This window comes from Streptomyces sp. NPDC056373 (genome assembly GCF_042262425.1).
Lineage (GTDB): Bacteria > Actinomycetota > Actinomycetes > Streptomycetales > Streptomycetaceae > Streptomyces.
The window spans coordinates 158,497-214,693 of record NZ_JBHJPX010000006.1 but is presented as its reverse complement, the minus strand read 5'-3'; the positions used below and the strand labels follow the sequence as shown (position 1 = coordinate 214,693).

Annotated in this window: 51 protein-coding genes, 1 tRNA gene and 3 pseudogenes (1 of these 55 cut by a window edge); 36 read left to right on the top strand and 19 right to left on the bottom strand. The window is 71.0% G+C overall.

The features are described from left to right. From ACFCXS_RS14620 to ACFCXS_RS14605, 4 genes are all read left to right on the top strand, one after another. Positions 1-396: the end of a low temperature requirement protein A gene (locus ACFCXS_RS14620; protein WP_376643593.1), read on the top strand. The gene continues 837 nt to the left of window position 1, outside the view; 396 of the gene's 1,233 nt are visible here — the last part of the coding sequence; its start codon lies beyond the left edge, outside the window; the stop codon is at positions 394-396. Positions 397-610: 214 nt separating this feature from the next. Continuing rightward, the gene (locus ACFCXS_RS14615; protein WP_376643592.1) at positions 611-1,639 is read left to right on the top strand and encodes a P1 family peptidase; all 1,029 of its coding nucleotides are present in this window, start codon (positions 611-613) and stop codon (positions 1,637-1,639) included. 166 nt (positions 1,640-1,805) lie between these two features. Beyond that, positions 1,806-3,023 carry an Ig-like domain-containing protein gene (locus tag ACFCXS_RS14610; protein WP_376643591.1) on the top strand — a complete coding sequence of 406 codons (1,218 nt, stop codon included), beginning with the start codon at positions 1,806-1,808 and terminating at the stop codon, positions 3,021-3,023. 191 nt (positions 3,024-3,214) lie between these two features. Then, entirely contained in the window at positions 3,215-3,961 is a 747-nt protein-coding gene (locus ACFCXS_RS14605; protein ID WP_376643590.1) for a DUF6227 family protein, read from the top strand. Positions 3,962-4,128: 167 nt separating this feature from the next. Here ACFCXS_RS14605 and ACFCXS_RS14600 read toward each other — a convergent pair whose 3' ends face one another. From ACFCXS_RS14600 to ACFCXS_RS14580, 5 genes are all read right to left on the bottom strand, one after another. Beyond that, positions 4,129-4,287: a hypothetical protein gene (locus ACFCXS_RS14600; RefSeq protein WP_376643589.1), complete on the bottom strand. Its 159-nt coding sequence runs from the start codon at positions 4,285-4,287 to the stop codon at positions 4,129-4,131. A gap of 116 nt (positions 4,288-4,403) precedes the next feature. Next, positions 4,404-6,554 (bottom strand): fructose-specific PTS transporter subunit EIIC, encoded by a 2,151-nt coding sequence (locus tag ACFCXS_RS14595; RefSeq protein WP_376643588.1) that lies wholly within the window; start codon positions 6,552-6,554, stop codon positions 4,404-4,406. 154 nt (positions 6,555-6,708) lie between these two features. Further along, positions 6,709-7,656 (bottom strand): 1-phosphofructokinase, encoded by a 948-nt coding sequence (gene pfkB / locus ACFCXS_RS14590; protein ID WP_376643587.1) that lies wholly within the window; start codon positions 7,654-7,656, stop codon positions 6,709-6,711. Beyond that, on the bottom strand, positions 7,653-8,414 hold the full coding sequence (locus tag ACFCXS_RS14585; RefSeq protein WP_104780129.1) for a DeoR/GlpR family DNA-binding transcription regulator: 762 nt from the start codon (positions 8,412-8,414) through the stop codon (positions 7,653-7,655). Before ACFCXS_RS14585 ends, pfkB begins: the two co-directional genes overlap by 4 nt. A gap of 198 nt (positions 8,415-8,612) precedes the next feature. Beyond that, the gene (locus ACFCXS_RS14580) at positions 8,613-10,118 is read right to left on the bottom strand and encodes an MFS transporter (protein WP_376643586.1); all 1,506 of its coding nucleotides are present in this window, start codon (positions 10,116-10,118) and stop codon (positions 8,613-8,615) included. Between the two features lie 62 nt (positions 10,119-10,180). On the opposite strand from ACFCXS_RS14580, the gene ACFCXS_RS14575 reads away from it, so the two are divergent. After that, a complete protein-coding gene (locus ACFCXS_RS14575) occupies positions 10,181-11,311 on the top strand; it encodes a helix-turn-helix transcriptional regulator (RefSeq protein ID WP_376643585.1) in 1,131 nt (376 codons plus the stop codon). A gap of 9 nt (positions 11,312-11,320) precedes the next feature. Here the strand turns inward: ACFCXS_RS14575 and ACFCXS_RS14570 are convergent, their stop codons facing one another. Together ACFCXS_RS14570 and ACFCXS_RS14565 are read right to left on the bottom strand one after the other, a co-directional pair. After that, positions 11,321-12,130 (bottom strand): TetR/AcrR family transcriptional regulator, encoded by an 810-nt coding sequence (locus ACFCXS_RS14570; RefSeq protein ID WP_376643584.1) that lies wholly within the window; start codon positions 12,128-12,130, stop codon positions 11,321-11,323. A 420-nt stretch (positions 12,131-12,550) separates the two neighbouring features. Continuing rightward, positions 12,551-13,549, bottom strand: coding sequence for an RNA polymerase sigma factor RpoD/SigA (locus tag ACFCXS_RS14565; protein WP_031107295.1), 999 nt, complete (start codon positions 13,547-13,549; stop codon positions 12,551-12,553). 194 nt (positions 13,550-13,743) lie between these two features. Between ACFCXS_RS14565 and ACFCXS_RS14560 the strand changes: the two genes are divergently transcribed. After that, on the top strand, positions 13,744-14,262 hold the full coding sequence (locus ACFCXS_RS14560) for a GNAT family N-acetyltransferase (protein ID WP_376643583.1): 519 nt from the start codon (positions 13,744-13,746) through the stop codon (positions 14,260-14,262). Positions 14,263-14,298: 36 nt separating this feature from the next. Here the strand turns inward: ACFCXS_RS14560 and ACFCXS_RS14555 are convergent, their stop codons facing one another. Further along, positions 14,299-15,084 carry a dioxygenase gene (locus ACFCXS_RS14555; protein WP_376643582.1) on the bottom strand — a complete coding sequence of 262 codons (786 nt, stop codon included), beginning with the start codon at positions 15,082-15,084 and terminating at the stop codon, positions 14,299-14,301. A gap of 90 nt (positions 15,085-15,174) precedes the next feature. Between ACFCXS_RS14555 and ACFCXS_RS14550 the strand changes: the two genes are divergently transcribed. Next, a complete protein-coding gene (locus ACFCXS_RS14550) occupies positions 15,175-15,708 on the top strand; it encodes a MarR family winged helix-turn-helix transcriptional regulator (RefSeq protein WP_376643581.1) in 534 nt (177 codons plus the stop codon). A gap of 96 nt (positions 15,709-15,804) precedes the next feature. Here the strand turns inward: ACFCXS_RS14550 and ACFCXS_RS14545 are convergent, their stop codons facing one another. Further along, entirely contained in the window at positions 15,805-17,349 is a 1,545-nt protein-coding gene (locus tag ACFCXS_RS14545; protein ID WP_376643580.1) for an MFS transporter, read from the bottom strand. A gap of 310 nt (positions 17,350-17,659) precedes the next feature. Beyond that, complete coding sequence (locus tag ACFCXS_RS14540) at positions 17,660-18,304, bottom strand: helix-turn-helix domain-containing protein (protein ID WP_362236732.1); 645 nt, start codon at positions 18,302-18,304, stop codon at positions 17,660-17,662. 296 nt (positions 18,305-18,600) lie between these two features. Here ACFCXS_RS14540 and ACFCXS_RS14535 point away from each other — a divergent pair, with 296 nt between their 5' ends. From ACFCXS_RS14535 to ACFCXS_RS14510, 6 genes are all read left to right on the top strand, one after another. Further along, entirely contained in the window at positions 18,601-19,950 is a 1,350-nt protein-coding gene (locus ACFCXS_RS14535) for a M6 family metalloprotease domain-containing protein (RefSeq protein ID WP_376643836.1), read from the top strand. Positions 19,951-20,124: 174 nt separating this feature from the next. Further along, on the top strand, positions 20,125-21,852 hold the full coding sequence (locus ACFCXS_RS14530; RefSeq protein ID WP_376643579.1) for an IclR family transcriptional regulator C-terminal domain-containing protein: 1,728 nt from the start codon (positions 20,125-20,127) through the stop codon (positions 21,850-21,852). Positions 21,853-22,197: 345 nt separating this feature from the next. Then, positions 22,198-22,270, top strand: a tRNA-Arg gene (locus ACFCXS_RS14525). A gap of 1,070 nt (positions 22,271-23,340) precedes the next feature. Next, a complete protein-coding gene (locus ACFCXS_RS14520) occupies positions 23,341-23,862 on the top strand; it encodes a lamin tail domain-containing protein (protein ID WP_376643578.1) in 522 nt (173 codons plus the stop codon). A gap of 394 nt (positions 23,863-24,256) precedes the next feature. Then, positions 24,257-24,481 carry a cold-shock protein gene (locus ACFCXS_RS14515; protein WP_376643577.1) on the top strand — a complete coding sequence of 75 codons (225 nt, stop codon included), beginning with the start codon at positions 24,257-24,259 and terminating at the stop codon, positions 24,479-24,481. Between the two features lie 160 nt (positions 24,482-24,641). Next, positions 24,642-25,037: a molybdopterin-binding protein gene (locus ACFCXS_RS14510; protein WP_376643576.1), complete on the top strand. Its 396-nt coding sequence runs from the start codon at positions 24,642-24,644 to the stop codon at positions 25,035-25,037. A 178-nt stretch (positions 25,038-25,215) separates the two neighbouring features. Here ACFCXS_RS14510 and ACFCXS_RS14505 read toward each other — a convergent pair. After that, positions 25,216-25,422, bottom strand: a pseudogene (locus ACFCXS_RS14505) (class I SAM-dependent methyltransferase); the annotation flags it as partial. Positions 25,423-25,495: 73 nt separating this feature from the next. Further along, positions 25,496-25,978 carry a molybdopterin-dependent oxidoreductase gene (locus tag ACFCXS_RS14500; protein ID WP_376643575.1) on the bottom strand — a complete coding sequence of 161 codons (483 nt, stop codon included), beginning with the start codon at positions 25,976-25,978 and terminating at the stop codon, positions 25,496-25,498. 243 nt (positions 25,979-26,221) lie between these two features. Between ACFCXS_RS14500 and modA the strand changes: the two genes are divergently transcribed. The 6 genes from modA to ACFCXS_RS14470 all read left to right on the top strand — a co-directional run bounded on the left by modA (position 26,222) and on the right by ACFCXS_RS14470 (position 31,216). Beyond that, on the top strand, positions 26,222-27,064 hold the full coding sequence (modA, locus tag ACFCXS_RS14495; RefSeq protein ID WP_376643574.1) for a molybdate ABC transporter substrate-binding protein: 843 nt from the start codon (positions 26,222-26,224) through the stop codon (positions 27,062-27,064). Further along, a complete protein-coding gene (gene modB / locus ACFCXS_RS14490) occupies positions 27,061-27,912 on the top strand; it encodes a molybdate ABC transporter permease subunit (protein WP_376643573.1) in 852 nt (283 codons plus the stop codon). Before modA ends, modB begins: the two co-directional genes overlap by 4 nt. Continuing rightward, positions 27,909-29,015 carry an ABC transporter ATP-binding protein gene (locus ACFCXS_RS14485; protein ID WP_376643572.1) on the top strand — a complete coding sequence of 369 codons (1,107 nt, stop codon included), beginning with the start codon at positions 27,909-27,911 and terminating at the stop codon, positions 29,013-29,015. The genes modB and ACFCXS_RS14485 overlap by 4 nt, the downstream gene beginning before the upstream one ends. Positions 29,016-29,184: 169 nt before the next feature. Beyond that, complete coding sequence (locus ACFCXS_RS14480) at positions 29,185-29,604, top strand: molybdopterin-binding protein (RefSeq protein WP_376643571.1); 420 nt, start codon at positions 29,185-29,187, stop codon at positions 29,602-29,604. Positions 29,605-29,713: 109 nt separating this feature from the next. Then, on the top strand, positions 29,714-30,121 hold the full coding sequence (locus ACFCXS_RS14475; protein ID WP_376643570.1) for an NUDIX domain-containing protein: 408 nt from the start codon (positions 29,714-29,716) through the stop codon (positions 30,119-30,121). Positions 30,122-30,382: 261 nt separating this feature from the next. Beyond that, the gene (locus tag ACFCXS_RS14470) at positions 30,383-31,216 is read left to right on the top strand and encodes a PIG-L family deacetylase (RefSeq protein WP_376643569.1); all 834 of its coding nucleotides are present in this window, start codon (positions 30,383-30,385) and stop codon (positions 31,214-31,216) included. An 84-nt stretch (positions 31,217-31,300) separates the two neighbouring features. Here the strand turns inward: ACFCXS_RS14470 and ACFCXS_RS14465 are convergent. Next, positions 31,301-31,672, bottom strand: a pseudogene (locus ACFCXS_RS14465) (EF-hand domain-containing protein); the annotation flags it as partial. 271 nt (positions 31,673-31,943) lie between these two features. Then, a complete protein-coding gene (locus ACFCXS_RS14460; protein WP_376643568.1) occupies positions 31,944-32,669 on the bottom strand; it encodes a GntR family transcriptional regulator in 726 nt (241 codons plus the stop codon). 325 nt (positions 32,670-32,994) lie between these two features. Here ACFCXS_RS14460 and ACFCXS_RS14455 point away from each other — a divergent pair, with 325 nt between their 5' ends. Then, positions 32,995-35,541 carry a GH32 C-terminal domain-containing protein gene (locus ACFCXS_RS14455; RefSeq protein WP_376643567.1) on the top strand — a complete coding sequence of 849 codons (2,547 nt, stop codon included), beginning with the start codon at positions 32,995-32,997 and terminating at the stop codon, positions 35,539-35,541. Between the two features lie 147 nt (positions 35,542-35,688). On the opposite strand, the gene ACFCXS_RS14450 is transcribed toward ACFCXS_RS14455, so the two are convergent. The 3 genes from ACFCXS_RS14450 to ACFCXS_RS14440 form a co-directional block, all read right to left on the bottom strand. Beyond that, the gene (locus ACFCXS_RS14450) at positions 35,689-37,860 is read right to left on the bottom strand and encodes a TerD family protein (protein WP_376643566.1); all 2,172 of its coding nucleotides are present in this window, start codon (positions 37,858-37,860) and stop codon (positions 35,689-35,691) included. Between the two features lie 134 nt (positions 37,861-37,994). Continuing rightward, a complete protein-coding gene (locus ACFCXS_RS14445; protein ID WP_376643565.1) occupies positions 37,995-38,297 on the bottom strand; it encodes a putative quinol monooxygenase in 303 nt (100 codons plus the stop codon). A gap of 25 nt (positions 38,298-38,322) precedes the next feature. After that, the gene (locus ACFCXS_RS14440; RefSeq protein WP_376643564.1) at positions 38,323-39,303 is read right to left on the bottom strand and encodes a carbohydrate kinase; all 981 of its coding nucleotides are present in this window, start codon (positions 39,301-39,303) and stop codon (positions 38,323-38,325) included. Positions 39,304-39,553: 250 nt separating this feature from the next. Between ACFCXS_RS14440 and ACFCXS_RS14435 the strand changes: the two genes are divergently transcribed. The 10 genes from ACFCXS_RS14435 (at position 39,554) to ACFCXS_RS14390 (ending at position 49,550) form a co-directional block, all read left to right on the top strand. Next, complete coding sequence (locus tag ACFCXS_RS14435) at positions 39,554-40,570, top strand: sugar ABC transporter substrate-binding protein (protein ID WP_376643563.1); 1,017 nt, start codon at positions 39,554-39,556, stop codon at positions 40,568-40,570. A gap of 143 nt (positions 40,571-40,713) precedes the next feature. Further along, positions 40,714-41,727: an ABC transporter permease gene (locus ACFCXS_RS14430; RefSeq protein WP_376643562.1), complete on the top strand. Its 1,014-nt coding sequence runs from the start codon at positions 40,714-40,716 to the stop codon at positions 41,725-41,727. Next, a complete protein-coding gene (locus tag ACFCXS_RS14425) occupies positions 41,724-42,560 on the top strand; it encodes an ATP-binding cassette domain-containing protein (protein ID WP_376643561.1) in 837 nt (278 codons plus the stop codon). The genes ACFCXS_RS14430 and ACFCXS_RS14425 overlap by 4 nt, the downstream gene beginning before the upstream one ends. A 77-nt stretch (positions 42,561-42,637) precedes the next feature. Beyond that, positions 42,638-43,666 carry a LacI family DNA-binding transcriptional regulator gene (locus ACFCXS_RS14420; protein ID WP_376643560.1) on the top strand — a complete coding sequence of 343 codons (1,029 nt, stop codon included), beginning with the start codon at positions 42,638-42,640 and terminating at the stop codon, positions 43,664-43,666. Between the two features lie 128 nt (positions 43,667-43,794). Then, positions 43,795-44,808, top strand: coding sequence for a LacI family DNA-binding transcriptional regulator (locus tag ACFCXS_RS14415; RefSeq protein WP_376643559.1), 1,014 nt, complete (start codon positions 43,795-43,797; stop codon positions 44,806-44,808). Positions 44,809-44,992: 184 nt separating this feature from the next. Beyond that, positions 44,993-46,327 (top strand): glycoside hydrolase family 68 protein, encoded by a 1,335-nt coding sequence (locus tag ACFCXS_RS14410; protein WP_376643558.1) that lies wholly within the window; start codon positions 44,993-44,995, stop codon positions 46,325-46,327. A gap of 251 nt (positions 46,328-46,578) precedes the next feature. Then, on the top strand, positions 46,579-47,373 hold the full coding sequence (locus tag ACFCXS_RS14405) for a GNAT family N-acetyltransferase (protein WP_376643557.1): 795 nt from the start codon (positions 46,579-46,581) through the stop codon (positions 47,371-47,373). Further along, a complete protein-coding gene (infA, locus tag ACFCXS_RS14400; RefSeq protein WP_376643556.1) occupies positions 47,370-47,594 on the top strand; it encodes a translation initiation factor IF-1 in 225 nt (74 codons plus the stop codon). Before ACFCXS_RS14405 ends, infA begins: the two co-directional genes overlap by 4 nt. Positions 47,595-47,874: 280 nt before the next feature. Beyond that, positions 47,875-48,534 (top strand): HEAT repeat domain-containing protein, encoded by a 660-nt coding sequence (locus ACFCXS_RS14395; protein ID WP_376643555.1) that lies wholly within the window; start codon positions 47,875-47,877, stop codon positions 48,532-48,534. Next, on the top strand, positions 48,528-49,550 hold the full coding sequence (locus tag ACFCXS_RS14390) for a MerR family transcriptional regulator (RefSeq protein WP_376643554.1): 1,023 nt from the start codon (positions 48,528-48,530) through the stop codon (positions 49,548-49,550). Before ACFCXS_RS14395 ends, ACFCXS_RS14390 begins: the two co-directional genes overlap by 7 nt. Before the next feature lie 17 nt (positions 49,551-49,567). Here the strand turns inward: ACFCXS_RS14390 and ACFCXS_RS14385 are convergent, their stop codons facing one another. Beyond that, positions 49,568-50,845: a GNAT family N-acetyltransferase gene (locus tag ACFCXS_RS14385; RefSeq protein ID WP_376643553.1), complete on the bottom strand. Its 1,278-nt coding sequence runs from the start codon at positions 50,843-50,845 to the stop codon at positions 49,568-49,570. A 418-nt stretch (positions 50,846-51,263) separates the two neighbouring features. Here ACFCXS_RS14385 and ACFCXS_RS14380 point away from each other — a divergent pair, with 418 nt between their 5' ends. Together ACFCXS_RS14380 and ACFCXS_RS14375 are read left to right on the top strand one after the other, a co-directional pair. Continuing rightward, positions 51,264-51,644 (top strand): VOC family protein, encoded by a 381-nt coding sequence (locus tag ACFCXS_RS14380; RefSeq protein ID WP_376643552.1) that lies wholly within the window; start codon positions 51,264-51,266, stop codon positions 51,642-51,644. Then, positions 51,641-51,955: a hypothetical protein gene (locus ACFCXS_RS14375; RefSeq protein WP_376643551.1), complete on the top strand. Its 315-nt coding sequence runs from the start codon at positions 51,641-51,643 to the stop codon at positions 51,953-51,955. Before ACFCXS_RS14380 ends, ACFCXS_RS14375 begins: the two co-directional genes overlap by 4 nt. A 70-nt stretch (positions 51,956-52,025) precedes the next feature. On the opposite strand, the gene ACFCXS_RS14370 is transcribed toward ACFCXS_RS14375, so the two are convergent. Further along, a complete protein-coding gene (locus ACFCXS_RS14370; RefSeq protein WP_376643550.1) occupies positions 52,026-52,622 on the bottom strand; it encodes a DUF7010 family protein in 597 nt (198 codons plus the stop codon). 407 nt (positions 52,623-53,029) lie between these two features. Here ACFCXS_RS14370 and ACFCXS_RS14365 point away from each other — a divergent pair, with 407 nt between their 5' ends. The 4 genes and pseudogenes from ACFCXS_RS14365 (at position 53,030) to ACFCXS_RS14350 (ending at position 55,980) form a co-directional block, all read left to right on the top strand. Further along, complete coding sequence (locus ACFCXS_RS14365; protein WP_376643835.1) at positions 53,030-53,656, top strand: glycoside hydrolase family 11 protein; 627 nt, start codon at positions 53,030-53,032, stop codon at positions 53,654-53,656. Positions 53,657-53,715: 59 nt separating this feature from the next. After that, positions 53,716-54,390 (top strand): annotated as a pseudogene (locus ACFCXS_RS14360) (polysaccharide deacetylase family protein); the annotation flags it as partial. Positions 54,391-54,547: 157 nt separating this feature from the next. Then, positions 54,548-55,045 (top strand): hypothetical protein, encoded by a 498-nt coding sequence (locus tag ACFCXS_RS14355; RefSeq protein WP_376643549.1) that lies wholly within the window; start codon positions 54,548-54,550, stop codon positions 55,043-55,045. A gap of 125 nt (positions 55,046-55,170) precedes the next feature. Beyond that, a complete protein-coding gene (locus tag ACFCXS_RS14350; RefSeq protein ID WP_376643548.1) occupies positions 55,171-55,980 on the top strand; it encodes an SAM-dependent methyltransferase in 810 nt (269 codons plus the stop codon). Positions 55,981-56,197 lie beyond the last annotated feature (217 nt).

The window sequence follows — 56,197 nt, the reverse complement described above, 5'->3', positions numbered from 1 at the left end:
CATCTGCGGTCCAACCGGCAGGCGTTCCTGTGGGGGTACGGCCACTACCTGGTGTTCGCCTCCGCGGCGGCGATCGGGGCCGGGCTGGAGGTCGCGGTGGAGGAGACGGTCGGCAAGGCGCACCTCTCCACCCTGGCGGCGTCGGCTGCCGTGACCCTGCCGACGGCCCTCTACCTGCTCACGGTGTGGGCCCTGCACTCGCGCCACTTCAAGCGGGGCATCACCCAGCAGCTGGTGCTGCCGACGACGGCCCTGCTGGTGATCTGCTGCACGTTCCTGGGGCACTGGGCGGTGTTCGCGGCGGGCGTGGTCTGCGCGCTGTCGGTGGTGGCCGGAGAGACCGTGGCCGCGCGCCGGGCGGCCGGGGAGAGCGGGCCGGCGACGCGCATCGGGTGAGCGCCTCCACTTTTCCCTCCAGGCGCGCTCTTCTCTCCACCCCCACTCTCCTCGCCACGCCCGCTGCCCCCCTGCCCGCCTGCTGTCCCCTTGCATGCCCACTGTCCCCCCTGCATGCCCACTGCCTCCTGCACGCCCGCGTCAACCGCCTCGAGGCGGCGTCCACCGGCTCGGTGCGTCCACGGAGGCCGAGGGCTGGACGAGACTGTGCCTCATGACAGTTGACGCACTGACGGATGTCTCCGGCCTGCGGGTGGGGCACGCGACACGCGCCGGCGACGGTTGGCTCACCGGCACCACGGTCGTACTCGCCCCGGAGGGCGGGGCCGTGGCCGCCGTGGACGTGCGGGGCGGCGGGCCCGGCACCAAGGAGACGGACGCGCTCGACCCGCGCAATGTGGTGCGCAAGGTCGAGGCGGTCGTGCTGACCGGCGGGAGCGCCTACGGGCTCGACGCCGCTGCGGGGGTGATGGCCTGGCTGGAGGAGCGGGGGCGCGGGATCCGGGTCGGGGCGGCTCCGGCGCATGTGGTGCCGGTGGTGCCCGCCGCGTGCGTGTTCGACCTGGGGCGGGGCGGTGACTTCCGGGCCCGGCCGGACGCGGCGACCGGCCGGGCGGCGGTCGAGGCGGCCGCGGCGAGCGAGCCGGGCGCCCCGGTGCCCCAGGGGTGCGTGGGCGCTGGCACGGGAGCCGTGGTCGGGGTGGTGAAGGGTGGTGTCGGCAGCGCGAGCACGGTGCTCGGCTCGGGGATCACCGTGGCCGCGCTGGTGGTGGCCAACGCGGCGGGGTCGACGGTGGATCCGGAAACGGGGGTGCTGTACGGGGAGTTGTTCCAGGGCCGGGTGGAGTACCCGGGGGCGGAGGTCCACGCGGCCGCGCAGCGGCGTCTCGCCGAGACGGCCGCGAGGAGCACGCCACCGCCGCTCAACACCACGCTCGCCGTGGTCGCCACGGACGCGGATCTGTCCAAGGCGCAGGCGCAGAAGCTGGCTGGCACGGCGCACGACGGCATCGCCCGCGCGGTGCGTCCGGTGCATCTCCTCAACGACGGGGACACGGTGTTCACGCTGGCGACCGGCGACCGCACCCTGGACGCCGCGGACCCGCTCGCCCTGAACGAGGTCCTCGCGGCGGGTGCCGACATGGTGACGCGCGCGATCGTCCGGGCCGTGCGCGCCGCGGAGCCGGTGGACGGTCCGGGCGGGGCGTGGCCGTCGTACGGGGAGTTGTACGGGGGCCGTTGAACGGGCGTGCCGCGCACAGGGGAGGCACAGCGGACCCGGAAAATGTCGCGGTTCTGTCACGTGACGGCCTTCATGGGGAACGGACGGAACCCGACTGGCCCCCGGGCCCCTCTACTCCCACGTACTGGAGCGGATCACGCAACATCACACGAACTGGGAGCAGCCCGTGACAACGCCGAACATTTCAGCGCGGCGCACTCTGGGGGCCTGTGCCGCCCTGGTGGTCGGCGCCCTGACCCTCACCGCCTGCGGTGGCAGCGCCAACGCCAAGGACGACGACAAGGGCGGCAACGGCGGCACCAAGACGTCCGTCGCGAAGATCGCCATCTCGGCGAAGGACGGTTCGACGGGCGCGTCCATCAACGCGACCGGCGTGAAGGTCAGCGACGGCAAGCTGACGGACGTGAAGATGACGGTGGCGGGCAGCGGCCAGGCGGTCGAGGGGTCGCTCTCCGGCGACGGCAAGGTCTGGAAGCCGAAGGAGCAGCTGGAGCGCGGGACCAAGTACCAGATATCCGCGACCGCCAAGGACGCGGACGGCCGGACGGCGGCGGCCAACTCCATCTTCACGACGGTGACCTCGTCGAACAGTTTCATCGGCACGTACACGCCGGACAACGGCACGACGGTCGGCGTGGGGATGCCGGTGTCGTTCACCTTCGACAAGGCCATCACCGACCGCAAGGCCGTGCAGTCGCACATCACGGTGACGTCCAGCAGCGGGCAGCAGGTCGTCGGGCACTGGTTCAACGGGCAGCGGCTCGACTTCCGGCCGGAGGAGTACTGGAAGGCCGGCTCCAAGGTCACGATGAAGATCGACCTGGACGGGGTCGAGGGTGCGAACGGCGTCTACGGCGTGCAGAAGAAGACGGTCACCTTCACGGTGGGCCGTTCGCAGGTCTCCACGGTGGACGTCAACACACAGACCATGACGGTGGTCCGGGACGGCAAGACCATCAAGACGGTCCCGATCTCGGCGGGCAGCCCGGAGCACACCACCTACAACGGGCAGATGGTGATCTCCGAGAAGTTCGTCCAGACCCGGATGAACAGCCGGACGGTCGGACTGGGTGGCGAGTACGACATCCCGGACGTGCCGCACGCGATGCGTCTGACGACCTCGGGCACGTTCATCCACGGCAACTACTGGTACAACAAGGGCAACCCGCCCTTCGGCCGTCAGGGCACCAGCCACGGCTGCGTGGGCCTCGCCGACGTCCAGGGCGCGGGCGGCAACACGCCCGCCAAGTGGTTCTACGACAACTCCCTCATCGGGGACGTGGTGATCGTGAAGAACTCCCCCGACAAGACGGTGGCGCCGGACAACGGGCTGAACGGCTGGAACATGGCGTGGAGCCAGTGGACCGCGGACAGCGCTTCCTGACCGGCGGTAAGCACACCTGAACAACCCTCCCAACAGGGGTTTTTGACGGACCGATCGGGCCGCGCGGGAACTGTTCGCGCGGCCCGCGCGTTTTACCGGACGTACGTTTTCTCGGTTCCCGGACATGATGTCCGACCGAGGGGCTACGGTATGCACCCACAAGGTGACATGCAGCAACGCCGGGAGAAACCTTGAGCGTTCCGTACGAGACGGCAGCGTACGAACCCCACGACTCGCCCGAGACGCCGGAGGAGCACCTCGCGCGACTCCTCGGCCGTGCCCTGAACTCCTTCGAGCTACCGGACGAGGCGATAAGGCGGCTGGACTGCGCGCTGGCGCACGACAGCTCGCTGCATTCCGCGCACCACAGCGCGGGCCTGCACCGGGAGACGTACCGGCACACGTGGCTGCTCGCCGACGGTTCGGCGCTCACCCTGTGGGAGCTCGTCCACAACACCGCGCCGGGCAGCGAACCGCAGCACGAGGTGTACGTCGACGAGGAGGAGCTGCGCGCCGCCACCGCCCGGCTGGCACTGCCGCAGGACACCCCGGACTTCGAACTGCCGGTGACGGTGCAGCTGTCACCGGTCCCCGCCCCGCGGCACGCGTACGCCGCCGAGAACTCGGCGGACCACGCGCGCAGGTTACTGCGCCGGGCGGAGAACGTGGACCGGCCGGGCGTGGACACGGCGGCCCTGCTGGCCACGGCGTCCGGGCACCAGATCACCCAGGCCTTCGGCCGGCCGTGCCGCGCGGGCCGGGCAGGGCTGGGTTTCTCGCTCTACGAGCACGCGTTCCTGCTGCGCGACGGCGACGAGGTCTCCCTCTGGGAGGTCGAGCACACGGCGACGCCGGACGGACGGCACATGTGCGAGGTGTACGCCAGCGAGGACGCGGCACGCGAGGCGATGGAGCGGCGGGCGGCACAGCTGTCCTAGTTGTACTGCCCAGGCAGGTTGGTCGAGTTTGTGCTCTGACACTGTCTGAATCGGGTGACGAGTGAAGGCCTCCGGTTGTGGAGTGGAGCTGTCGAGGAACCGCTCCGGAACCGACCACCCGCAGCACGACTACCGGGCGGCGTCACCGACGTCGTGGCCTCCTGCAGCTAGAGCGCCCCGTCACCCAGTCGACGCACCAGTTCCTCGAAGGCGCGTCTCTCCTCGGTGGTCAGCTCCGCGGATTCCGACCGGGGGCCCGTCTGCCGCTGCTGCGGGAGGGCGGGGAGCGGGTGGCCTTCGGGCCGGCGGGAGGCGTGCTCGGGCATGTGCCCAGTAGACACCACGGCCCGGGACTTCGGTCCCGGGCCGTGATTTTCGTGATCTATCTCGCAGGTGGCATGAACGGTTCACACACCCCGAAAGGGGCGAACCTCCAGCCGCTTCACGCCGCGACGGGCTGCTTCGTCTCCGCCGCCTGGACCGCGCCGCTCTCACCGGAGGCCGCTGCGGTGCCCGGGGCCGGCTTGCGCATGCCCTTCAGGACGACGACCAGGGCCGTCGTGACACAGACGCCCGCGGCGATGGCGATCAGGTAGAGGAACGGGTTGCCGATCAGCGGGACCACGAAGATGCCGCCGTGCGGGGCGCGCAGGGTCGCGCCGAAGGCCATCGACAGGGCGCCGGTGACCGCGCCGCCCGCCATGGAGGCCGGAATGACGCGCAGCGGGTCGGCCGCCGCGAAGGGGATCGCGCCCTCGGAGATGAAGGAGGCGCCGAGCACCCAGGCGGCCTTGCCGTTCTCGCGCTCGGTCTGGGTGAAGAGCTTGCCCCGCACGGTCGTCGCCAGGGCCATGGCCAGCGGCGGGACCATACCGGCCGCCATCACCGCGGCCATGATCTTCATCGCCGAGTCGCTGGGGCTGGCCACCGCGATACCGGCCGTGGCGAAGGTGTAGGCGACCTTGTTGACGGGGCCGCCGAGGTCGAAGCACATCATCAGGCCGAGGAGGGTGCCGAGCAGGATGGCGTTGCTGCCGGACAGCCCGTTCAGCCAGTCGGTCATGCCCTTCTGGGCCTCGGCGATGGGCTTGCCGATGACGACGAACATCAGGAACCCGACGATGGCCGAGGAGATGAGCGGGATCACCACCACGGGCATGATGCCGCGCAGCGCCGCCGGGACGTTCACCTTCTGGATGGCCATCACGACGCCACCGGCGATCAGACCGGCCGCCAGGCCGCCGAGGAAACCGGCGTTGATGTTGAACGCGATCATGCCGCCGACGAAGCCGGGGACGATGCCGGGCCGGTCGGCCATGCCGTAGGCGATGTAGCCGGCCAGGACCGGGACGAGGAAGCCGAAGGCGACGCCGCCGATCTGGAAGAGCAGGGCGGCCCAGCTGTCGGCCTGGGTCCACAGGAAGTGGTCCATCACCGACGGGGCCTTGTTGATCTTGTAGCCGCCGATCGCGAACCCGAGGGCGATGAGCAGACCGCCCGCGGCGACGAACGGCACCATGTAACTGACGCCGGACATCAGCCACTTGCGCAGCTTGGTGCCGTAGCCCTCGTTGGACTCGCCCGCGCGCTCCACGGGAGTGGCCGGGGCGGATCCGGAGGTGACCTCGCCGCGCGCGGCCTTCTCGCGGACCTCGGTGATGAGTTCGGCGGCGCGGTTGATGCCCGCCTTCACCCCGACGTCGACGGTGGGCTTGCCGGCGAACCGCTCCTTCTCCCGTACGGGCACGTCGTGGGCGAAGATCACGGCGTCCGCCGCTGCGATGACCTGCGGGTCGAGCCGCGTGAAACCGGCCGATCCCTGGGGTTCCACGGTGAGTTCGACGCCCGCCTCGCGACCGGCGTTCTCCAGCGACTCGGCCGCCATGTAGGTGTGGGCGATGCCGGTGGGGCAGGAGGTGACGGCGACGATACGGAACGGCCGCTCCTCGCCCCCGGCCGTGCCACCGGCTTCCGCGGTGTTGCCGCGGGCTTCAGCGGTGCCGCGGGCTTCCGCGGTGTTGCCGCGGGCTTCCGCGGTGCCGCCGGCTTCCGCTGCGTTTTCGGCTTCAGCTGTGACCGTGGCGGCGGCGGGAGAGGCCGCTCCCGCCGACGCCACGGTGTCTTCGCGACCCGCGGGTGCGGGTGCTTGCGGCTCGTCGCCGCGGATCAGCGCCGCCGCGGCCTGCGCGTCGCCCACCGCGCGCAGGGCGTCGGTGAACTCGCTGTTCATCAGCTGCCGGGCCAGCGAGGACAGGATCGTCAGATGGGCGTCGTCCGCACCGGCGGGCGCGGCGATCAGGAAGATCAGGTCGGCGGGGCCGTCCGGGGCGCCGAAGTCGATGCCCTGGGCGCTGCGGCCGAAGGCGAGCGTCGGCTCGGTGACGTGCTCGCTGCGGCAGTGCGGGATGCCGATGCCGCCGTCGAGGCCGGTCGGCATCTGGGCCTCGCGGGCGGCCACGTCGGCGAGGAAGCCGTCCAGGTCGGTCACCCGGCCCAGGGCCACCATGCGCTCCGCGAGGGCACGCGCCGCCGCTTCCTTGGTGTCGGCGGACAGGCCGAGGTCGACCAGGTCCGCCGTGATCATGTCGCTCATCGCGGGCTCCTTAGCACGCGTATCGCCCGGTGGGAGGGGTGGGCGGGGAGGGGGACGGGGGTGCGGTGGGGGGTGACGGGGGTGGACGCGCGGCCCGCGAGTAACGGGGAGGGGGCCCGCCGCTCGGGCGCAGGCGCGCCCTGCTCGTCGTAGGTCATGACACCGGCTCCTTCAGCACACGGTCCGCCGGGATCTCGGCCGTGACCGTCACCGCTGCCTGGTCCAGGTCGCGCGGCGTCGGCATCACGCTGCCGGGCAGCTGGACGGCAGCGGCGCCGTGCGCGACCGCGGAGGCCAGGGCCTCGGGGCCCTGGCCTCCGGCGATCAGGAACCCGGCGAGGGAGGAGTCACCGGCGCCGACGTTGCTGCGGACGGCGGCCACGCGGGCGCCGGCGAACCAGGCGCCCTGCTCGGAGACGAGCAGCTGCCCGTCGGCGCCGAGGCTGGCCAGGACGGCCCGGGCGCCCATCTCGCGCAGCTCCTCGGCGGCCTTCACGGCGTCGCCGACCGTGGCGAGGGGGCGGCCGACGGCTCCGGCGAGTTCCTCGGCGTTCGGCTTGACCACGTCGGGCCGCTCACGCAGGGCCGCGAGCAGCGCGGGCCCGGAGGTGTCGAGGGCGATCCGTGCCCCGGCGGCGTGCGCGCGGGCGACCAGGTCGGCGTACCAGGAGGGGGCGAGGCCACGCGGGAGGCTGCCGCAGCAGGCGATCCAGGAGGCGTCGCGGGACTGCTGCCGTACGGTCTCCAGGAGCAGTTCGCGCTCGGCGCCGGAGAGTTCGGGGCCGGGCGCGTTGATCTTCGTCAGGACGCCGTCGGACTCGGCGAGGGCGATGTTGGAGCGGGTGGCCCCGGCGACCGGAACCGGCGCGACCTCGATGCCCTGCTGGTCGAGCAGGTCGGCGACCAGGGCGCCCGGGGCGCCGCCCAGGGGCAGGACCGCCACGGTGCGCCGGCCGGCCGCGGCGACGGCGCGCGAGACGTTCACGCCCTTGCCGCCCGGGTCCATCCGCTCGCCGGTGGCGCGGATGACCTCGCCGCGGTCGAGGGACGGCACCTCGTAGGTGCGGTCCAGGGACGGGTTGGGGGTGACGGTGAGGATCATGCGCGCACTACTTCCGTGCCGCCGCGCTCGATCGCGACGGTGTCTTCGGGGCTCAGCCCGCTGTCGGTGATCAGCAGGTCCACATCGCTCAGGTCGCCGAAGCGGGCGAAGTGCTCCTGGCCGTGCTTGGAGGAGTCGGCGAGCAGCACCACCCGGCGGGCGGCGGCCACGGCCGCGCGTTTCACGGCGGCCTCGGCGAGGTCGGGGGTGGTCAGGCCGTGTTCGGCGGAGAAGCCGTTGGCGGCCACGAACAGCACGTCGGCGCGGATCTCGCCGTACGCCCGCAGCGCCCAGGCGTCCACGGCGGCGCGCGTGCGGTGCCGTACGCGCCCCCCGATGAGGTGGAGCTGGATGCCGGGGTGATCGGCGAGGCGGGCCGCGATGGGGAGGCTGTGCGTGACGACGGTGAGGGAGGCCTCCAGAGGGAGGGCGGCAGCCATCCGGGCCACCGTCGTCCCGGCGTCGAGGATCACCGTGCCCTCGGCGGGCAGTTCCGCGAGGGCCGCCTTGGCGATGCCGTCCTTCTCGTCGGCGGCGGTCGTCTCGCGCTCCGCCAGATCCGGCTCGAAGTCCAGGCGCCCGGCCGGGATGGCCCCGCCGTGCACCCGGCGGACCAGTCCGGCGCGGTCGAGGGCCTTCAGATCCCGGCGGATCGTCTCCGCCGTCACCTGGAACTCCTCGGCCAGAGACACGACATCCACTCGGCCGCCGTCACGGGCGAGCCGGAGGATCTCCTGCTGCCGCTCCGGTGCGTACATGTCCGTTCGCCTCCACCTCATGCCCGAACGTGTGGTTTCAGCGGGAGGCTACGCCGAGATTTCCGCAAAGTAAACAGGTTCGGACTCAATCGGGCATGATCAGAAGGTGGAGGCGAGAAGCGGGAAGTGCGTTTCCCTTTCCCGTCTCCTGACACGCGAACGGGCCCGGCACCGAGGTGCCGGGCCCGTTTCCCGCGGTCAGACCAGCACCGCTTCCTTCTCCCCCGCCGGCGCCTGCTCGCCCTCCACGTGCTGGGCGGGCCGCTTCGGCAGCGCGAACATCAGCAGGAAGATGGCCCCCAGCACCGCGGCGACGTACCCGAGCGCGTTCTGGAAGGCGTCCACGAAGGCCGGACCGATCTGCTCCCGCCGCAGGTGGTCGGAGATCGTGCCGAAGAACACCACCGACACCAGGGCGAGCCCCAGCGCGTTGCCCATCTGCTGCACGGTGTTGATCAGCCCCGACGCCGAACCGGCGTGCTCGCGCGGCACCTCGGAGAGCACCGCGTCGGTCAGCGGCGCGACGATCAGCCCCATGCCGACGCCCATCACGACCAGCGGCAGAGCCATCTGCCAGGGGGCGATGGCGAGGCCGTAGTGCCCGGACTCCCAGATGTAGAGGAGCACTCCGGCGCCCATCACCAGCGCACCCGCCTGGAGCACCTTGCGGCCGAAACGCGGGACCAGCATCTGCACGGACATCCCGGCGGCCGCCGACACGGCGATCGAGAACGGCACCCCGGTCAGGCCCGCCTTCAGCGGCCTCCAGCCGAGCCCGACCTGCATGTACAGCGTCCACACCAGGAAGAACACGCCCAGCGCGATCCCGAAGACGGTCTGCACGGCGATCCCGGCCGCGAAGCTCTTGACCTTGAACAGCGACAGCTCGATCAGCGGGGAACCGTCCCGAGCGGCCTTGCGCCTCTCGTACGCCACCAGCACCGCGAGGACGACGAGCGAGCCGGCCATCGAGACATACCCCCACACCGGCCAGTCCAGCTCACGGCCGCGGATGAGCGGGTAGAGCAGCATCAGCAGACCCAGCGTCACGAGCGCGACGCCCACCAGGTCCAGCTTCAGTGCGCGTGGCGCCTTGGACTCGGTGATGAAGCGGCTGCCGAGGATCAGTCCGGCGACACCGACGGGCAGGTTGATCAGGAAGATCGACCGCCACTCCCAGCCGAACAGGTTCCACTCGGTCAGCAGCGCGCCCAGCAGCGGACCGGACACGGCCCCGAGGCCGACGACCGCGCCGAACAGACCGAACACCTTGCCGCGCTCGTGCGCCGGGAAGGTGGCGTGCACGATCGACAGCACCTGCGGCACCATCAGCGCCGCCATGCCGCCCTGGAGGAAGCGCGAGGCGACCAGCATCTCCGGGTTCACCGCGAGGCCGCACAGTGCGGAGGCGAGCGTGAACCCGCCGATGCCGGCGAGGAAGATCCGCTTGCGCCCGTGGATGTCCCCGAGCCGTCCGCCGGTGATCAGGCCCGCGGCGAAGGCGAGGGCGTAACCGGCGGTGATCCACTGGATCTGGCTGAAGGAGGCGCCGGACTCCTGCCGGATCGACGGTATGGCGATGTTGACGATGGTCACGTCGACGAGGTCCATGAAGGCCGCGGTCATCACGATCGCGAGGGCGAACCAGCGCCGGCGGTCGGTCCCGCCGCCCGCCGTGCCGAGGGTGGTGTCGGTGGAGTTCATGCTTCGAAGTTAGACCCCTAGTAGGTCAGATCGTGTCCTATTGGTGCGTCATCCTCATCGGTATGACGACGGACACCCCGGCTCGGCTGCTGACCCTCCTCTCCCTCCTCCAGACGCCCCGTGAATGGCCCGGCGGCGAGCTCTCCGACCGGCTCGGGGTGTCCCGGCGCACGGTACGGCGGGACATCGACCGGCTGCGCGAGCTCGGCTACCCCGTGCAGGCGACCAAGGGCGCCGACGGCGGCTACCGGCTGGTCGCCGGCAAGGCCATGCCGCCGCTCGTGCTCGACGACGAGGAGGCCGTGGCGATCGCCGTCGGGCTGCGCGCCGGGGCGGGGCACGCGGTGGAGGGCCTGGACGAGGCCTCGGTGCGGGCACTGGCCAAGCTGGAGCAGGTCCTGCCGGGCCGGCTGCGCCACCGGGTGACCACCCTCCAGGCCGCGACGACGCCCCTCACCAGCGGGGACGGGCCGAGCATCGCTCCGGAGACGCTGACCGTCATGGCCTCGACGGTGGCCGGGCACGAACGGCTGCGGTTCGCCTACCGGGCAGCGGACGGCACGGAGTCGCGACGCCTGACGGAGCCCTACCGGCTGGTGTCGACGGGCCGCCGCTGGTATCTGGTGGCGTACGACATCGACCGGGACGACTGGCGCACGTTCCGCGTCGACCGGGTGAGCGAGCCGTTCGCCACCGGAGCCCGCTTCGTGCCGCGCGAGCTGCCGACGGGCGACGCGGCGGAGTACCTGCGGCGCTCCATGCAACTCCGGCACTCGTCCTACGACTTCGAGGTCACGTTCGCCGCACCGGCCGGCTTCGTCGCCGCCCGGGTACCCGACTGGCTGGGCACGCCCGAGCCGTTGGACGACCGCAGCTGCCGACTGCGGGGATCCATCGGCGACGCCGTGCAGTGGGTGGCGTTCCGGCTGGCGATGCTGGAGTGCGACTTCGTGGTGCACGAGCCGGAACAACTCGTGACGGCGGTCAGGGAGTTGGGGGCACGGTTGAGCAGGGCGGCAGGGGCGTCGCCGGACGCGGACGGAGAGCCGGGCGTGGGCGGGGTGCCGGGCGCGGGCGGGGTTCCGGACGCCGGTGGAGCGCCGGACCCCGGTGGAGCGCCGGACGCCGGTGGAGCGCCGGACGCCGGTGGAGCGCCGGACGGAGACAGGGTGCGGGGTGCGGGCGGGGTGTGAGCCGTCGCGTCACTGTCCCCACGGGAAGTCCCGCAGGGCAGCGAGGTTGCGCAGGGCGAGTTCCACCGGGCCGTCCGGACCCTCGACGGGCCCGTCCCCCGCGGCCCAGGCCTCCAACGCGGCCCGTACGGCCGCACCGGCGACGGCGGCGGCGAAGCGGATCTCAGGCGTGATCACGAGGGCCTCACCGGCCACGGCAACGTTGTCGCCGGCCCTTGAGGTTCCGGAGCCCCCGCCGACTCCGGAGGCCCGGCCGGTCCCGGCCCGGCCCGTCTCGGCCCCACCGGTCCCGGCCCCACCGGTCCCGGCCCCACCGGTCTCGGACACCCCGCCGCCCCCGGAGGCCCCTGCACGTGTCACCCGTTCCGCCAGCACCTCCCCCAGGCGCCGCTCGGACGCCTGGCACACCTCCGCCCACACCCTGCCCAGGGACGGGGTCGCCTCGGCCAGGCGCAGGAGTGTGCGGACCCACTCCCAGGAGGACACCGAGACGCCGACGCCCGGGGTGAGGGTGCGGTGCACCCCGTCCTCCAGCGCTCGCAGCACACCGGCGTCGGAGGGAGCGGCACGCACCGCCTCCACCCAGCGCTGGGCGCCGGTCGCGTAGAGCGGGGCGACGGCTTCCTCCTTGGTGGCGAAGTACCGGTAGAAGGTGCGCGGGGCGATACCGGCAGCCTGGGCGATGTCCTCCGCACGGGTGGCGCGCAGGCCGTGCCGTACGAAGAGACCGGCTGCCACCCGGGCGATCTCCATACGTGTCTCGGCCTTCCGCCGCTCGGTCAGTGAGGACGGAGGCGGGGTCGGGGTGGTGCTGCTCACGCCCGGCAGGCTATGCCCATGTGACACAATCTGCCACTGGCGGGCCACCCCGTGGTTCAGGTACGGGGTGGCCCGCCCTCCAGAAACAGAGAGAGCCGGGCCCCGGCGTCCGGGGGGAAGGACGCCGAAGCCCGGTCTCGGGGAAAGTCCCGGCGCCGGGGGGAGTGCGACGGGACGTGGCATTCGGGGTTCGAGGGGCGTGGCCCCGGGTCCGAACTGGTGGACCCAGAAGTCTTGTTCCCTGAGTCCGCGGATTGAAGCAGCGTTACAACGCCATGTTTGCGCGGTCTTTCGCCACCCGGCGTACGCGGTGGCCCCCGGGCGTACACGGTCCGTCACCACTGGCCGTGGGAACGGCTCGTACGCCCGGACGCCCACCGAGTGGACCGGTGCCCGCCATCGGTGACACCGCGTCGAGGGTCAGGCCGCCGCGTCGAACCCGGTGCTGCGGGCCAGCTTCTTCAGCTCCAGCAGCGCGTGCTTCTCGATCTGCCGGATGCGCTCGCGGGTCAGACCGTGCTCCTTGCCGACCTCGGTCAGGGTGCGCTCGCGACCGTCCTCGATGCCGTAGCGCATCTTGATGATCGACGCCGTGCGCTGGTCGAGGCGGCCGATGAGGTCGTCGAGCTCCTCGCTGCGCAGCAAGGTGAGCACCGACTGCTCGGGCGACACGGCCGAGGTGTCCTCCAGGAGGTCACCGAACTGGGTCTCGCCCTCGTCGTCGACCGACATGTTCAGCGAGACCGGGTCGCGGGCCCAGTCCAGGACGTCGGTGACGCGCTCCGGCGTGGAGCCGAGCTCGGCCGCGATCTCCGCGGGCTCCGGGTCCCGGCCGTGCTCGCGGTTGAACTCGCGCTGCACACGGCGGATCCGGCCGAGCTCCTCCACGAGGTGGACGGGCAGGCGGATCGTGCGGGACTGGTCGGCTATCGAGCGGGTGATGGCCTGGCGGATCCACCACGTCGCGTACGTGGAGAACTTGAAGCCCTTGCGGTAGTCGAACTTCTCGACCGCGCGCACCAGGCCGGCGTTGCCCTCCTGGATCAGGTCGAGCAGCGGCAGGCCGCTGCGGGGGTAGCGGCGGGCGACGGCGACGACGAGGCGCAGGTTGGAGCGGATGAAGACGTCCTTGGCGCGCTCGCTCGCGTCGACCAGGGCCTGCAGCTCCTCGGGGGAAGCCCCGGCCTTGTTCTCCTCCAGGCCGTCGAGGATCTGCTGTGCGAACACACCCGCTTCGATGATCTGCGACAGCTCGACTTCCTTGGCGGCGTCGAGCAGCGGTGTGCGCGCGATCTCGTCGAGGTACATGCCGACCAGGTCGCGGTCGGCGATCTCGCCGCCATGGGCGCGAACACTGCTTGCCGCGTCGGCCGTCTCGCCGGTGGCGGACTGACGACGGGCGACGGCACGGGTTGCCATGCGAGCTCCCTTGCGATGGTGAGGTCAGCGGGTGGTCCTTCGGACGCGGGACTCCGTCTTCCGGGACTCTCCGGACTCTCCTCGGGTGCCCTGCATCCGTTGGAAACAACGACTGGAATCAGGACAGAATTCCCAACCCGGCCCCCGATTTTTCTGATCATGCAGTACCCTGTCCGGCCACACAGGGAGGCCAGATGCCGTCACAGTCCACAGAGGTGCAGGTCAGGCCGGGGGTCGAGAGTGACCTCGAGGCCCTCACGGCCCTCTACAACCACTATGTGGATGAGACAGCGATCACATTCGATACGGCGATCTTCACTCCGGAGGAGCGCCGCCCTTGGCTGCTCTCCCACCCTGAAGACGGGCCGCACCGCCTGATGGTTGCCACGGAGCCCGATACACAGGAGATCCTGGGCTACGCCACTTCCAGCCCTTTCCGAATGAAGCCCGCTTATGCCACGTCCGTGGAGACGACCGTGTACGTCGCTCCGGACGCCGGCCGGCGCGGCGTCGGCACACTCCTCTACAGGACCCTCTTCGAGGCACTGTCGGGCGAGGACCTGCACCGCGCCTACGCGGGCATCGCGCTGCCGAACGAGGCGTCGGTCCGGCTGCACGAACGGTTCGCGTTCCAGCACGTCGGCACGTACCGGGAGGTCGGCCGCAAGTTCGGCAGGTACTGGGACGTGGCCTGGTACGAGAAGCCGCTGTAGAGCACCTCCGCCGGCTCGCCGCCGCCCTGGTCCGCCTCAGCCGAACTGCACCGACCGCTTCGCCAGCCCCATCCAGAACCCGTCGATCACGGACTTCTGCGTGTCCAGCTCACCGGCCGCGTCGGCCGCGCCCATGGTCACGAACAGCGGGGCGAAGTGCTCGGTGCGCGGGTGGGCCAGCTGCCCCGCGGGGGACTTGCGGGTGAAGTCGAGCAGCGCGTCCACGTCGCGCGCCTCCAGCGCCCGCCGCCCCCAGTCGTCGAACTCGGCCGACCACGCGGGGGTGCCGCCCTGCCGCAGCGCGGCCAGGTTGTGGGTGAAGAAGCCCGAGCCGACGATGAGTACGCCCTCGTCCCGCAGCGGGGCGAGCTTGCGGCCGATCTCCATGAGCCGGACCGGGTCGAGCGTCGGCATGGACACCTGAAGGACCGGGAGGTCGGCCTCCGGGTACATCTCGACCAGCGGGACGTACGCGCCGTGGTCGAGGCCGCGGTCGGGGACGTCCTGGACGGGGATGCCGGGGGCGCACAGCAGCTTGCGTACGGACTCCGCGAGCTCCGGTGCGCCGGGAGCGTCGTACTTCACCCGGTAGTAGTGCTCGGGGAAGCCCCAGAAGTCGTAGACGAGCGGGACGGTCTCCGTCGCGCCGAGGGCGAGCGGGGCCTCCTCCCAGTGGGCGGAGACGATCAGTACGGCCTTGGGGCGGGGCAGGCCCGCGGCCCAGGCGGCCAGCTCACCGGGCCAGACCGGGTCGTCGGCCAGGGGCGGCGCGCCGTGGCTGAGGTACAGAGCGGGCATGCGCTCCTGGGTGGCGGCGGACATGCTGCGGCTCCTTCCAAAACATGGTTCCCTGACAAAACTGTACGGGCCATTTGTTTAAAGTTCAAGGAGGGGCCACGTAGAGTGGAACACATGAAGGCACCCGCATCCGCACCGACAACCGGCTCCACCGCCCCACCCCAGGAACCGCGCTGGCTCACCGACGAGGAGCAGCGCGTCTGGCGCTGGTTCATGGAGGGCGCCACCCTCCTCGACGACCATCTCGACCGCCAGCTCCAGCGCGACGCGGGCATGCCGCACGTCTATTACGGCCTTCTGGTCAAGCTCGCCGAGGCGCCGCGGCGGCGCCTGCGGATGACCGAACTGGCGATGCTGGCGAAGATCACCCGCTCCCGTCTCTCGCACGCCGTCGCGCGCCTGGAGAAGAACGGCTGGGTACGCCGGGAGGACTGCCCCGACGACAAGCGGGGCCAGTTCGCCGTCCTCACCGACGAGGGCCTCCATGTCCTGCGGCAGACCGCGCCCGGGCATGTCGAGGCCGTGCGCCAGGCCGTGTTCGACCGGCTCTCGCCGGAACAGCAGAAGTCCCTCGGCGAGATCATGCGGATCGTCGCCGAGGGACTTCAGCCGGCCGAAGCGGGTGCGGACCTGCCCTGGCTCCGCTGAGCCGCGCGGAGCCGGGGCAGGTCCTGGATTCCGTAGGTGCGAGGCGTCCCCTTCCTCGTGCCTACGGGTGGCCCGAAGGGGTGCGGTGCGCGGGCGTCAGTGGGCGACGACCGGGATCTGCACCTCGTCCGCCGTGCCCTCCTCGGAGGACGACGCCACCGTCGTACCGCCCGGGCGGCCGGCGTTGACGAACGTCAGGGCGATCGCGGCGGCCACCACGAGGATGCCGACGGCGAACCAGATGGCGCTGGTGTAGCCCTGCACCATGGCCTCCAGCTGGACCAGCTGCTGCTGGGACCGGCTGGTCGCCCCGGCGATGTGGTCGGCGACGTACGCCGTGGTCGCCGAGGCGGCGATGGTGTTCAGCAGGGCCGTGCCGATCGCGCCGCCCACCTGCTGCGAGGTGTTGACCATCGCGGAGGCGACACCGGCGTCCCGCGGCTCGACGCCCTGGGTGGCCAGCGACATGGCCGGCATGAACGCCGTACCCATGCCGAGGCCGAGCAGCAGCATCGCCGGCAGCAGCAGGGCGGCGTACGAGGAGCCGGTCTCCAGCTGGGTCAGCAGCAGCATGCCGAGCGCGGCGACCAGGAAGCCCGGGCCCATCAGCAGGCGCGGCGCGACCCGGGTCATCAGGCGGGTGCCGATCTGGGTGGAGCCTGTGATCATGCCCGCGATCATCGGCAGGAAGGCGAACCCGGTCTTGACCGGCGAGTAGCCCTTCACGATCTGCAGGTAGTAGGTCAGGAAGAGGAACAGGCCGAACATCGCGATGATCGCGAGACCGAGGGAGAGGTAGATCCCGCCGCGGTTGCGCTCGGTGACCACGCGCAGCGGCAGCAGCGGGGCCTTGACCTTCGACTCGACGAGCACGAAGGAGAGCAGCAGCACGGCCGAGGCGACGAACATGCCGACGGTGAGGGAGTCGCTCCAGCCGTCGGACTCGGCGCGGGTGAAGCCGTAGACGAGGGCGACCAGGCCGAGGGTGGACAGGATCACGCCGGGGATGTCGAGCGGGGAGCGGTTGCGGCCGCCCTCCGGCTCACGGATGACGAAGTAGGCACCGGCCGCGGCGACGATGGCGAACGGGATGTTCACGAAGAACGTCCAGCGCCAGTCCAGGTACTCGGTGAGGAAGCCGCCCAGGATCAGGCCGACGGCACCGCCACCACCGGCGATCGCGCCGTAGATGCCGAACGCCTTGGCGCGCTCCTTGGCGTCGGTGAACATCACCGCGAGCAGGGAGAGCGCGGCGGGCGCGAGCAGGGCGCCGAAGACACCCTGGAGGGCACGGGCGCCGAACATCATCGCCTCGTTGGTGGCCGCGCCGCCGAGCGCGGAGGCGGCGGCGAATCCGCCCAGGCCGACGACGAAGGCCTTCTTGCGGCCCCACAGGTCGGCTATCCGGCCGCCGAACAGGAGCAGACCGCCGAAGGCGAGGGCGTAGGCCGTGACGACCCACTGCCGGTTGCCGTCGGAGATGCCCAGGTCCTGCTGGGCGGAGGGCAGGGCGATGTTCACGATGGTGGCGTCCAGGACGACCATCAGCTGGGCGAGCGCGATGAAGACGAGCGCTTTCCAGCGGCCGGCGTCCGGCTCTCTGGCCGGTGCGGCGAGGGTCTTCGAGGCTGTTTCAGACATGGGGATACCCACTTCGGGACTTCGTGACGGAAAAAGGTGACGAAAGGTGACGGCTCGTCCACGGGGATGGCCGCAGGGACTGTCGTTCAGGGTTCAGACGGGTGGGGCGGCCTGAACTCATCGGGTCGAAGCGATCGGGCTGAGGCGATCGGTTGGAGCGATCGGGCTGAGGCGATCGGTTGAAGCGGTCGGTTGGAGCGATCGGGCTGAGGCGATCGGTTGGAGCGATCGGGCTGAGGCGATCGGTTGAAGCGGTCGGTTGAAGCGATCGGGCTCGGTCGGGTCGGACGGATCCGGGTGTGCTGATCGGTCAGGGCCGGCGCAGGTCCTCCAGGGTCACGGCCGTACCCGGCAGGACCGAGCGAGCGGGAGCCCGCAGGCCGTCCAGGAACAGCTGAAGATGGCGGTGGACGAAACGGTCGGCGCGGAAGCAGTCCGTACCGGCCGGGGGCCGGCTGAGCTGGGCCACGGCGATCATGACGTCCCCCACGTCCACGTCGGACCGGAGCTGCCCGGCCGACCTGGCGCGGTCCATGACCTCCGCGACCTGCCGCTCGACTCGTTCACGCGCGGCCTCCAGGTCCGGGTGGTGCTGGTCGAACGTGCTGGAGACCATCGGGCACAGCGCGCTGATCCGCTCGTCGGCGGCGGCGTGCACGAAGCGCTCCAGCGCCTCGAACGCGTCGCCGGTCTCGGTGAGCGCGACCTCGGCGGCCGCGGCCGTACGGTCCATGACGGAGCAGACGACCTCGCGGACGAGTGCGTCGCGGTCCGGGAAGTTGCGGTACACCGTGGCATTGCCGACGCCGGCCCGGCGGGCGATCTCGTCGAGCGGCACCTCGGGGCCGTGCTCGACGAACATCTCCCGGGCGGCGGTGACGATCCGCTCCCGGTTGCGCAGGGCGTCGGCGCGAGGCCGGGGCACCTTGCGCGCTTCGGGACTGGCGGTCTGCACGGCGTACTCCTCGTGATGGGAAGTGGCTGGTACTCCGATCCGGGGAACGGGTCCCCGTTTCGGTCGGACACATGGCTAAACGGGGAGTAGGTCCCCGGTATTTCCCGCTCCCGAGGAAATTGTTTGTGACCTGGCTCACAAATCGGCCGACGCGCTCCCGACCGCTACTGACGGGAAACCCACGATCGGTCTCTTCCAGCGCGCGTCCCCCCACCCCGCGACGCAGGGTGATCGCAAGGGTGCAGCCGGAGACGGGAGGCTGCCCTGGCGCGGGAGGTCCCTTGCAGGTCCCTTGCATACAGCCGCCGCCCCGGCGCCCCCGCCCGGGCGGCACGGGCCCGCCGGGACGCCGGATACCCCGGCGCCGACTGGCGGCCCTGGCCTGTGTGAGCGCCCTGACCTTCACCGTCAGCACCTCGGCCGGCACGGGCCGGCTCGGGCCGGACAGCAGTACGGCAGGAGCGGGCCCGATCGTCCTGTCCCACACCCCCGCACACGGCCCCTGCATGATCCGCGGCCCACGCGAGGTCCAGATGTCCGAGGGCATCCCCACCGCCACCGGTTACACCCGCTCCACGGGCACCGTCCGCGCCCTCACCCTGATGGTCGACTTCTCCGACGCCCCCGGCGAAGGCGACGCCCAGGACCGCTTCCGCGAGTTCTTCCCGCAGACCCGCGAGTGGTTCCGCACCAGCTCCTACGGCCGCCTCGACTACCGCCCCGAGACACCGATCCCCGGCTGGCTGCGGATGCCCAAGTCCTTCCGGGAGTACGGCATAGAGCGCGGGGCCCCGTTCGAGCCCGGCTACCGCACCCTGGTCCAGGACCTCGTGGAAGTGGCCGACCCTGACGTGGACTTCCACGCGTACGACCTGCTGAACGTCCTGGTGAGCCCCAACGCCGGCCCCTCCGCCCTGGACACGGTCCTGTCCGTCACCTTCGCCGGCAACCCGGACGCCCCGGTGGCCGACGGCCTGCCCGTGGCCAACGCGTCCTTCGTCTACTCCCGCCAGGACGACGGCTCCGGCTCCTACGACCGCACCGGCTACCGGGTCCTCCCCCACGAGAACGGCCATGTCTTCGGCCTGCCCGACCTGTACACGGCAGAGGGCGGGGGCGCGGTCGGCCACTGGGACATCATGAGCGAGGACTGGGGCGCCAACAACGACTTCCTCGGCTGGCACAAGTGGAAGCTGGGCTGGCTCGACGCCGCCCAGGTCCACTGCGCGGCGTCCCCCGGCACCACGGAGTACACCCTGACGCCGCTGGCCCGGGCCGGTGGCTCCAAGCTGGTCTTCGTCCCCCTCGACGCCCGCACCGGCTACGCCGTCGAAATGCGCACCCACGCCGGCAACGACGAGGCGGTGTGCCGGCCGGGCGTTCTGATCTACAAGGTCGACGCGGAGGTGGACACGGGCATGGGCCCGGTCACCGTCACCGACTCCCGCCCCGACAGCGGGGGCTGCACGCGCGCGCCGAACGTCCACGCGGAACTGTCGGACGCGCCGTTCACCCCCGGCGAGACGTTCCGCGACGCGGCCCGGGGCATCACGATCGATGTGACGGGTGTGGAGACGGGAGTGGCGGGGGTGGGGGCGGGGGCAGGGGTGGAGGGGGGGTATCGGGTGCGGGTGACGCGGAAGTAGTGGGGGATGAGGGAGTAGGGGGCGAGGGAATAGGGGGGTGACGAGGGAGTAGTGGGGCGGAGGCTGGGCCGGGGCGCCCCAGTGACCGGCATTACTCGGATCACTCGGATCACTCGGATTGCTCGGATTACGGTGGGCCTGCCGCGACCGTCGCGAGCGCAGTACGGAGAGCCGATGCCAGCGAAGCCCATGCCCGAGCCCCAGGAGGGTGCCGCCCCGCCGGCCGACGAGTCGGGGCAGGGGGGCGTACCCGGGGAGGCGGTCACCCCTCTCGTCCGCGGCATCGCGGTACTGCGGGAGTTGACGGAGGCGGGCGGCACTCTGAGCCTGAGCGGGCTGGAACGCGCCACCGGCCTCGCCCGTTCCACGGTCGACCGGATCACGGCCACGCTCGCCCGCATGGGCTACGTCCGCTTCGACGGCAGGGACGTCCACCTGTCCCCGCGTCTGATGGAACTGGGCAACGCCTACCTGTCGGCCCTGCGCCTGCCCGCTCTGCTCGCCCCGCACGCGGACGCCCTGGCCGACGAACTGGACGAGTCGGTCTCGCTCGCGGTCGCCGACCTCGACGGCATCCGCTTCATCCACCAGGCGACCCGCCGCCGCGCGATGTCCCTCAGCTTCCGCATCGGCGACCTGCTCCCCGCCGAACGCACCGCGCCCGGCCCGCTGTTCGCGACCGAGTGGACGGCCACGGACTGGCAACGCTGGCGACACCGCAGGCGGGCGGACCCGAGAGACCTGTCCTTCACGGCCGTACCGCCGCGCAGACACGGAGCGGACGCGCGGGACGACGAGACGTTCCGACGCCGTACCCAAGAGGCGTCGGCGAACGGCTGGTCCGTGGACGACCAGCTCATCGAGCCGGGTCTGGTGGCGGTCTCGGTACCGGTCCGAGCCCCGGGGGCGGACGGCGGGATCGGCGGGACCGCGTGCGTGGCGAGCGTGGTCAGCCACACGAGCCGCCACACCGCACACCACCTGCGTACGACGCTGCTCCCGAGGCTGCGGTCCGCGGTGCGGGCCATGGAACGGGACCTCCGGAACACCCCACCCTCCGAGCCCGGCCCTCCCCCGTCGGACCTGGCGCGCTGGACGGGGGCGTCCAAGCAGCAACTGGGCCGCGAGTTCATCGAATCCCTGGCGCGTGGCCTGACGGTCCTCACGGTCTTCGGCGAGGACAGGCCGGAGCTGACCCTCACGGAGGTGGCCCGGGCGACGGGCCTGGCCCGGGCGACGGCCCGCCGCGCCCTGATCACCTACGACCACCTGGGCCTGGTGGCCACGACGGGCCGCACTTTCACCCTGACCCCCCGGGTCCTCGCCCTCGGCTTCCCGCCCCTGTCCCGTACGTCCCTCCCCGAGATCGCCCAGCCCCACCTGGCCGATCTGACGTCCCGCATCCACGAATCGACGTCACTGGCGGTGCTGTCGCATTCCGGCGAGGAGATCCAGTACACGGCAAGGGTGGCGACAGCCAGGGTGATGAGCGTGAACATCACGGTGGGCACCCGCCTGCCTGCGTACGCGACGGCGATGGGCAGGGTCCTGCTGGCGGACGCGCCGCCCTCCGTCCCCCTCCCCCGGCCGGAAGACCTGCGGGCGCTCACCCCACACACGATCACGGACAACGAGACGCTGGAGCGGTTCCTGACCTCGGTCCGCTCGCAGGGCTACGCCCTGGTGGACGAGGAACTGGAAGAGGGCCTCCGTTCCCTTGCGGTCCCGATCCGCGACCGGTCGGGAAGGGTGGTGGCGGCCCTCAACACGGCGATGCACGCAAGCCGTCACACTCCGGAGGAGTGTGTGACGGACCTCCTCCCGGAACTGACGACCACGGCGACCCGCATCCAGAAGGACCTCCACACAGCGTCCCGCTTCACCCGGGTCCCAACATCCTGACCGCCCTTGGACCGACCTATGCCCCCTTATGGCCGACCTCGGACCGGCCTATGACCCCTTATGGCCGACCTCGGGCCGACCCCTGACCGACCTCGGACCGCCCTCTGACCGACCCCTGACAGCTCCCTGGCCGGCCCCTGCCCGTCCATCCGCCGTCTCGCCCCGCGCGCACCGCCATCTCCCCCGAGCCACCCACCGCTCGTCCCGCATCCCCGCCCGATCCCACACCCACCCACCGCGCCTCCCTGACCCGACCCCCACACCCGTCCGACCCGCATCCGGTACGCTGACGCCTGTGGTCCTCCCAGACCACAGGGCATGTCGCTGCTTGCGTCCACTGCCACTGCCTTCGTAGCTCAGGGGATAGAGCACCGCTCTCCTAAAGCGGGTGTCGCAGGTTCGAATCCTGCCGGGGGCACAGCCTAAGTAGCAGGTCAGAGAGTCACGGGCCCCTCGTTCTATTCGAACGGGGGGCCTGCCTCATGATCGAATGCCACATAGAATCCGCATCCCCACGGGAGCGGTCGCGCAGGCCGCGGCCACTGCCGTAGTTCTGGGCGAGAGCGCATGGAGCCCGAACCGCACGCATCGTCTCTGCCGGGCAATCATTCGGATCGCCCGCGCCATGGGCCCGCCACGCCCGGCCCGTGAGGATGGCGGCGGATGTGGACGTTGCAGTCGGATACGCGCGACATGTCGCTCTCCGACCTGGTGGCCTCCCGTTGGCGGGCGAACCGTTGGCACTCTGCACAGCCGCTCACCGGCTCCGCCTCGGGGAGCGGCAGCCTCTGCTCCACCACGCTCTGGGACCCGTTCACCGGTCTCCTCCTCGTGCGGCGGCTCGGGACGCCTGTTGGTACTCCTCGTGCAACCGGTCCTGGTCCGCGCAGGGGAGGTTCAGGTTCGCGCCCTCGTCGTCCATGGTGCAGCACGTCCGACAGCTGATGACGTCGACGTGTGCTCGCGCACCCAACAATCCGGCACGCGCCTCGCGGTCTACGTGGTCGCGCGGCGCTGTCCCCGCCTCGTCGGCAGCGTCCGGGCTGGTCCGCTCCACGACGCCGACGGCACCGGTGAGGCCGCTGCTCGTTGAACAGAGGAGCTGGACCGGCTGACCGGCCCTCTGTGTGTCGGGGGTCGCCGGCGATGGCGACTTGGAGCTGCGCTGTTACTCACTTTCGGGTGACACCCCTTGCCGTTTGGGGGGTGGTGGAACCTGGCGAAGAGACCTCGCACCGCAATGCCCACAAGGGGCGTGGGTCTGCGAAGGCGTCAACTTCGCGCCCGAAGTGAATAGGTGGACGTTACATCCGAGAGTTATGGAAAGTTGGACAACAGGTAACAGGAGCCATGTTTCCCCCACGACTTCTTCACTGGATGGACAGAGTGCGTGTGCGGCCAGCCGGCCGCGACCGCACACGCACCAACATCCCCGGGAAGGCCACGGTGGCTGCGCCGGGGAGGGTGTCCGCACCGTAAGGGGACCTCATGTCCGCTTTCGCATCCGTCACCGCTCGCCGTATCGCCGCTGCCACACTCACCGCCGGCGCCCTCGTCTCGGTGGTGACCCTCCCGGCATCCGCCGCCGACCACGCCCGCCCCGAGCGGCCGAAGGTGAAGATCTCGGACGTCCAGTACAACTCCCCCGGCCGCGACGACCACTCCAACCGCTCCCTGAACCGTGAGTGGGTGGAGATCACCAACACCGCCCGCCGCGCCGTGAACCTCGACGGCTGGACCCTCCGGAACGAAGACGGCCAAACCTACACCTTCAACCACTACCGCCTCGAAGGCCGCGCCACCGTGCGCATCCACACCGGCATCGGCCGCGACACCGACAGTGACCTGTACCAGGACCGCCGCGACTACGTGTGGGACAACCGCTCCGACACCGCCACCCTCCGCAACGACCGCGGACGCTTCATCGACAACGAGTCCTGGAGCCACCACCGCCACGGCGGCGGCCACGGCCACGGCCACGGGCACGGGCACGGGCACGGCCACCGCTGACCCCCCACCGGCGGCGATGAGCTGAGAGCGCCATCGCCGCCGGTGCCCCGATATCGACACCGACGCCCCCGGCTCCAAGGCGACTTCCATGGCCGGGGGCGTCGCCATGGTCGCCAGAAGGCAAAGCTGATGGTCTGCCACCCGCCTTGACCTTGTAGGTAGGCCCTGGTCGGCTGGCCCCATGGCCACCGACCCGATCGAGTACGGCAAGGCGATGCCGATAGTGGCGGCCCATCTGGGCGAAGGTCGAGCGGGCCTTCAGCCGGACCCGTTCTACCGCGCCTCTGCGTCGCGCAGCCGCAGGTCAGCCTGTAGCAAGCCCTAAACGCCCTGAGCTTCCCAAGCTGCAGTCGCGATACGTCCACGGCGCAGCCGGCACTCGTATAGTCGCTGCATGGTGACCGCGACAGTCCGTGAGTGGTACGACGAGGAGGGGTGGGGGGTACTCGACTCTCCCGAGACGCCCGGCGGTTGTTGGGGCCACTACTCCGACATCCAGACGGAGGGCTTCCGTACGCTGTCACCGGGGCAACGTGTAGATCTCCAGTGGGAAGCCCCGGGCTTCAAGCAGGACGGCTACGACTACCGAGCAGTGAACATCGTGTCTCGGCCGGCCTGACATCCGCACCTGACGTCAACGACGGCAGGCAGCAGCGGCTGCTAACGGCCCCTGACGCCCATGCCTTCCAGGCATCGAACGACCGACCGCCTTCGGGGTGTTCAGGGACGGCCCTGGCCGCTGCGCGCCCGGGAGGGATGCGGCCCCTATCTTGATGCGCATGCAGTCCTACACAATCGGCCAGGCCGCACGGCTCCTCGGTGTGAGTCCGGACACCGCGCGGCGATGGGCGGACGCCGGGCGGGTCGCCACGCACCGGGACGAGAGCGGTCGGCGGCTGATCGACGGGAAGGACCTGGCTGCCTTCTCCGTGGAGCTGGCCAAGAGCGGCGGCGCCGAGGGGGACACCTCGTACACATCCGTTCGTAACGCCTTCCCCGGCATCGTGACGGCAGTGAAGCTCGGCGACGTGGCAGCCCAGGTGGAGATTCAGGCCGGCCCGCACCGGCTGGTGTCGTTGCTGACTCGGGAGGCCGTGGAGGAGCTGGGGCTGGAGGTCGGGGTGGAGGCCACCGCCCGGGTGAAGTCGACGAACGTGCACGTCGACCGGGTCTGAGCGGGGGCCTCCCCGTGCGCGTTCGGCGCGGCCGGAGGGGTGGAACAGCAGCAGAACGCCGCCGGGTGCCGTCACCCGGGCCCATGCCCGCAGGGCACCCACGGGGTCGGGGACGTGATCGACGCAGGGCGCCCACAGCGTCGGGGACGTGATCGACCAGGCCGGCGCTGAAGACGCCGTCCAACGTCCCGGCCCGCAGCGGGAGTCGGCAGGCATCGGCGACCAGAAGTCCGTACGTCCTTCTCCGCCGCGCACGCGAGCATTGCCGGGTGAGGTCCACGCCGAGCACGACGCCATCGGCACCGACCTCGGCACGCAGCGCGGAGGTGGCTCGGCCGCTGCCGCACCCCGCGTCCAGTACCCGTCGGCCCGGGCGGAGCAGCATGCGGGAGACGGCAACCGCATATCGAGGTGCGTCAGCGGCGAAGCGGTCCTCCGCCTGGTTCACGCCCAGTGGTTCACGCCCACGCGGTGTAGCCGCCGTCCACGCGGATGGCGGTGATACCGCTGATGTGCCGGGCGCCGCAGCGGTCCTGGGGCAGGACGAGCTGGGGGCCGGCACGGTCCAGCGGGGTGTCGTCGATGGTGACCGCGAGCAGGACGGGGGCCTGTCCGAAGTCGGGGTCGATCTCCGCCCAGGACAGCAGGGCGTGGTGACCGTCCGCGCCTGAGACCGCGATCAGGAAGCGCAGACGGTCCTTGCGGCGGCCGGGGTCGAAGAACGGGCGGGCGTCCGCGAGCACGTCGTGCAGCAGCGGGCCGGTGAAACGGTGGTGCTGGACACCGCTGGTGGAGCACTCGAAGCTGACGTCGGCCTCGTGCTGGGGCCAGGCCAGCAGGTCGGGGACCGTCAGCCGGGCCGGACACGTCAGATCGCCGCCGAGGGCGAGTTCCGCCACGGGGCCTGCGGCCGTACCGGTGGCTGCGAGGGACTGGCTCACGGGCTACCACCTCCCGGATGACCGTACCCGGACCCGCGTGCCGTACAAACGCACATGCAACCTGCACAGATCACAGTTGCGGCTCATGCGAAGCAACAGGAGACTTTCGCCTCGCATATGCGGCATTATCATCAGCGCATGCACAGCTGATCAGGTCGACCAACGTGGTCGTCGAGGTCCGTGAGGAGTCCGTGACGACCACGAGTGAACGGGTCCGTCAGGACCAGAGGGAGTAGATCCGTGATGACCCGTATCGCGCGCCGGACCCGCCGCCCCTTGCAGGTGACCGCGCTGGGAGCCGCCGCCGTGCTGGCCCTGTGCGCCTGCTCCTCGTCCGACGGCTCCTCGTCCGACGGCTCCTCGTCGACGAAGCCGGACTCCTCCGCCTCTGCGTCCGGCGCGGGGAAGCTGTCCGGCACGGTGACCGTGTTCGCCGCGGCCTCGCTGAAGGAGAGCTTCACGACGCTGGGCAAGGAGTTCGAGAAGCAGCACCCGGGCACCAAGGTCACCTTCAGCTTCGGCGGCAGCGACTCGCTCGCAGCGGGCATCACCGGCGGCGCGCCCGCCGATGTGTTCGCCTCGGCCAGCCCCAAGACCATGAAGATCGTCACGGACGCCGGAGACGCCGCCGGCACGCCCGCCACCTTCGTCCGCAACCAGCTGGAGATCGCGACCCTGCCGGGCAACCCCGACAAGGTGTCCTCCCTGAAGGACCTCGCGAACTCCGACTTGAAGGTCGTCCTGTGCGACAAGGAGGTGCCGTGCGGCGCCGCCGCCCAGAAGGCCCTCGACGCCGGCAGGCTCAAGCTCACCCCCGTCTCCTACGAGCAGGACGTCAAGGCCGCCCTGACCAAGGTCGAGCTGAAGGAGGCCGACGCGGCGGTCGTGTACAAGACCGACGTGAGGTCCGCGGGTGACAAGGTGGAGGGCGTGGAGTTCCCCGAGTCCGCCGACGCCATCAACGACTATCCGATCGCCCTCCTCAAGAACGCGCAGAACACCGAGGCCGCCAAGGCGTTCATGGCACTCGTCCGATCCGCCGAGGGCCAGAAGGTCCTGAGCGGGGCCGGGTTCCTCAAGCCGTGACGCTCCCGACCGGCAGGGCCGACGCCGCGACCGACACCCTCCGGGGCGGTCCGCGGCGCCGGCACGTCCGGACCGGCGTCCCGCTGCCCCTCCTCCTCCCCGCGCTGATCGGCCTGGCCTTCCTGCTCGTGCCGCTGGTCGCCCTGCTCGTGCGGACCCCGTGGCACAGCCTGCCCGCTCAGCTGACCAGCCCCGACGTGTGGCAGGCCCTCAAGCTGTCCCTGATCTGCGCCACGGCGGCGACGGCGGTGAGCCTGGTCCTCGGAGTGCCACTGGCCTGGCTGCTGGCCCGGGTCGACTTCCCCGGCCGCGGCTTCGTGCGTGCCCTGGTCACCCTGCCTCTCGTCCTGCCCCCGGTCGTCGGCGGTGTGGCGCTGCTGATGGCGCTCGGCCGCAACGGCATCGTCGGGCAGTGGCTCGACTCGTGGTTCGGGATCACGCTGCCCTTCACCACCGCCGGGGTCGTGATCGCGGAGGCGTTCGTGGCGATGCCCTTCCTGGTGATCAGTGTCGAGGGCACCCTGCGGGCCGCCGACCCGCGCTACGAGGAGGCCGCCGCCACCCTGGGCGCCTCCCGCTTCACCGCGTTCCGCCGCGTCACACTGCCCCTCATCGCCCCGGGCATCGCGGCCGGAGCCGTGCTGGCCTGGGCGCGGGCGCTCGGGGAGTTCGGCGCGACCATCACCTTCGCCGGCAATTTCCCCGGCCGCACCCAGACCATGCCCCTGGCCGTCTACCTGGCCCTGCAGAGCGACCCGGAGGCGGCCATCGCCCTCAGCCTCGTCCTGCTCGCCGTGTCCATCGCGGTCCTGGCGGGGCTGCGTGATCGCTGGATGACCGCCTCATGACCGACGCCGGGAAGACGGCGGGGGATGCCGTCGGAGCACCAGGTCCGGCAGCCGAAGGCCTCGACGCCCGGCTGGTGGCCGAGCGCGGCTCCTTCCGCCTCGACGTGAAACTGACCGCGGCCCCCGGCGACGTGGTCGCCCTCCTCGGCCCCAACGGCGCCGGCAAGACCACCGCCCTGCGCGCCCTCGCCGGTCTCGTCCCGCTCGCCGGAGGCCATCTCTGGCTGGACGGGGCGGAGTTGGCCCGTACGCCACCGGAGTCCCGCCCGGTCGGCGTCGTCTTCCAGGACTACCTCCTCTTCCCCCACCTCACCGCACTCGACAACGTGGCCTTCGGGCCGCGCTGCCACGGCGCCACCAAGGCGGAGGCCCGCGCCCAGGCCACCGAGTGGCTGGAGCGCATGGACCTCACCGCCCACGCGTCCGCCAAGCCCCGCCGCCTCTCCGGCGGCCAGGCACAGCGCGTAGCCCTCGCCCGGGCCCTGGCCACCCACCCCCGTCTGCTCCTCCTCGACGAGCCCCTCGCGGCACTCGACGCCCGCACCCGCCTCGATGTCCGGGCCCAGCTCCGCCGTCACCTCGCCGACTTCGAAGCGGTCGCCGTACTCGTCACGCACGACCCGCTCGACGCCATGGTCCTGGCCGACCACCTCGTCGTCATCGAGGACGGCAAGGTCGTCCAGGAGGGCGCCCCGTCCGACATCGCCCGCCGCCCTCGCACGGACTACATCGCCCATCTGGTCGGCCTCAACCTCTACCGGGGACAGGCCGGAGGGCAGGCCGAAGGACACACGGTCCGCCTCGACGCCGGCCCCGCGATCACGACCACGGAAGACCTCACCGGCCCGGTCTTCGTCGCTTTCCCGCCCAGCGCCGTCACCCTCCACCGCGACCGCCCCACCGGCTCCAGCGCCCGCAACCTGTGGCGCTGCGAGGTGGCGGGACTGGAATCCCACGGAGACCAGATCCGCGCGGCCCTGTCCGGTGAGCTCTCCTTGATCGCCGACCTCACCACGGTCGCCGCGGCCGAACTCGACCTCCATCCCGGAGCCACGGTCTGGGCGGCGGTGAAGGCGGCCGAGACGCACGCGTACCCGGCGTGAGGAGCCGCTCGGGCAGCGGAACGGACCAGCCGGTCCGGGTCTGCGAGGCCGTACGCGACCAAGGCCTCGCGGTTGCGACAGGTCCGGCACGGACAGCACCCTCTTCGGACTACGGTGGGCCACAGAGCAGCGGTAACCCGGACAAAGCCCCCGCCTGAGGAGTTCCGCCATGAGCCTGAGCATCCGCAACCAGATCCCCGGCACCGTCACCGCCGTCACTCCCGGGGAAGCCATGGCCACGGTCAGGGTCCGCCTCGACGGTGGGCAGGACGTCACGGCCGCCGTCACGGTGGACGCGGTCAAGGACCTCGGCCTCGCCGAAGGCTCCGCGGTGCAGGCCCTCGTCAAGGCCACGGAGGTCTCGCTGGCCACCGGTCCGGTGGAGGGCCTGTCCATCCGCAACCGGCTGCCCGGCACCGTGCGCGGAGTCGCCACGGGCGCCGCGATGGCCTCGGTCAGGATCACGGTCGAGGGAGGCGAACTGACCGCCGCGATCACCAAGGAGGCGGTCACCGACCTCGGCCTGAGGGAAGGCACCGCCGTCACCGCCCTGTTCAAGTCCACGGAGGTCTCGCTCGCGACCGCATGAACCGCATGCGAGGCGGGACGTCGGCAACAATGAGGCGACGCGCCCCTGCGACCCCCTCGCGGCCGGCGTCACGGCAGGGCAGGATGCGGAACACCGATACGGTCCCGTCATGGCGAATGGCAACCGTGTGCCGGAGAAGGTGGCGTGGATCCTGGTCCGGGACGAGCTGGTGCTCGTGACGCGCAGTCACGGCAGGGATCGCTTCTACCTGCCGGGCGGTCACCGTGAGCCGGGCGAGTCCGACGGCGAAACCCTGTTGCGGGAGATCGACGAGGAACTGCGGGCCGCGATCGACCTCCGTTCCATGGTGCACTTCGGCACCTTCGAGATCGGCGAGGGCCATCCGGAACACGGCCCGTTCCGGATGATCTGCTACACCGCCGGCCACCGCGGCGAGCTGACCCCCGCGCGGGAGATCGCCGAGAAGGCGTGGTTCCGCTATGCCGACAGGGACCGGGTCTCCGCAGTCGACGGGCTGGTCTTCGACGCGCTTCACCAGGCCGGCCGGCTGCTCTGACCTCCTGACCGCCGCGGCTCGGTACACGCGCTGTTCGGGTCCTTCCTGTCTGCCCGCGGCAGACAGGAGAAGACCGGGCGGCCGCGCCGGGAACAGCCGGGGCGGCCGGCACGGTTGCATCGATCGAGGACCCGGGCCGCACGGACGACGGGCCCGGAGGCCTCGAGATCGTCCGCACCACCAGGGCCGCCCGGGCCCCAGGATCGCGGTAGACCCGCCACGCACTCGGACCAAGACGTATCTCCGCAGGAGGACTGTTGCATGACTGACCGGCCCTTGACGCTCATGGCAGTACACGCCCACCCCGACGACGAGGCCACCGGAACCGGAGGGGTCCTCGCGCGGTACGCGGCAGAAGGCATCCGCACGGTTCTCGTGACGTGTACGGACGGCGGTTGCGGTGATGGGCCGGGGGGTGTCAAGCCCGGCGACCCCGGGCACGATCCGGCGGCGGTCGCCTCGATGCGCCGACAGGAACTCGAAGCCAGCTGTGGCGTTCTGAAGGTCAGCGATCTGGAGATGCTGGATTACGCCGACTCCGGGATGATGGGCTGGCCGAGCAACGACGCCCCCGGATCCTTCTGGCAGACCCCCGTGGAGGAGGGCGCGGCACGGCTCGCCGAACTCATGCGGCACTACCGGCCCGATGTGGTCGTCACCTACGACGAGAACGGCTTCTACGGTCACCCCGACCACATCCAGGCCCACCGGATCACCATGGCGGCGCTGGAGCTGACCGACCTGACCCCGAAGGTGTACTGGACCACGATGCCCCGCTCGGCGATGGCGCGGTTCGGCGAGATCATGCGCGAGTTCGGCGAGGACATGCCGGAGCCGGATCCTGCCGAGGCCGCCGCGCTGGCCGAGATCGGCCTTCCCGACGACGAGATCACCACGTGGGTCGACACCACCGAGTTCAGCGGCCAGAAGTTCGACGCGCTGGCCGCGCACGCCAGTCAGGGCGAGAACATCTTCTTCCTCAGGATGGGCAAGGAGAGGTTCGGCGAGCTGATGGGCATGGAGACCTTCGTACGGGTCCAGGACGCCACCGGCGCGGCCGTACCCGAGAACGACCTCTTCGCCGGACTGCGCTGATCCGCCCGCCCGGCCGGCCGGGGAAGTGCCCGGCCGGCCGTGCGGCTGCGCCCGATGGTGACACCGCAGCGGACGGGACGACGGTCATGCCTGTGCGAGGAGCGGGTCGTAGGGGGTGGTGCGCCGGCGGCCGGTCATGAAGGACAGGAAGTCCTTGATGAACGCGCTGCGCGTGTACGCCGTCTCGGTGCCGGCTGTGTCGCGCTGGAAGGCGGTGCGGAACAGGGCGCGGTATTCGTCCGCGTCGATGGTCTGGTCGTCGTCCTTGTCCGTGGCGTCGAAGAGGACTTCGGCGACTCTGATCAGTGCGGGTCCAGCGAGGGAGGGAACGGCCGCGGCGTACTCCTCGGCGCTCACGCGGCCGTCGCCGTCGGTGTCGAGTGCGGTCTGCAACTCGCGCCACCAGCCGGCGAAGGCGTCGTAGAGCCGGGTCTCCTCGGGTTCGTCCAAGTCGAGCTCGATGGCGTCGAGGTGGGTGGCCAGGCTCTGCTGCGCCTTGCGGCGCCGTGTGGACATGTCGGTGAGCCTGGCTTCCTCTTCGGTGAGGACGGTCCGCACGATGTCGACGTAGTCGGGGCCGACCTTCCACACCGCCTGCCTCTGGCCCAGGCCGGGGATGCGCTCGATGGCCCAGGCGGGCAGCCCGAGCAGCGCGCCGACCGTGGCAGCCTCCGCCGGGCCGAGACGGCCGACGTGGGCGATCCCGCGCTTTCGGGCAGGGAATCTCTCAGCCGGTGATGTCCAGCGACACGTCCGTGCCGAGTACCAGGTCCTGGCTGGTCAGGCTGTCGATGAGGGCCCGCAGGGTCTGCGCGAGGTGGTGCCGGCAGGCCGCGTCGGCCGCTTGGGCGTCCGCTTGCGTGACCGCCTTCAGCATCGCGCGGTGCTCCTCCAGCGAGGTCAGCATGCGCCGTGGGCCGCTGTGCGAGAGGTGACGCAGGCGTACGGTCTCACTGCGCAGGTCGCGGATCGTGCGGGCGAGGTAGGGGTTGCGGCAGGCCGCGATGACCGCCTGGTCGAACGCCTCGGTGATGTCGTAGAACTCCTGGTACGAGCCTGTCTGCGCGGCGGGGTCCAGCGCGCGGAAGGACTCGTCGAACGCCTCCAGCCGCTCCAGCAGTTCACGGAACGGCACCAGCACCCGCTCGTCGGCCGCGCCCACCGTGGCGACCGAGGCGGCCGCCCGGGGCTCCAGCAGCATCCGGAACTCGAACAGGGCGCGCACGCCGCCCAGGGAGATGGCGGCCACCCGGGCCACCTCCCCCGGTGCGAAGTCGACCAGCCCTTCCCTCGCCAGCCGCCGGATCGCCTCCCGCACCGGCGTCCGCGAGGCCCCCAACCGCTCCCCCAGCTGGACCTCGCTCAGCTTGGCCCCCGGCCGCATCCGCAGCGACTCGATATCACCCTTCAGCCGCTCGTAGACCGCCTCGCTCTTGCCGGTCGCCCGGGCCATGTGACTCCCCGTTCATCCTCGCGCACACACTTGTGTATACAGGTTACGGCCGATGGCGGGCGGGCTCCCCCTTGCCCGGCCGGCGGGGGACGATCGGCACTCGAGCGCCGCAGCGCGCACCGAACCAATTCGCATCCACACCGTTGACGCGGCCACCTGACTGCGTCTCATAATCGGGCAGCCACTGTCATCGATGACACAAGTCAACGATGACACCCTCGGGCGACGGCGGAGCAGCCTTCGTCGGGCCGGGGCGCACTTCTCGGTCTTCGCGCAGGGTGCTTCCCTCGCCGCTGCGTCGACGGCCGTGGGACAAGGAGCCGCTATGAGCCGTATACGCGTATCCCGGCAGACCCGCATGCGGGTGGCGACGGTGGTGACCGCCTTCGCCCTGTCGGCGGCCCCGCTCACCCCGCAGGGCGTCGCACAGGCCTACACCGAGACCTACAGGCCCCAGTTCCACTTCACCCCGCAGAAGAACTGGATGAACGACCCCAACGGTCTCGTGTACTACAAGGGCGAATACCACCTCTTCTACCAGTACAACCCGAACGGCAACTCCTGGGGCGACATGTCCTGGGGGCACGCGGTGAGCAAGGACCTCGTGCACTGGGAGGAGTTGCCGCTCGCCCTGTCGCACGACGACGAGGAGATGGTCTTCTCCGGCGGCGCGGTCGTCGACCGGGACAACACCACCGGGTTCGGCACCAAGGAGAACCCGCCCATGGTGGCGATCTACACCAGCGCCTACAAGAAGGGCGGCAAGCAGGCCCAGTCGCTCGCCTACAGCACCGACCGGGGCCGCACCTGGACCAAGTACCAGGGCAACCCCGTGATCGACATCGGCTCCGACAACTTCCGCGACCCGAAGGTGCAGTGGTACGCGCCGACCAAGAGCTGGCTGATGACGGTGTCGCTGTCCGCCGAGCACAAGGTGCGGTTCTACTCGTCCAAGAACCTCAAGGACTGGGAGCTGCAGAGCGAGTTCGGGCCGGCCGGCGCGACGGGTGGCGTGTGGGAGTGCCCCGACCTGTTCCCGCTCGCGGTCGACGGGGACCCGGCGAAGATCAAGTGGGTCCTCGTGGTCAACCTCAACCCCGGCGGCATCGCGGGTGGTTCGGCCGCCCAGTACTTCGTCGGAGACTTCGACGGCAAGAAGTTCACCCCTGAGGACAAGGGCACCTACACACCGCCCGCGGGGGACGTCGTGCAGGACTTCGAAGGCGACGGCTTCGGGGACTGGACGGCGGCCGGAACCGCGTTCGGCCAGGGGCCGGCAACCGGGACGCTGGACGGTCAGCAAGCCGTCTCGGGTTTCGACGGCAAGGGTCTCGCCAACAGCTTCCACGGCGGTGACGGCACCACCGGCTCCCTCACCTCGCCCGAATTCACCGTGACCAGCCCGTACCTGAACTTCAAGATCGGTGGCGGGCGGCATCCGCACAAGGCCGGTACGGTCCTGGACGGCACCGCGCCCGAGGGCACGGTCCTCGCCGACTTCGAGGGCGGCGGCTACGGCGACTGGACGGCGACCGGGGACGCCTTCGGCACGGCACCGGCCACCGGCACCCTCCCCGGCCAGCAGCAGGTCTCGGGATACCTGGGCAGCGGCCTGGTCAACACCTTCCGCAGCGGCGACTCCACCACCGGCACCCTCACTTCGCCCGAGTTCACCGTCGACAAGAAGCACATCAACTTCCTCATCGGCGGCGGAAACCACCCGGCGGACGCGGCCGACCCCACCGCCGTCGAGCTCCTCGTGGACGGCCGGGTCGTGCGCAGCGCCACGGGGAAGGACTCCGAGGCGCTCGACTGGGCCTCGTGGGACGTCGGCGACCTCTCCGGCAAGAAGGCGCGGATCAGGATCGTCGACGACAACACCGGCGGCTGGGGCCATGTCAACGCCGACCACATCGTCATGTCCGACACCCCGGTCCAGCGCGCATCCCAGGAGACGTCCGTCAACCTGATCGTCGACGGCAAGCTCGTCCGCAGCGTGACCGGTACCGACAGTGAGGCCATGGACTGGGCGTCCTTCGACATGCGCCCGTACGCCGGCAAGAAGGCGCGGATCCGGATCGTCGACACGGACACCGGCGGTTGGGGCCATGTACTGGCCGACCGGTTCACCACCGCGGACAAGCCCGCGGAATCCGTCCTGCGGCGCGCCGGCTGGGCCGACTACGGCAGGGACTACTACGCGGCCGTGTCCTGGGAGGACGCGCCGGACGGCAAGCGCTACATGATCGGCTGGATGAACAACTGGGACTACGGCCAGGCCGTCCCCACCTCCCCGTGGCGCGGCGTGCAGAGCGTCCCGAGGGAGATGGCTCTGCGTACCGTGGACGGCCGGATCCGGCTGACCAGCAAGCCGGTGGGCAGTCTCGAGTCCCTCCGGCAGACCGGCCCGGCGAGGACATCCGGCGTCACCGTCCGGAGCACCTCGAAGTCCCTGACCAACCTCGGGGCCCAGGGCAAGGCCCTCGACATCGAGGCGACCTTCTCCCTCAAGGACGCGGACCGCTTCGGCCTGAAGGTGCGCACCGGCGCGGGTGGCGAGGAGACCGTCATCGGCTACGACACCGCCGCGCAGGAGCTGTACGTCGACCGCGGCCGTTCCGGCGCCCGGGACTTCAGCAGCACCTTCCCCGGCGTGCAGAGCGCCCCGCTGAAGGCCGAGAACGGCAAGGTCAGGCTGCGGATCCTCGTCGACTGGTCGTCCGTGGAGGTCTTCGGCGGCAACGGAGAGGCCGTGATCACCGACCAGATCTTCCCCGACCCCTCCAGCACCGGCGTCGAGGTGTTCGCCGAAGGAGGCGCCGCCACCCTGGACGACCTCCGCGCGTGGCGGCTGAAGTCCATCTGGGGGTGACGAGCTGCCGGGGGTACGAAAACCGGGAGGCGCCACGCGGGCGCCTCCCGGCCGGAGTCGAGGGCGAGGAAAGCGAGGGAACTCGAGTCATTTGGAGTGAATGAGAAGGAAGCCCCCTCATGGCCTCGCCGTCGGCAACGCTAGCACTCAGGCCGGGATCAGGTCGCGCAGATTTCCGAGGGTGATGATCCGGGAGTCCGGGTGCAGCCCCTCGGGTCGTTCGAGACCGATGTACGTCACGGCCTCCTCGGGGACCGGCCCGCCGTCCCACAGGTCCACGGCCGTGGTGTCGCGGGACATCAGGTCGATCAGGTACCTCGTCGTCAGTTGCTCGCGCTCCACGAGGGCACGCACCACCTTGGACACCGACACCTGGTTCTCCTCGACCCGGTTCGCCTCCGTGATGCCCCGCAGATACAGGTGCAGCCACTTCGCCCGCCACGTGCCGTCGTCTCCGCGCCGGAAGACCAGAGGCAGTGCCACCCGGCCGACCCCGCGCAGCTCCGACTTCATCCGGACCGTGCGAGGCTCGAACGGGCGGCCCTTCTGCTCGCCTTCGCGCAGCATGAACCCGAAGAACGACTCCTCGGCGTCCTCGAAGCCCTCGCCCGCGAAGATGTTGACCTGCGGGACGATGTACCTGCTGCGCACCCGGTCCAGGGACAGGTCGATGAACTCCGAGGCCCCGTCGGGCGCCTCGGTGACATCGCCCGAGTGCCGGCCCCCGACGGCTCTGAGAGAGGTGTAGGAGAGCCAGGAGTCGGTGCTGTAGTCGCTGCGCAGAAGCAGGGCCGACAGGTCGTAGTCGGTGCGGAACTCGGTCTGCTTCCAGTACACGAAGAAGCGCAGCAGTTCGCCGTCGACCCGCGAGAGCGAACCCCGCGGGAGTACGCCGAACCCGGCCGCGGTCGCCCTGCCGCTGAGCGGGAGCGCCACGTCGAGGATCTCGGGGTCGAGCAACAGGCGGCGCGGCGCCGGGAGTCGGCGGCGCATCTCGGCGTCGAGGGCGGTGATCAGCCGGTCGCGGTCCGCGGCGGGTACCGGAGGCCGGTCGTCGGGCGCCACCCAGGCGCGGCCCAGGCGGTTGACGAAGATGCGGGGTGCGTCGGTCTCGCGCTCCCGGTTGTGGAAGTGCTCCCGGACCGAGAGGACGACGCGGCCGGAGACGTCGGGAGCGACCTCCACCGCGGCGGCCACCACCGCGTCCCGCTCCTCCTGGCCGGCGGCGATGCGCAGTAGGAGGTCCAGGGCGCGGTACAGCTTGCCGGGAGCGGATTTCAGCAGCTTCACCGCACCGGTGACGTCGTACTCGTCGAGCAGCTTCTCGACGCGGCTGTCGAAGGAGCGGGCCTCCCTCTCGCCCCGCGCCACGGCGAACACGTCGGCGGCGTGCGGCCGGCGGGGGTACTCGTGCGGGTGGAGACGCTCGCCGAGGCGCTTGAAGGGCTCCCGGTGCGCGTGCACGTCGGCGAGCTTCGCCGGGTTCGCCGCGACCACCGCGTCGAGGCCCGCGAGCAGCCCCCGGCGGACGGGCCGCGGCAGAGTCCGGAACCGGGTGGGTTCCTGGAGCGTCACGTCGCCGCCCGACAGCGCGCAGGCAAGGCGCAGCACGTCGGTGACGGTGTCCAGCAGGAGGTCGGCGCCGACGCCGAGGCGGGCCTCGTTGACGACCGCCCGGTTCTCCCGTACGGGGATCGACTGCGGCCGGGGGCCGTCGGCGCAGCGTTCGGCGAGGGTCCTGAGGTCGCGCAGGTGGTCCTCGCTCAGGGGCGTCGTGCTGCCCGCCAGGGCGAGATAGAGGGCGGTGAGTTCGGCGTCCAGGTCCCGGCCGAGGTGCAGGACGGTCACCCGGTCGCCTGCCGAGGCGATCAGCTCGTCCTGCGCCGCGAGCATCTCCTCGTAGGTGTGCTGGTAGCGGCCGTACGTGGGCAGGCTCAGCAGGTTCAGGACGCCGTGCGTCAGCTGCGCGAGCACGTTCTCGCGCGAGGTGTCGTCGGCGAGTGCCTTCGCCACGCACCGCATCCAGAACTCCTCGGTGTCGGGCACGTTCGCCGGGAAGTCGATGAAGTAGGAGTTGTGCCGGACGTGGTCGCCCACCATCTCGCTGACGGTGGCCAGCGTGCGCCGGGCGGTGTGCACGACCGCGGCCTCGGACAGCCCCGACAGCCGCTCGAGCAGCTCGGCGGAGAGCTTGAAGCCCACGGAGGTCAGCGCCGCGTCGAACTGCCGGGCGGCGGTGGCGCCTTCCCCCGCGGATCCCTTGGGGGAGGGCAGGCGATGGGTGTGCCGGATGACCAGCGATTCGAAACTGTGCGCCATTCGGGGATGATCGCAGAGGCGCGCGAGGCGACGCACAGGAGTTTTCTTCGGGTCCGCCGGCGGCCCGTCGCCCTCCCGCTTTCGCACGACGCCGTGCGCCGGGGCCCCGGCGGGCGGGCCCGGGCCGACGCCCGTCAGGGACGCGTCGTCAGCGGATCGAGGAACGTCAGAACGGAGGCGTCCTCCTCGATCAGCGGAGTGAGGGCGGCGTTGAACGGGCCGCCGTACGGGGCGGCCAGGTGTGCCTGGAAGGCGTCCTCGTCCCGGTAGACCTCGAAGATCCAGTAGGCGCGGGGGCTTGCGGTCTTGGTGTAGACGTCGAAGGCCAGGTTGCCTTCCTCCTCGCGCACCTTCAGGGCGTACTCCTGGATCAGGCGGGCGACCTCGTCCTCCGCTCCCTCACGGGCGGTGAATTCGGCGAGCAGGGTTTTCGTCATGGGTCTTCCGTCCTGTCCGTGGGGTTCAGTGGGTGGAGTCGAGGTGCCGGACAGCGGAGGCGTCCGGCCCGAGCGGCGGCAACTGGTCCTGCCAGGGCGGGTTCGGACCGGCGACCGAGCAGGTCAGGGCCGCCACCCGCACGGCGAACCGGCAGGCCGACTCGACGTCGGCGAGCCGCAGGTCCGTCAGCCTGCCGCCGAGGAGTCCGTGGGTGCCGAGGTGGTGCAGCAGACCCGCCGTGAAGGAGTCCCCCGCGCCGACGGTGTCGACGACCGGCGTGGCCACCGCCGGCACCCGCACGCGTTCCCCGTCGAGTGAGGCCAGGGCCCCTCCGGCGCCGCGCGTGATCACCACGAGCCGGGTCCCGGCCGCGTGCCAGGTGTCGCAGGCCTGCTCGGGTGAGGTCCCGGGCAGGAGGAGGTCCAGGTCGTCCTCGCTCAGCCGCAGCACGTCCGTGAGGCCGCACCAGTGCGCCAGCCGGGCGCGGTAGACCTCGGGGTGCACCAGGAGCGGTCGGACGTTGGGGTCGATGCTGATGGTGGCGGTCGGGGCGGCCGCTGCCAGGAAGTCCTCCACCACCGCCGCTCCCGGTTCCCTGACCAGGGCCAGCGAACCGGTGTGCACGCAGGCGGTGCCGGCCAGGTCCACCCCGGCCAGTTCCGCGGTCGTCCACTGCCAGTCGGCGGTGGCCTGGGCGTGGAAGGAGAACGCGGCCTGGCCCTGGGCGTCCAGTTCGGCGACGGCGAGCGTGCTGGGCTCGGCGGCCTCCACGGCGTGCGTGAGGTCCACGCCGGATGCCTCGAGGTGGGCCCGGAAGAGGCGGCCGAACACGTCGCCGGACAGCCGCGCGAGGAAGCGGGCCGGGGTGCCGAGGCGGGCCAGGGCCACCGCCGTGTTGGCCGGCCCGCCGCCCGGCAGGACACGCAGGGCGAGTTCGTTCGGGGCAGGTGCGGGCTCGGTGAACGCGTCGGCGACGCATTCTCCGAGGACGGTGATCCGGCTCATGGGCTGCTCTTCTCTGGGACGCGCGGAGCGGAAACGGGCAGGACCCGGGCACGCCGGTGAACGGCTTCGGGGCGGGCGGCCGCCGAGGGGCGTTGCCGATTTGTGACGGGTGCAAGGCATTGACGTTGCCGGTGAGCGGAGTCCATCATCCTCGCCAAGCAGTGTCAACGATGACATCAGTCATCGTTGACATCGCGGGACGGCAGGCCTCGCTGCCGGCCACCCGCCCGACATCCCGCTGGAGTCGTTCATGTCACGCACCTCTCGTCTCCCCTCCTCCCTGCTCCGAGTCGCCGCGTGCACGGGCATCGCGGCCCTCACCCTGACCGCCTGTGGATCCGGATCGGGATCGGGCAGCACGAGCACCGGCTCGGGCGAGGTCAAGGTCGGCCTGATCACCAAGACGGACACCAACCCGTTCTTCGTCAAGATGAAGGAGGGCGCGGAGAAGTCCGCGAAGGCCGAGGGCGTCAAGCTCATGACCGCGGCCGGCAAGTTCGACGGCGACAACGCCGGGCAGGTCACCGCGATCGAGAACATGGTCGCCGCCGGCGTGAAGGGCATCCTGATCACCCCGAGCGACTCCAAGGCGATCGTGCCCGCGATCGAGAAGGCCAAGGCCAAGGGCGTCCTGGTCATCGCCCTGGACACCCCGACCGAGCCGCAGAGCGCGGTCGACGCCCTCTTCGCCACCGACAACCTCAAGGCCGGTGAGCTGATCGGCGAGTACGCCAAGGCCGCGATGAAGGGCAAGAAGGCGAAGATAGCCGCCCTCGACCTGGCGCCGGGCGTGTCCGTCGGCATCCAGCGGCACAACGGTTTCCTCAAGGGCTTCGGCGCCACCGACAAGGACGTCGCCTGTGCCCAGGACACCGGCGGTGACCAGTCCAAGGGCCAGACGGCGATGGAGAACTGCCTCCAGAAGGAACCCGGCATCAACGTCGTCTACACCATCAACGAGCCCGCCGCGCTGGGCGCGTACACCGCGCTCAAGGCCAAGGGCCGGGAGAAGGACGTCCTGATCGTCTCCGTCGACGGCGGCTGCACCGGCACCAAGGCCGTCAAGGACGGCAAGATCGCCGCGACCTCGCAGCAGTACCCGCTGAAGATGGCCGCCGAGGGCGTCAAGGCCGTCGTGACGTACGCCAAGGACGGCAAGAAGGCGTCGGGTTACACCGACACCGGAGTCACCCTGATCACCGACAAGGCGCAGGACGGCGTCGCTTCGAAGGACACCGCCTACGGCCTGGACAACTGCTGGGGCTGAGCCGCCGGCTCCCGCTGCCACCGTTCGACACCCCTCAGCGGGGCGGCCGGTCCCTCCTCCCCGATGCGGGACGGCCGCCTCCTCGTCCTCCTGCCGCCCTGAAGGGACGGACAAGGACTTCTGTCTTCCGACAAGGACCTCGCATGACTGCCACGTCCACGCCACCCTCCACGTCCACGCCGTACGCCGATCTCAAAGCGCCGACCACGGTCCGCCGACTGCTCACCCAACCGACCACCGGCCCGCTGATCGCCCTCCTGCTGGCCTGCGTCTTCTTCGCCACCTCGACCGACCAGTTCCTCACCGGCGGGAACTTCTCGCTGATCGTCCAGCAGGTCATGGTCGTCGGCACGCTGGCCATCGGCCAGACGCTCATCATCCTCACCGCGGGCATCGACCTGTCCTGCGGAGCGGTGATGGCGTTCGGCAGCATCGTGATCGCGAAGATGGCCGCCGAGGGATCCCTGCCACCGCTCGCCGCGATCGCGCTGGGCCTGGTCGTCTGCGCCGGCTTCGGCATGCTCAACGGGGCACTCGTGCAGAAGATCCCGCTGCCGCCGTTCATCGTCACCCTCGGCATGCTCAACGTGGCGTTCGCGCTGACGCACATCTACTCCGAGGAGCAGACGGTCAGCAACCTGCCGGGCCCGCTGACGGCCCTCGGGCAGACCTTCCCGCTGGGCAAGACCGACATCACCTACGGCTCGCTGGTCACCATCGCCCTGTTCCTCCTCCTCGCCTACGCGCTGAGCAGCACCGGCTGGGGCCGGCACGTCTACGCGCTGGGCAACAGCCCGGAAGCGGCGCGGCTGAACGGCATCCGCACCTCCCGGCTGACCATCGGCGTCTACACCGTGGCCGGTCTCCTCTACGGCATCGCCGCCCTGCTGCTCATCTCCCGTACCGGCGTGGGCGATCCGCAGGCCGGGCAGACCGACAACCTCGACAGCATCACCGCCGTGGTGCTCGGCGGCACCAGCCTCTTCGGCGGACGCGGCTCGGTCCTGGGCACGTTCATCGGCGTTCTCATCGTCGGCGTCTTCCGCAACGGGCTCCAGCTGATGGGCGTCGCCTCGATCTACCAGACCCTGATCACCGGGGTGCTGGTGATCCTCGCGGTGACCGTCGACCAGATCTCCCGGAGGAAGGCCCGATGACCACGACCACCACCGAGACCCCCGTGCTGCAGGCGCGCGGTCTCGTCAAGCGCTACGGCCAGGTCACCGCCATCGACGGCGCCGACTTCGACCTGATGCCCGGTGAGGTCCTCGCCGTCATCGGCGACAACGGCGCGGGCAAGACCAGCCTCATCAAGGCCCTCACCGGCGCGGTGGTGCCGGACGAGGGGGAAATCCGCCTGAACGGTGAGCGGATCCAGTTCTCCGGCCCGCAGAGCGCACGCGCCCACGGTATCGAGACGGTGTACCAGGACCTCGCCGTGGCGGCGTCCATGGACATCGCCTCGAACATGTTCCTCGGCCGCGAGCTGCGCCGCCCGGGCGTCCTCGGCAGCGCCTTCCGGATGCTCGACAAGAAGCGCATGCGCCAGGAGGCCGCCGAGCACATGGCGGACCTGAAGATCGGCCTGCGCTCGCTGACCCAGGCCGTCGAGACCCTCTCCGGCGGACAGCGCCAGGCCGTCGCGGTGGCCCGCGCCGTCGCCTGGGCCCGCAGCGTCGTCGTCATGGACGAACCCACCGCCGCCCTCGGCGTCAAGGAGTCCGGCCAGGTCCTCGACCTGATCCGCCGCGTCCGCGACAAGGGCATGCCGGTCGTTCTGATCAGCCACAACATGCCGCACGTCTTCGAGATCGCCGATCGGATCCACGTCCACCGGCTGGGCCGGCGCGCCGCCGTGATCAAGCCGTCGGACTACTCCATGGCGGAGGTGGTGGCCATCATGACGGGCGCCCTCACCGTCGACGAGTCCGGAGATACTGTCGTAGCGGATTCCGAGGCCGCGAAGGCCGCCGGAGTACAGGCCACCTGACAGCGCAACCCCGCTCCCGCGTGTTCCGGCCGAGGCCGCGGCCCGGAACCGGGAGCATCCAGGAGACGGTTTACTCCATGGCAGCGAGCCGCAGACCCACCTTGGCCGATGTCGCCAGAGAAGTGGGTGTCAGCGCCAAGACGGTCTCCCGAGTCCTCAACGAGGACGGGCCCGTCTCGGCCCGGACGCGGGAGCACGTGCTGGCCGCGGTGGCCGAGTTGGGCTTCCAGCCGAACCTCATGGCCCGCAACATCCGCGTCGGCGGTCCGGACACGACCATCGGGCTGGTCGTCCCCGACCTGGCCAACCCCTTCTTCGGAGCCGTGGCCCGCGGTATCGAGGACACGGTCCGGGACCGCGGACTGACGCTGCTCATGGGCTCGTCGGCGGACGACCCCGAGCGCGAGCGCGCCCTGACGGCCCAGTTCCTGGCACGGCGGGTCAGCATCCTGATCGTCGTGCCGTCCGTCGGCGCCGACCACTCCGACCTCAAGTCGCACCGTACGGCGGGCCTGCCCGTCGTCTTCCTGGACCGGCCGGGGGTCGGTCTGTCCACGGACAGCGTCGTCAGCTCCAACCGTGCGGGGGCCCAGGAGGGCGTCGCGCACCTGATCGCCCACGGGCACCGCCGCATCGGGTTCGTCGGCGACCTGCCGGTCAAGCTGTACACCCGCCGCGAACGCCTCGCCGGATACCGGGCAGCCCTGGTGGAAGCCGACATCCCCCACGATCGTTCGCTGGTGGTCAGCGCGCACGATCAGCAGGGGGCGGAGGCCGTGACGGCGCAACTCCTCGAACGGCCCGATCCCCCCACGGCCCTGTTCGCCGGGAACAACATCATGGCGCTCGGCATCGTCGCGGAACTCGCCCGCAGCAAGCGCAAGAACGTGGCCGTCGTGGCCTTCGACGACGTCGCCCTCGCCGAAGCACTGGAACCGGCCCTCACCGTCGTGGCCCAGGACCCCGAGGAGATCGGCCGCAGCGCAGCGGCCACGGCCCTGGCCCGGCTCGACGGCGACCGCTCCCGGGCGCGCACCATCACCGTGCCCACCCGGCTGATCGTCCGGGGGTCGGGGGAGCAACGCATGCGGGACGGCGGTCGCTGACGGGCCGGAGCGCCTCCCGCAAGCGGTGGGGCCCCGGACGGAAGAGCAGGTGGCGGGCCCGGCCGGCACCGGGCAACCGGAAATGTGCGTAGGGCAGGTAGTTCCGCGCGTTCGGGTACTGTACGGCCGTGGGACAACGGGCGACCATCGGCGATGTCGCGGCCCGGGCCGGGGTGGGCGTCGGCACGGTTTCGCGCGTCCTGAACGACAGCCGCAATGTCAGCGAGGACACCCGCGAGCGGGTGCTGCGGGTGATCCGGGACCTGGACTACCGGCCCAACCGGCGCGCTCGCGCCCTGTCCACGGGACGCACCCAGAGCATCGCCGTCATCGCGCCCTTCGCCACCGAGCCGTCCGTCGTCGAGCGGCTGCGCGGCATCTCGCACGTGCTGCACGACCGCGAGCACGACCTCACTCTGCTCGACGTGGCCTCACCGGACCAGCGTGATCGGCAGTACCGGTCGGTGGCTGCCGGGGACCGCTTCGACGGGCTGCTGGCGATCTCGCTCCCGCCCACCGACGACGACGCGGAGCAGCTGGCCCGGGCCGGTCTGCCCACGGTGCTGCTGGACTGTGAGCACCCGGACCTGCCACGTGTGGTGATCGACGACGTGCGCGGCGGCATGCTGGCGACGCGTCATCTGCTGCAACTCGGCCACCGCCGCATCGCGTTCATGGGCGATGTCGCCGACGACCGTTTCCGTTTCAGCGCGAGCGCCCGTCGGCGCGAGGGCTGCGAGCTGGCGCTGAAGGCGTACGGCCTCGCGCTGGAGGAGCCGTACGTCCGGGTCGGACCCCACGGGCGCGCCGTGGCGCACCGCCTCACCGACGAGTTGCTGGCTCTTCCGGAGCCCCCCAGCGCGATCGTCACCGCGTCCGACACCCGGGCACTGGGGGTGATCGAAGCGGCGAACTCGGCGGGTGTGAGGGTCCCTCAGGAACTGTCCGTGGTCGGCTTCGACGACCTCGACGTGGCGGCCTACGTGGGGCTGACCACGGTACGCCAGCCCCTGCGCGCCGGCGGCGGGATCGCCGCGCGCCTGCTTCTGGAACGCATCGGCCGCCCCCCTGGCGAGCCCGTCGAGCAGATGCTGGAACTGGAGCTCGTGCCCCGGCGTACGACGGCCGTCGCGGGAACCTGATCCGCGAGCTGCGCCGATGCCGTTGGATCGGTTCCATTAACTTCCATCACCCAACGCCGACCGCTGCTCGTACGTAAATCTTCACCTCACAAGTTCACTCTTTTTCCGCAAAACTGAGCTAGCGTCAGCGATGGAACCGGCTCCACAGCTTCCATTCGTTCCCTCTTCCCCCCAAGGGTGACGTATGTACAGAGCAAGACGAGCGGTGCTCCGGCTGGCGACCGGTCTGGCGGCCCTCGCGACGCTGAGCGGCATCATCACTCCCGCTTCCGCCTCCCCCCACGACGCGTCCCGGACGGGCGCACGGCAGTACACCGCCGACGACGACCACACAGCCGTCTGGTCCCGCGCGGACGCCCTGAAACTCAAGCAGGACACGACCAACACCGCCCCCCGTGTGTCACCCGACTTCCCGGTGATGACCGACAAGGTGTGGGTGTGGGACACCTGGCCGCTCACCAAGCTCAACACGCGGACCGCCACCTACAAGGGCTGGCACGTCATCTTCTCGCTGACGGCCCCGCGCTCGGTGCCCTTCGGCGACCGCCACTGGTACGCGAAGATCGGCTACTTCTACTCGCGTGACGCCAAGAGCTGGAAGTACGGCGGCGACCTGTTCCCGGCCGGCACCTCGTTCGGCTCACGTGAGTGGGCCGGCTCGACGGCGCTGATCGGCGACAAGGTGCAGTCCTTCTACACCGCCTCCGGGCGCGACAACGGCGGGGTCGACCCCAGCGACGCGCTGCAGCGCCTGGCGCAGGCGACCGGCAAGATCCACGCGGACAAGAACCGCGTGTGGTTCTCCGGCTTCCGGGACCACCGCATCATCGCCGAGGCCGACGGCAAGATGTACCAGACCCTCGAACAGTCGCAACAAGGCCCGATCATCTACGCCTTCCGCGACCCGTTCGTCTTCCGCGACCCCCGGGACCGCAAGGTCCACCTGCTGTTCGAGGGCAACACGGGCGGTACCGCGGGCTCGTACCAGTGCACCGAGCGCGACCTGGGTGACCTCCCGGCCGGCCACGAGGTGCCGGCGGACTCGAAGTACTACACGGGCAACATCGGGCTGGCCACGGCCGACGGCGACAGCATGGAGAACTGGAGGCTCCAGCCCCCGCTGCTCTCGGCCAACTGCGTGAACCAGCAGACCGAACGGCCGCACCTGATCATCCGCGGCGGCAAGTACTACCTGTTCACGATCAGCCACAAGTTCACGTTCGCGCCGGGGCTGAGCGGCTGGGACGGCCTCTACGGGTTCGTCGGCCCGTCGCTGCGCAGCGACTACCGGCCGCTCAACGGCAGCGCGCTGGTCCTGGGCAACCCCGAGGACGCCCCGACACAGCAGTACTCGCACTACGTGATGCCCAACGGGCTGGTGGAGAGCTTCATCGACACGGTCCCGACCGCCGACGGCGGGACCCGCTTCGGCGGCACCCTCGCCCGCACGCTCGTGCTGTCCCTGAAGGACGACAGGACGAGGCTGGCCGGCCAGCTGGACTACGGCTACATTCCGTAAACCCGTCCGAGCGGGTCGGGGGCGGCTGGTCCGATCAGCCGCCCCCGTCCGCCGTGTCGGGCGGAAAAGGCTTTGAGCGCGGCGGTGGCCCGCTGCTACGGTCCCGGTCGGACCGTGAAGTCGACGTAGGAGGTGAGCCCCGTGAACGCAGTTACCCGTGGGTGCTCCCTCGATCCGTCACGGTCCGGCGGCTGACGTTCGGTGTCGCCAGGAGCGCCTGAGATCAAGGCACTCCTGGAAGGGAGACTCCGATGGACACAAAGCCGTCCGCATCCGGCCTGAGCGAGAACGCGGTGACGATCACGCGTGTCGCGTACAGGCAATGGCACGCGCTGGACGACGACCTGGTGGTCGGCCGCGGGCATGCGCACCACCGGCCCGACGGCCGCTTGTTCGTCAGCATCGACGCCTGGCACGACGTCGCCTTCGACCGGCTCGCCGAGGTGATGGTGGCGGCACTGCCGGCGCCGCTGTACACGGTGGTCGACGAAGCGGACGTCGAGCTGACGGCCGGCTGGCGGCGGGCCGGTTTCACGGTCCGGCGCCGCGAGTGGGAGTACGCCGTACCTACCGGCCCGAGGGCCACAGGGCTCGACGGGGTCCTGCCACCTCCGGGCGTGACGATCGTGCCCGCGGGTCAGGCGGACGAGGGTCTGCTGCGTGAGGTGGACCGTGCGATCCGGGACGAGGTCGAGGCGACGGTCGGGTGGTGGCAGTCGATGCCCGCCGAGGTGCTGCCCCGCACCGAGGGCGACACCGTCGTCGACCCGGCGAAGTACGCGGTGGCCGCGGCGCCGGACCGCTACCTGGGGCTGATCCGGGTGGTGACGGCGATCCGGCCGCGCATCGGCCTGGTCGCGGTCCGGGCAGGCGAGCAGCGCCGCGGCATCGGGCGAGCCCTGCTGGCCCATGCGCTGCTGACGGCGCACCGCTCCGGGTTCACCACGGCCTGGACCGAGGTCCACGAGTCCAACCACGCGGCCACGGCGCTGTTCGAGAGCGTCGGCGCCCGGCCGATGAGCAGCAACCTGGAGCTGGTGCGATGACGAAGAACAAGAACGTCGTCGAGGTCGAGGGCAGGGTCGTCGAGTGCCTGCGCAGCGCCATGTTCACCGTGGAGCTGGAGAACGGCCACCAGGTGCTCGCGCACATCAGCGGGAAGATCCGCAAGAACTACATCAAGATCGTGCTGGAGGACCGGGTACTGGTGGAACTCCCGCCGTACGACCTGACGCGCGGGCGGATCGTGTTCCGGTTCCGGAACTAGCGGTGGGCGGCCCCTTCGCCGTCAGGGGCAGCCGGAGCGGAAGCCCTGGCTGTGGCGATGGCTGACCTCGGGGTTCCGGCCACGGCGTTCTTCCGTGGCCGGGACTCCGGTGGCGGCTCGGCCGCCGGTCGCAGGCCGCCGGTCGCAGGCCGCCGGTCGCAGGCCGCCGGTCGCAGGCCGCCGGTCGCAGGCTTGACCTTGACACGATGACAAGGTCTCCACTTGGGCCCTGGAGGTGGTCCCGATCAACACGACCGACACAACCCCGCAGAACACCCGTGTGACCCAAGCCCTGGGCGCTGACGACCCGACGGTCCGGCTGCGGGCGGCCCTGGCGGTCGGCTCGAACCCCGATCCCGTGTTCCTGGGGACGCTCGTCGAGCGGTGCGCGGTCGAGCCGGACTTCTTCGTACGAGACATGCTGTCCTGGGCGCTGACCCGTCTCCCACCGCGGATCACCCTGCCGCGGATCCGCCAGGAGCTCGACTCCGAGCGGCCCCAGGCCCGTAGCCAGGCGCTGCACACACTCTCCAAGATCGGCGACCGGAGCACGTGGGCGTGGATCACCCGCGACCTGCTGCGGGACGCCGACGACGAGGTCGCGCGGACCGCGTGGCGCGTCGCGGTCGTCCTGGTGCCCGAGGGCGAGGAGAAGGAGCCGGCGGCCGAGCTGGTCCTGCAGCTCGGCCGCGGTGACCGCGATGTGCAGCTGAGTCTGAGCCGGGCCCTGGTCGACCTCGGTGACGTGACCAAGCCCCTCCTGGAGAAGGCGGGGGAGAGTTCCGACCCGGCGGTTGCCGCACACGCCCGCGCCACCGAGCTGCTCCGGCAGAACCCGGAGACCGGCTTCGACGCGGCCCTCGACGAGGCGAAGCGCGTGGTCGCACTCGGCCCGGGACGAGCTGCCGCCGCCGCGGAGGCGGAGGACGCACCTTGCTGATCGGCGATGTGGCCCGCCGCTCCGGAGTGAGCACCCGGATGCTCCGGCACTACGACGCACTGGGGTTGGTGCGGCCCACGGGTCGCACCGCCGGTGGCTACCGCGAGTACTCCGCCGAGGACGTCCGCCGGATCTTCCACGTGGAGAGCCTGCGGACCCTCGGACTCTCGCTCAAGCAGATCGGGCGTGCGCTGGAGGACCCGGCCTTCACACCGTCCGCCCTGGTCAGTGACCTCATCCGGCAGACGGAGGACCGCCTGGCACGGGAGGAGGAGCTGCTCGAGCGGCTCCGTGCGATCGACGCGTCGACGCCCACCGGCTGGCCGGAAGTGCTGCGCGTCGTCGAACTCATGCGGGAACTCGACTCGACCAGTGCCGCGCGCAGACAGCAGGCCGTCCTGGCCCGGCCGGAGGACGTGCCGGTACCCGCCGAACTGCTGGCCGGGGCGGTCCTGACCGAATCCGACCCGCACGTCGCGGGCGCGCTGCGCTGGGCGCTCGCCCGATCGGGCGGCGACGGCATGGCGACGCTGCGCGCCGGCGCGCACTCGGAGGACGCCGGGGTCCGGCGGCGCGCGGTGCTGGCGATCGCCGGGATGCCCGAGGCCCCGGGTGCCGTCGAGGTGCTCGCGGACGCTCTCGGCGACCCGGACGCGACGGTGCGCAGGCACGCTGCTCTGGCTCTGGGCAGGCAGGGCGTGGCCGCGGCCGTGCCCACACTCGTCGGCATGGTGGTGGAGGGCTCCAACGACGTGGACGCGGCGGAGGTGCTGGGAACTCTGTCCCTGGACCCCGAGTGCACGGACCGGATCACGACGGCCCTGGTCGACGAACTGTCCGCGCCCACCGCGAACTCCGCCGCGCGGATTCGCCTCACACAAGCGCTGGTCGAGCTCGCGGGAGCCACCGCTCAGGAGGTCCTGCGTCAACTGGCCCACGACGACGACAGCGATGTCGCCCTCGTCGCCACGGCCCTTGTCGACGTTCTCGAAGAGCGCTGCCTCGACGACCGCTGAGGTCTGAGAGGCACGGGTCAGAACCAGTGCAGGCAGTGCGGGGAGCGCTCGGCCCGGAAGAGGGTGTCGGCGAGGGCGGCCGCCTCCGGGTGGTGGGCCAGGACGTGTCCGGCGCGCACGAGGGTGCTCGGGGCGGTGCCGCCGAGGTAGACCGAGCCCAGGTCTCGGATGTCGAGGGAGAGGTCGGGCTTCCGGTCCGTCGGGGCGCAGTCGGCCTTGCCGTTCCGGACGGTCAGCAGGTAGCGGTCGCGTTCGCCGAGGAACGGGTCGTGGACGTCCAGGACGAGCTCGCCGTCCGTGAACCAGCCGCGCGCGGTCAGCGCACGCGGGACGTCCAGCAGCCGTACCCAGAGCCAGTCCATGTCGCCGCTCACCTGACCGGCGCGGAAGTCCGCGAGCTGCCGGCGCAACGGGTGTTCGGGCTGGAGGTGCTTGAACACGACCTGGGACACCAGGTCGTGTTCGAGGGCGAACCGGGCCAGGGCCGTGAAGACGGCGTCGTCGGTGGCGATGGTCTCGTCGACCGTCAGGGTGCCGGACTCGATCGAGTAGCTGGCGTACCCGTCCGGGACCCCGTCGGCGTCCCGGTGGACAGCTATGTAGCGGGGCTCCCGCGAGATCGGGGGCTGCCCCGCCCGCAGGGCCCACCAGCGGTGCGGCCGGGACAGCGCGCCGGGCTGGGCGCGGCGGTACCGGTCGTAGACGTCCTCCAGGATCCCCCCGCACTCGGCCCGGCGCAGCACCTCGACCGAGCCGCTGCCGGGGTCGTGGCGCGAGGCATCGCCCGAACCGTTGCCCGGGCCGTCGCCCGAGCCGGTCGCCGGCCGGTCGGCCAGGCCGCGTGCGCGGGGCGGTGCGAGGGCCGCCTCGTGGCGCGGCACCTTCAGCTGCGCCGTGCAGGTCGCCGGTCCGTAGCCGAACCTGCCGTAGATCGAGGCCTCGGAGGCCAGCAGCACGGACAGGAGCTCCCCGCGGGCCCGCAGCTCGGCGAGCTGATACCGCATCATCGCGGTGAGCACGCCCTGGCGCCGGTGCGAGGGCAGGACGCCGACGGCGGTCACCCCGGGGGCCGGGACGAGGGTCTCGCCGGGCAGGGTGAGCTCGAAGGCGTGCGTGGCGGCGGTGCCGACGGGTCGGCCGTCCGCCGTCCGGGCGAGCAGGCAGCGGTCCGTTTCGAGCGCCGACCACCAGAGCCCGCCGCCGTCGACCGGGGTCTCCGGGAAGTGCCCGAACGCGGCATGAACGGTGTCGACGAAGACGTCGAGATCCTCGTCGGTCGTGGGACGGATCTCCATCGCTGCCGCGGCCTCCTCGGGACACCTCCACCACGACCACTCGTGGTGTCCGGTCGCCACATTGCAACGGCGGATCGTGGCCCGGGCAAGCGAATTACCGCAGGGACCGGCCCGGTGGGTGTCGTCGGCGGCTCCGGAAAGAGGCACCGTGTGGCACGATCCAGCGCGTGGAACGGGTGACTCTCGTGGAGGTGCCCTCACCTCTGCCTCGACGTTCGAGCGAACAGGTACGCACGTCGGCTGCGGGGGGCGTCGTCGGGTTTGCCCAGCATTTTCACGCGCGGGTATGGGCACGTACCAAAAACATTCGCAGCGGTTCGTCCCGGCCGGTACGGTCACGAGCGCGTTCCCGCTGTGGGCTGCTCGAGAGCTCCGCGTGACGCCCCGGCCGTTCCGACACTGAGAGTGGGTCTCGTCCATGGCATGTCGTATCAGTGAGCTCGTGCTCGGATGCCGCGACCCCGAGGTGCTGGCACGGTTCTGGTGTGAGGTCCTGGACTTCGTCGTACTCGACCGCGAGGACGACGGCACCCTTGAGATCGGCCCGCGCGAAGGGTTCGGCGGCCCGCAGCCGACGATCATCCTCAGCCGCAGGGACGAGCCGGAGCCCGGGAAGTCCCGGCTGCACATCGACGTCAACGCCACCGACCGCGATCAGGACGCCGAGCTCGAACGCCTCCTGAAGCTCGGGGCGCGCCCGGCCGACATCGGCCAGACCGGCGAGGAGCAGTGGCACGTTCTCATGGACCCGGAGGGCAATGAGTTCTGCCTGCTCAAGGCCCGCCTCAACCCGCTGTGACGACACCGGACCCCGAGCAGCGGCCCGGCACAGCGCCCGAGGACCAGGAAATGCTGCCGGAAGCACCCGACGCCATCTGGGTTCTGGAGGGGTTCGGCAAGGCGGACGACACCTTGCGGGTGGAGCACCCCATCAGCCGTGAACAGCTCCTGCTGTTGCGTGAGGTGATCAAGCCGGATCCCGGCGACCCCTGGATGATCTACTGCTACCCCGTGCCCGTCGAGGTGTGGCCGGCGGTGGACGCGATCCTCCGGTGCGGGCCGCCCAGTCCCGAGCTGGACTACCTCACGGGGGCCTACGCGGCCGAGTGAGGCCACGCGGGCCGGAGGCGTGCGTCCCGGTCGCGGCCGACCGTGCCGGGCCGACCGGCACGGACGGAACCTAGCCGCGCAGCGCCAGGTGGTACGACGAGGCCCACAACACCGACGCGCTGCCCAGGCCCACCACGACCCGCACGGTCTCGCTCGCCAGACCGGCCGCGACGAGGACGAACCCGGTGACCGCGACGGCCGTCAGCAGCGACGCCGTCCACCGGTACTGCCACTGGTCGTACAGCCGGGCGAGCGGGAAGAAGTGCAGGCCCACGACGAGGGCGATGCCGGCCGGGACGACCTCGGGCCGGCCTGCGGCGTCGGCCGCGGCGATGACGGCGAAGACGGCCACCAGCTCGACGGTGTTGACGATGCCCACGCCGCGCGCCCAGTGGGCGGGGAGGTTCACCGTCCGGGGCGAGGGCGCGGCGCCCTTGCGATACCCGAGGCGGATCGCCGCCGCGGTGAGCAGCAGCGCCGCCACCTCGATGCAGAGCGGTACGGCATCCGTCGCCGAGCCGGTCCCGGAGGCCGCCGCCACGGCCCACAGCAGGGCGAAAGCAGAGAGCACCAGCACGCCTCGGCGGCGCAGATCGCGGGTGAGGGCGAGGCACTCGGCGTCCTTCTCGGACGGAGTGGCGGGTGTCGCGGCGGACGTTGATGTCACTCGCGGAGAGTACATTGGCCGGCCCGCCATGTTCTCGCGAATTGCGAGGAGGCCGTATTCCGTCGGCCCCGCGGGCGACCCGACCGGAATGCGATCCGGAAATACTCCGAAACATTCGAGTAGAGGAATCCTGCATTCCGCGCGACAAAGGCGCCACGAGGTAGGGAACTTTCCCCTCCGCAACCACCAAACCCCGCACGAGCAGTGGAAACATGAAACGGCCCGCCCTCACGCCATCCCGAACATTTCGCAAACACCGCCGAAACCATTGACAGTTGAAAGGCCCCGGCCAACACTCCCCGGTGACAGAGCTCCCCCGTCGACCCACCCCACTCGGACGAGGAGGAAGCACCCCCGTGAAGAAGTCACCAGGCCGTTTCCGGCTGCTCATCAGCAGCACCTGCACCATGCTGCTGGTCGCGGCCGCGGCGCTCGCCATGCCGGGCACCGCGCACGCCGACACCGTCGTCACCACGAACCAGACCGGCACCAACAACGGTTACCACTACTCGTTCTGGACGGACGCGCCGGGCACGGTCTCCATGACCCTTTCCTCCGGCGGCAGTTACAGCACCTCATGGCGCAACACCGGTAACTTCGTCGCAGGCAAGGGCTGGAGCACCGGGGCCCGCCGCACCGTGACGTACTCGGGCACGTTCAACCCGTCCGGCAACGCCTATCTGACCCTGTACGGCTGGACGGCGAACCCGCTCGTCGAGTACTACATCGTCGACAACTGGGGCACCTACCGGCCCACCGGCACCTACAAGGGCACCGTCACCAGCGACGGCGGTACGTACGACATCTACAAGACGACGCGATACAACGCCCCGTCCGTCGAGGGGGTACGCACCTTCGACCAGTACTGGAGCGTGCGGCAGTCGAAGCGGACGGGCGGCACCATCACGGCCGGCAACCACTTCGACGCGTGGGCCCGGGCCGGGATGCCCCTGGGCAACTTCAAGTACTACATGATCATGGCGACCGAGGGATACCGGAGCAGCGGCAACTCCAGTATCCGGGTGGGGTCATGAGGACGAAGCCCGTGCCGGCCGTTCTCGCCGCGGTGGCGAGGAGGGGACCCGTGCGCGGGATGCTCGTGACGGTGGCGGCCGCGGCCGTCGCCGTCACGACCACCGTGGCCTCGAACGTCACTGCCGCCGCGGTCTCGACCGCCGCGCCGTCACGGGCCGCCGCCTGCACCGGCTACGTCGGGCTCACCTTCGACGACGGTCCTTCCGGCAACACGACGAGGCTGCTCGACACGCTCCGCCGCAGCGGGCTGCGGGCCACGATGTTCAACGCGGGCCAGTCCGCGGCGGCCAACCCGTCCCTGGTCCGGGCGCAGGTGGCCGCGGGCATGTGGGTGGCCAACCACAGCTACACCCACCCGCACCTGACCCGGCTGAGCCAGGCGCAGATCGACTCCGAGATCTCCCGCACCCAGCAGGCCATCGCCGACGCGGGAGGCGGCACGCCGAAGTTGTTCCGCCCGCCGTACGGGGAGACCAATGCGACGGTGCGGTCCGTCGCGGCTCGCTACGGCCTGACGGAGATCCTCTGGCAGGTCGACTCACAGGACTGGAACGGCGCGAGCACCGACGCGATCGTCCAGTCCGCCGCCCGGCTCACCGACGGCCAGATCATCCTGATGCACGACGGCCCCGCCAACACCCTCGCGGCCATCCCCCGCATCGCCCAGAACCTGGCGTCCCGGGGCCTGTGCGCGGGAACGATCTCCCCGCGGACGGGCCGCGCGGTGGCCCCGTGAGCACACGGCGCGACGGCTCCCACGCCGTCGCGCCACCCGGCCGGGCCGGCCCGTGAGCAGCGGCACCGCCAGGGGTGCGCACGGGTTCTGGTGTACGGCGTACTTGAGTACAGGTGCTCATGACGGGGCCCGCGCCGCCCCGGATCCTGGACGCATGACGAATCGGGGAATCGTGGCGGCCGGGGCCGCGCTTGTCGGCGGGGTGCCTGTGGCCGCTTGGGGGCTGATGGGGCAGCAGAACCACGACGGGCTGCCGGCCGGTGAGCTCGACTACGCCTTCCAGCCGTGGGACATCGGGGACGGCGTGGCCGCGGTCGCGGGTGGGCTCGCGCTGGTGCTGGTGGTGGCCGGGGCGGCGGTGCTCGTGCGGGCCTCGCTGCGCGGGGCGATGGACCAGCGGTGGTGGGGTGTGGTCGGGCCGCTGGTGGCGCTCGGGCTCATGGCCGGTGTGGGGTGGCGGATCCTGACCGCGGGTGGCATCGGAGCGAACATCGGCGCCGGGCTGCTGATCATTTTCGGTACGCCGGTCGCGACGGGGCTGCTGCTGTGGTCCCTGGCGTGGGCGTTCTGGCTGGTCACCCAGCGCCACGGGCACGAGGGCGGCGGGCTCGGTGGCGGAGAGATAGGCGGTTTCGCCTCCCGCGGGGTGTAGCCGCGGGGCGTGGCCGAAACACCACGGCGGTCCGGTGCGGGGTAGGGCAACAGCCCTGCCCCGCATGGAAGTTCCCCTAGGTTGGTGGGCCGGACTCCCTTCCCCACCCCCCAGGAGGCCCCGCCGTGTCCCACGACAGCCTGCGTGACCGCATCGACACCTCCAAGCCGCACTCGGCGCGCTTCTGGAACTACTTCGTCGGCGGCAAGGACAACTACGAGGTCGACCGCGAGATCGGCGACCAGATCAAGTCGATCTTCCCGGGGCTCGTCGACGTGGCGGTCACGAGCCGCCGGTTCCTGGGGCGGGCCGTCACGTATCTGGCGGGTGAGCAGGGCGTACGGCAGTTCCTGGACGTCGGTACGGGGTTGCCCACCGCCGACAACACGCACGAGGTCGCGCAGCGTGTCGCTCCGGACGCCCGGATCGTCTACGTCGACAACGACCCCATCGTGCTGGCCCATGCCAACGCGCTGCTCACCAGCACCGCCGAGGGCAGGACCGCGTATCTGGACGCCGACCTGTACGACCCGCAGGCCGTGCTGAAGGCCGCCGCCGGCACGCTGGATCTCTCACGGCCGGTCGGGCTGATGATCCTCAACACGCTCGGTCATGTCGCCGACTACGAGCGGGCGCGTGAGCTGGTGCGGCAGCTGATGGCCGGGTTGGCGGCCGGGAGCTACCTGGTGATCAGCGACAGCACCGCGACCAGTGAGGGCATGATCGCCGCGTCCGAGGCGTACAACGCGAGTGGGGCGGTGCCGTACTACGTCCGGCCGGTCGCCGAGATCGCAGGGTTCTTCGACGGGCTGGAGCTGGTGGAGCCGGGGGTGGTGAGGGTTCCCGAGTGGCGGGCGGAGGAGTCCGGGGTCGGCGGTGCGGGGGCTTCGGCCGCGGCTGTGGATGCGTACTGCGGGGTCGGGCGCAAGCGGTAGGGCCCGCCGTCTTCGGGTGCCGCGCCGTGGGGGCCGGGCGCGCAGTTCCCCGCGCCCCTGGGGTGGGACCGTCCCGGAGCGTCGAGCGGGCCCGGCCGGTCATCCAACGGCTCGGGGTCCGTCGTCTTCGGGTGCCGCGCCGTGGGGGCCGGGCGCGCAGTTCCCCGCGCCCCTGGGGTGGGACCGTCCCGGAGCGTCGAGCGGGCCCGGCCGGTCA

Excerpts from the sequence above, each read along its gene's own strand:
- ACFCXS_RS14405 (WP_376643557.1), top strand. The coding sequence starts at position 46,579 with ATGGACACAAAGCCGTCCGCATCCGGCCTGAGCGAGAACGCGGTGACG.
- ACFCXS_RS14365 (WP_376643835.1), top strand. The coding sequence starts at position 53,030 with ATGCTGCTGGTCGCGGCCGCGGCGCTCGCCATGCCGGGCACCGCGCAC.
- ACFCXS_RS14580 (WP_376643586.1), bottom strand. The coding sequence starts at position 10,118 with ATGAACTCCACCGACACCACCCTCGGCACGGCGGGCGGCGGGACCGAC.
- modA (WP_376643574.1), top strand. The coding sequence starts at position 26,222 with ATGACCCGTATCGCGCGCCGGACCCGCCGCCCCTTGCAGGTGACCGCG.
- ACFCXS_RS14385 (WP_376643553.1), bottom strand. The coding sequence starts at position 50,845 with ATGGAGATCCGTCCCACGACCGACGAGGATCTCGACGTCTTCGTCGAC.
- ACFCXS_RS14510 (WP_376643576.1), top strand. The coding sequence starts at position 24,642 with ATGCAGTCCTACACAATCGGCCAGGCCGCACGGCTCCTCGGTGTGAGT.
- ACFCXS_RS14555 (WP_376643582.1), bottom strand. The coding sequence starts at position 15,084 with ATGTCCGCCGCCACCCAGGAGCGCATGCCCGCTCTGTACCTCAGCCAC.
- ACFCXS_RS14560 (WP_376643583.1), top strand. The coding sequence starts at position 13,744 with ATGCCGTCACAGTCCACAGAGGTGCAGGTCAGGCCGGGGGTCGAGAGT.
- ACFCXS_RS14420 (WP_376643560.1), top strand. The coding sequence starts at position 42,638 with ATGGCAGCGAGCCGCAGACCCACCTTGGCCGATGTCGCCAGAGAAGTG.
- ACFCXS_RS14430 (WP_376643562.1), top strand. The coding sequence starts at position 40,714 with ATGACTGCCACGTCCACGCCACCCTCCACGTCCACGCCGTACGCCGAT.
- ACFCXS_RS14550 (WP_376643581.1), top strand. The coding sequence starts at position 15,175 with ATGAAGGCACCCGCATCCGCACCGACAACCGGCTCCACCGCCCCACCC.
- ACFCXS_RS14520 (WP_376643578.1), top strand. The coding sequence starts at position 23,341 with ATGTCCGCTTTCGCATCCGTCACCGCTCGCCGTATCGCCGCTGCCACA.
- ACFCXS_RS14595 (WP_376643588.1), bottom strand. The coding sequence starts at position 6,554 with ATGAGCGACATGATCACGGCGGACCTGGTCGACCTCGGCCTGTCCGCC.
- ACFCXS_RS14600 (WP_376643589.1), bottom strand. The coding sequence starts at position 4,287 with ATGCCCGAGCACGCCTCCCGCCGGCCCGAAGGCCACCCGCTCCCCGCC.
- ACFCXS_RS14470 (WP_376643569.1), top strand. The coding sequence starts at position 30,383 with ATGACTGACCGGCCCTTGACGCTCATGGCAGTACACGCCCACCCCGAC.
- ACFCXS_RS14515 (WP_376643577.1), top strand. The coding sequence starts at position 24,257 with ATGGTGACCGCGACAGTCCGTGAGTGGTACGACGAGGAGGGGTGGGGG.
- ACFCXS_RS14575 (WP_376643585.1), top strand. The coding sequence starts at position 10,181 with ATGACGACGGACACCCCGGCTCGGCTGCTGACCCTCCTCTCCCTCCTC.
- ACFCXS_RS14435 (WP_376643563.1), top strand. The coding sequence starts at position 39,554 with ATGTCACGCACCTCTCGTCTCCCCTCCTCCCTGCTCCGAGTCGCCGCG.
- ACFCXS_RS14440 (WP_376643564.1), bottom strand. The coding sequence starts at position 39,303 with ATGAGCCGGATCACCGTCCTCGGAGAATGCGTCGCCGACGCGTTCACC.
- ACFCXS_RS14615 (WP_376643592.1), top strand. The coding sequence starts at position 611 with ATGACAGTTGACGCACTGACGGATGTCTCCGGCCTGCGGGTGGGGCAC.
- ACFCXS_RS14485 (WP_376643572.1), top strand. The coding sequence starts at position 27,909 with ATGACCGACGCCGGGAAGACGGCGGGGGATGCCGTCGGAGCACCAGGT.
- pfkB (WP_376643587.1), bottom strand. The coding sequence starts at position 7,656 with ATGATCCTCACCGTCACCCCCAACCCGTCCCTGGACCGCACCTACGAG.
- ACFCXS_RS14475 (WP_376643570.1), top strand. The coding sequence starts at position 29,714 with ATGGCGAATGGCAACCGTGTGCCGGAGAAGGTGGCGTGGATCCTGGTC.
- ACFCXS_RS14450 (WP_376643566.1), bottom strand. The coding sequence starts at position 37,860 with ATGGCGCACAGTTTCGAATCGCTGGTCATCCGGCACACCCATCGCCTG.
- ACFCXS_RS14425 (WP_376643561.1), top strand. The coding sequence starts at position 41,724 with ATGACCACGACCACCACCGAGACCCCCGTGCTGCAGGCGCGCGGTCTC.
- ACFCXS_RS14480 (WP_376643571.1), top strand. The coding sequence starts at position 29,185 with ATGAGCCTGAGCATCCGCAACCAGATCCCCGGCACCGTCACCGCCGTC.
- ACFCXS_RS14565 (WP_031107295.1), bottom strand. The coding sequence starts at position 13,549 with ATGGCAACCCGTGCCGTCGCCCGTCGTCAGTCCGCCACCGGCGAGACG.
- infA (WP_376643556.1), top strand. The coding sequence starts at position 47,370 with ATGACGAAGAACAAGAACGTCGTCGAGGTCGAGGGCAGGGTCGTCGAG.
- ACFCXS_RS14445 (WP_376643565.1), bottom strand. The coding sequence starts at position 38,297 with ATGACGAAAACCCTGCTCGCCGAATTCACCGCCCGTGAGGGAGCGGAG.
- ACFCXS_RS14530 (WP_376643579.1), top strand. The coding sequence starts at position 20,125 with ATGCCAGCGAAGCCCATGCCCGAGCCCCAGGAGGGTGCCGCCCCGCCG.
- ACFCXS_RS14455 (WP_376643567.1), top strand. The coding sequence starts at position 32,995 with ATGAGCCGTATACGCGTATCCCGGCAGACCCGCATGCGGGTGGCGACG.
- ACFCXS_RS14355 (WP_376643549.1), top strand. The coding sequence starts at position 54,548 with ATGACGAATCGGGGAATCGTGGCGGCCGGGGCCGCGCTTGTCGGCGGG.
- ACFCXS_RS14460 (WP_376643568.1), bottom strand. The coding sequence starts at position 32,669 with ATGGCCCGGGCGACCGGCAAGAGCGAGGCGGTCTACGAGCGGCTGAAG.
- ACFCXS_RS14585 (WP_104780129.1), bottom strand. The coding sequence starts at position 8,414 with ATGTACGCACCGGAGCGGCAGCAGGAGATCCTCCGGCTCGCCCGTGAC.
- ACFCXS_RS14410 (WP_376643558.1), top strand. The coding sequence starts at position 44,993 with ATGTACAGAGCAAGACGAGCGGTGCTCCGGCTGGCGACCGGTCTGGCG.
- ACFCXS_RS14380 (WP_376643552.1), top strand. The coding sequence starts at position 51,264 with ATGGCATGTCGTATCAGTGAGCTCGTGCTCGGATGCCGCGACCCCGAG.
- ACFCXS_RS14545 (WP_376643580.1), bottom strand. The coding sequence starts at position 17,349 with ATGTCTGAAACAGCCTCGAAGACCCTCGCCGCACCGGCCAGAGAGCCG.